Origin of the sequence: Paraglaciecola sp. T6c (assembly GCF_000014225.1) — a bacterium.
Taxonomy (GTDB): domain Bacteria; phylum Pseudomonadota; class Gammaproteobacteria; order Enterobacterales; family Alteromonadaceae; genus Paraglaciecola; species Paraglaciecola atlantica_A.
The window spans coordinates 4,555,693-4,613,363 of record NC_008228.1 but is presented as its reverse complement, the minus strand read 5'-3'; the positions used below and the strand labels follow the sequence as shown (position 1 = coordinate 4,613,363).

Sequence of the window (57,671 nt, the reverse complement as noted above, 5' to 3'; positions counted from 1 at the left end):
GTAAGACAGCTGGCATTCTTGTTTGTCGATGTACTTCAAGACTTCATCAGGATGTACTATGGCTTCAGACTTAAAGACCACTGCAGGAGCAGCGATTTGCAAACAACTGTTGAATGCTTGGATCAAGCTGTGCGCTTTATCTTGATTCTCACAGTTGGTACCCATTTCTTTCCAGATAAATGCTAACGCATCTAAGCGCAGCGCTTCGCAACCAAGATTGGCTAGGTAGAGCATCTCGTCAGTGATGGCATTAAATACAGCGGGGTTAGTGTAGTTTAGATCCCATTGAAAATTGTTGAATGTCGTCCAAACCCACTTATGGGCATCTGAATTCCAACTGAAATTGCCTCGACGAACTTGAGGAAATATTTCTCTGAGATGTTGCTCATACTCGTCAGGAATACGTTTGTCATCAAACATATAATAGTAATCTTGGAAGTGTTCGTCTCCTGACTTGGCCGCGACAGCCCATTTATGTTCATCCGAGGTGTGATTAAACACAAAATCCAATACGAGGCTGATGCCGGCATCAGCGAGTGCTATCGATAATGCTTCAAGATCGTTATTTGTGCCAAGTGACTTATTGACCTTTCGATAATCTGATACGGCATAGCCACCATCACTATCTCCCTCGGGAGAATCGTATAGAGGCATTAAATGCAAATACGTGATGCCGGTCTCAACTAAGTAAGGGATCTTCTGTTTGAGTCCTTTAAGGTCGCCCGCGAACAAGTCTACATAACACGCCATACCCAACATCTTTTCATCTTGATACCAATGAGGATCGGCCAATCTAGCTTGATCTTTTGCCTTTTGCGCCTTCGAGCGCTTACTAAAGCCGTTGGCCAAGGTTTGTGTCAGCTGTTGCAGGTAGTAGAAAAAATCATACCTGTGACCGTAAATATCAATGAGTAGCGAGAATAGTCGAGGAAACTGCTCATTCATTCGGCTGATAAATATAGCTTGGTCTTGTTTGGGCATAGCGCTTAAATCTAAGCCGTCTAAAATACGCGTTAAGGTGCGTTTACTTTCAAGTTTTATATCCATGGTACTCAAACTGTCTAAAACGATTAAGTTAAAATGTTATGTGATTAATAGTACGTTTGTCACCCAGTGTAAATGATTTTCGCTTTATTTTTTACAGGGTGTTTACAAAATTAAATTTATTTGTTAATTTCGTTTTACATTATCTTAAACGATTAAGTTGTTGTTTGCTAATCAACGTTAACATTTGCGGTTATGTATTGTTAATGGGCTAAGGTAAAAGCATATTGGCGACTTATTCACAAGCGTGTCTCTAGAGGCAAACGTTTTACTTTAAAGGAAATAAGCAGTGAAAAATGTTTCAAATTCAAGCAATGCTTCGCTTATTCGCTGGCTCACCTACTTGATGTTCATGATGTTTGCTATGACGTCTGACTCGGTGGGAGAGATCATTAAAGAAGTAAAACGAGAATTTGACGTCTCAAATACAGAGGCGAGTTTGATGCATTCGTTGTTCATGATTGGTATCGCATTCTCGGGGTTGTTTTTGGGTTTCTTGGCTGACAAGTTTGGCAGAAAGAGAACCATCATATTGGGTTTGTCCTTATTTGCTTTATCGTGTTACTTATTTCTAGTCGGTAATAGCTTCGAATTTATTTTAGGTCTCATTACTCTGTCTGGCTTAGCGGTTGGTGTTTTCAAAACAGCAGCCTTGGCACTTATTGGCGATATTTCTCGCTCTACAAAAGAGCACACTGGCACCATGAACGGCGCTGAAGCGTTTTTCGGTGTTGGGGCGATTATTGGGCCGCTGATTGTTGCCTGGATGGTCCGAGAAGGAGTTGACTGGAAATTACTTTATGTTCTTGCTGGTGGCTTGTGTACTTTGCTTATTTTAATGGCGTGGAAAGTCGATTATCCGGAGCATGTGCCTGCTGCTAAAACCCACAAGCCGGTTAATTTCATGAGTAGTCTGAAATTGCTTAAAAACCCGTACGCTATGGGGTTTTCTATCGGAGCCTTTTTGTATGTCGCCGCTGAGAGCGCCATCTACGTTTGGATGCCAAGTTACCTAGTATGTGACGCGGTCAATATCTCAGATTCATTTTCTTGCTATACCAGCGGTCCCGAAAAAATGCTTGCTGTGTATGCAGTGTCTGTATTCTTTTCACTGCGAGCCGTCGGCCGGTTTGTGGGCATTTGGATGATGCAGCACTTTAACTGGGCCCTAGTGTTGATGTTATTTAGCCTGGCAATCACCCTGTGCTTCATGGGCGGCTTGGTGGGTGGTAAGAGCGTCGCTTTGTATCTTTTTCCTCTGACCGGTATTTTCATGTCGGTGATTTATCCAACCTTCAATTCAAAAGGAATTTGTTGTTTTGCTAAAAACGAACATGGCACCGTTGCGGGCGTCATCTTGTTTTTTACTGCTGCCGGTGCAGCTGCTGGGCCTTTCATTATGGGCATGGTCAGTGATGCTAACGGAGGGGACGCAAAATACGGGTTTATCGTTGCAACAGGTTTTTCCTGCATATTGTTTATCGGCTTATTACTCAACTTCATTTTCAATCCAACGGAAGGCCGTTTAGCCACGGTCGAAGAAGCAGAATATGGCGCTAAGCCATAGCCATATTGCAGCTAAGTGAAACGTTATTTAGAAAACTAAGCCGCTTTATCGCTTGGTAATGAATAAGCATCGAATTTCGATGTGGTATTAAAAGTTCAACAAATATTAGGCAACCAGCGAGCTGGTCGGCTTTTAACCGTATTACAGCGTCTATTCAACCATGCTTTGATTGAGTGCGTTGTAAAACAAAATAATGGGGTAACACATGAAGAACACACACTTTTTTAAACCAGCCTTGTTGTCTATCGCTGTCTCAACGGCTATGTATTCCAACGTCTCTTTTGCACAGGAAGCTGCGCAAGCTGAGGATGTAGAAGTCATCTCAGTCTCAGGTATTCGAGGTTCGCTTATCCGCGCTCAAGCGGTAAAGATGGAGAATACTTCAATCGTAGAAGCCATTTCAGCTGAGGACATTGGTAAATTACCAGACTCCTCTATCGCAGAGTCATTAGCGCGTTTGCCAGGTATGTCTGGTGAAAGAGTAGGTGGGCGTACCTCTGGTATCTCTATCCGTGGTTTTAAAGAAGATTTCACTGGTACCTCATTAAATGGCCGCGAGTTAATCGGCATTGGCGACAACCGCGGTGTAGAATACGACTTGTATCCGTCAGAGATCATGACAGGTGCTACCGTTTATAAAACAACAGATGCGGCATTAATGGTGCAAGGCATTGGTGGTACAGTTGATTTACAAACTGTGCGTCCTCTTCAAGCTCAAGAAACCTTAACGGTTAATGGTGTTTATGAGCTTGCTGGCCGTGACTCAGACAACCCTGAATTTGATAATAAAGGCCATCGTTTATCACTATCATTCGTTGAAAAATTTGCCGACGATACTATTGGTTTGGCGGTGGCATTGGCGACCACTGAATCACCTAATAACCAGCGTAAATTTGGTGTGTGGGGATACAACCCACCTAATGAAGATGGCCATATATTACCATCAGGCTTGGATACTAATGTGCAAAGCCAAGTGCTCGACCGTGACACTGTTTCTGCCGTGTTGCAGTTCCAACCTAATGATAGCTTAAATATCGTTATTGATGCGTTGGATATCAGCTTCTCTGACTCAGGTATTATTCGCGGTTTTGTCGAACCTTTTGAAGCCACAAACGTAACAGGTACAGGCTTCAACACCACAGGTACGCAGATTAACGCAAACTCTGTATTGATTAACAATCCTAAGCAGAAAGACGGGGATTTATCTGTTTATGGTTTAAACGTGGAATATCACGTAAACGATAACTGGTCGGTTAAACTTGATGTAGCAAGAAGTGAATCAACTAAGCGCGACCTACAAGGGGAGTCATATTCTGGCCTTGCTCGTAATGGTGCATTAGACGCTACTGACCCTTCTCAATTTGGTACACGTGAATTCGAGATGAGCCAAGACGGCATCTACTTTACCGGATCGACGGGCTTAGAGGCATTCTCAGACCCAAGCGCTCTTCAATTAACTGGGCCGCAAGCTTGGGGCGGCGGTTTGAAAAACCTTGCAGATAATTTTGCAACAACAGAATTGATGGCTAATGGTGACCCATACAGTTACGTTCAAGCCCAAGATGGCTTTTTAAATTATGCTGATTTCGAAGAAGAGTTAACCACCTACAAGTTTGAAGTGGTTGGCTTACTCGACGGCGATATTTTCCATACCGTCACCGCGGGTATTAATTACAGCGACCGCTATAAGAGCAAAGACAACAAAGGCTTTTTCGTAACGGCCTCTTCATATCCTTTCTCTGATGCCATTCCTTCTCAATATGTGTACAACGGATTAGCCGACTTAACGTGGGCTGGCTTAGGTGAAGTTGTTGCATACGACGGTTTTGCTCCATACAACGATGGTGAGTATCAATATAATGATGCAGGTTTACTTGAACCTGACCGTTTAGGCGACACCTATGTAGTAGAGGAAGAAGTTACCACTATTTACGCGAAAGTCGATTTTAATACCGAGATTGCTGACTTCCCGGTAATGGGTAACGTGGGTCTGCAATACGTACAAACGGATCAGTCTTCTACCGGTTATAACGGTATTGTTGGGGCTAACTTTGCAGTGTGTGACGACGATAACGATCAACAAATTGATGAATCATGCGTTGTTTCTGGGGGAGATGAATACAGCCATGTACTGCCTAGCTTAAACGTCAGTGTGGAGGTTGGTGACAATCAATTCGTTCGTTTTGCTGCGAACAAAGCGATTAGCCGAGCGCGTATAGATCAAATGAAAGCGTCAAGCTTCGTGAAGTTTGACCAAAACATTACGCTTATCGCTATTCCTAACACAATTGAGGCGGTCAATGACTACGGTTCACCTTGGTCTAAATTTGCTGGTAACCCTGAGTTGCGCCCACTAGAATCCAACAACTTTGATTTGTCGTTCGAGCATTACTTCGAAGATGAAGGGTACTTATCAGCAGTTCTTTTCTATAAAGATCTTGTTAATCTAACCCAAGAAAGCAGTGGTGATAGCTCACTGATTAACTTCAGAAACGACGAAACAAACGACGGTGCTGATTACTACATTCCGGGTTTCCACGACAGATTAGCTGTGTTCACGGGTGAGCATGATCCTGCAGGGGTTTTCTACAATGAAGGCGATTTAATCACTCCGCCTGATTACGGCACCTATTCATTCTTTGAAGATGGCCTCAAAGGAGAAGTGAAGGGTATCGAATTGACAGGTAACGTACCATTCAACATTTTCAGTGACAGCTTAGATGGCTTTGGTGTTGCGGCATCGGCCATTTTCATTGATGCAGAACTAGATGATGGTTCACCGCTTGTTGGTCAATCTGATCGCACGTATTCATTGACTGCTTACTATGCCATGGACGGTTTTGAAATACGTGTCGCCGGTACCGATCGCTCTGATTACTCTACGTATCAACGTGGTGGCTCAAATAAAATTGAAACGGCCCAGCGTAACGGCGTAACCCTAGTCGATGCACAAATTAGCTACGACTTCGAAAACTCTGATATTGATTATCTCAAGGGGCTACGTGTTTCATTGCAAGGCACCAACTTGACTGACGTGGATGAGGAAACAGTGGATACCAACGGTATCGTAACGGCTCGTCGTCAATTTGGCCCATCTTATATGGTTAACGTTAACTACGCGTTTTATTAATTAAAACACTGCTACTCGGCCCCTCAGTTTGCTAACTGTTGGGGCCTTTTTTATGCGTCAGATTGTGCATTTAATGCATAAACATGAGTATGATACCAATCCTTTTAAACTCTCGCTGAGTGATCACTTATTAACGTGGAATGGTATGATAAGTCACTGTAAATTTATAGGGTGTGGAATATGGCAGCGCCAATACGCAAAGTAGTCATAGCAGGTGGTGGTACGGCAGGTTGGATGACCGCTGCCATGCTCAGTAAGGTTTTAAAAGAGCAGGTCGAGGTTGTATTAGTTGAATCCGAAGAGATTGGCATCATAGGGGTTGGCGAAGCGACAATTCCTCCCATACACACATTTAACACTTATCTAGGTTTAGACGAAAAAGAGTTTTTACGAGAAACGAAAGCGACAATCAAGCTGGCGATAAAATTCGAAAACTGGCGGGTCAAAGATGAGAGCTATTACCATACGTTTGGTGCGCCAGGTACGAACATGGGGTTTTGCAGTTTTCAACATTATTGGCTGCGCGCCAAGCAAGCAGGCATGACAACACCTCTGTGGGATTTCGATTTAAATTATCTGTGCTGTGAACAGCAAAAATTCAATAAAATCAATACCCAAAACCCAGTATACGAAATGCAATATGCCTATCATTTTGACTCTGGTTTGTATGGTCAGTACTTGCGCAAACTATCCGAAAAGGCGGGGATAACCCGAATAGAAGGGAAAATAGAGCATGTGCAGCGTGACGAGCCGTCGGGTTTCATTACCGGCTTGCAGTTACATAGCGGCCAACAAATAGAGGGCGATTTATTCATTGATTGCACCGGCCAAAGAGGCTTGCTAATCAAAGGAGCGATGGGGGTCGAATTTGAAAGCTGGAAAGACTATTTACCAGCGGATACGGCATTAGCTGTACCCAGCGAACGCTTTGAGCGCACCTTACCTTACACCCGCAGTATTGCCCATGCGTCAGGTTGGCAGTGGCGTATTCCGCTAACGCACAGAAACGGCAACGGCATTGTATACAGTTCGTCGTATTTATCCGATGAAGATGCCCATCAAACCTTGATGAGTAATTTAGACAGCAAACCCTTGGATGAAGCACGCAAAATACAGTTTCAAACCGGAAGAACAACTCAGCAATGGCACAAAAATGTTGTCTCAGTTGGTCTCTCAAGTGGCTTTTTAGAGCCATTAGAATCTACCAGTATTCACCTTATTCAATCTGCTATTGTGCGATTATTAAAAATGTTTCCGAACGAGACGATCGAGCAAAGTGTGATCGATGCCTACAATGAAGAGTCCAAGGCCGAATTTGCCACTATCGCTGACTTTATTATTTTGCATTATCATGTAAATGAACGAAATGATTCAGATTTTTGGAAAGACAGGCGGGAAATGCCCATACCAGAGCGGTTAAAACAAAAAATCGCTCTATTCAAAAGTTCAGGGGCTATCTTTAACGAGCCTCTCGATATATTTAGAGATGCTTCTTGGTTACAAGTCATGCTAGGTCAAGGCATTGAGCCTCAGGGGTATCACCCCGCGGCTAACGTACCTAGCAAAAAAGAATTACTCGCAGTCATGCAGAAAATACAAACAGCCAAACAACAGCCCTTAGGACAAATGTTATCTCATGATGAATTTTTAGCGCGTTATACCAAACAGGGTTAACGAGCCTTAATTTTGCGTTATACTGCGCCGGTCTTAATAAGTTGGGTGATATATGAAAGTTTGTGGTGTTGAATTAAACAGTAATGATGTAAATGTGTGTTTGTTGTCTTTGGCGGATGAGGTGTTCCAACTGCCGGATTTTCGTAGCCGTCGACTCACATTAACCAACATTAATAGCGCCAGTGATTTGCGCTATTTTCAGCAGACCTTCGCCAAGCTAATGGCTGATTACCAAGTGGACAAAGTGGTTATTCGCCAGCGCCCCATGAAAGGCAAATTTGCTGGTGGTGCTGTGGGTTTCAAACTGGAAGCGGCGATTGAACTTATCCCTGATTTAGACGTGGTGATCATGTCACCCACGGATATCAAAGAATCTTTACGACGTAACCCTGTACATATCCCGTATGCTGAGACTGGCCTAAAAGTATTTCAAGAAACTGCGTTTAATACCGCGTTTGCTTATTTGATGAAAGACAAGTACGCCCCGAAAGACGAGTAACTTGTTGCTATATCATTTAGTTTTTAAAAAAGGCGCTTAGCGCCTTTTTTTGTGCACGTAAGATAGCGCGCTACACGCATGTCGTTATCACATCACAGACAGTGATTTTAGAACCAAGCGTACGCCTAACCCCAGCGACACTATAAATACGATTACGCCCAAACTATTGGCCACAATGCCATTGGTGTATTTGCCCAAAAGTGCCTTGTTATTCATGGTGTAAAGTAAGAAGGCAGCAATGATGGGGAGCAACAAACCATTGGCAAACTGAGCCCCAATAATAATATTGATTGGTTTAGCGCCACTTAGCGCAAAGACCATTCCCACTGCCAGCACACTTAAGCTGATACCGCGAAATATTTTTTCTTTCATTTTGGCGTTTGGGTTAACGATTTCAGTGATGGCATAGGCTGTTGCTAATGGGGCGGTCAGTGAACTGCTCAGGCCCGCAGCTAATAATCCAGCACCCAATAGATACTTAGAAAAGCTGCCAAACAAAGGCTCCAGCTGAATCGCCATATCCGCTGCACTATTCGCCCCTAAACCGCGAGAGAATAAACTCGCAGCGGCCGTAGATACTATGAACATTGCCACCAAGCCACCTAAACCAATAGAGACCACTGAATCAGCGCGGGCAGCAGACAAATCCGCTTCACCTTGCCAGCGCGCCTTTGCTGCAGAGGCGTGTAAAAATAAGTTATATGGCACAACAGTCGTGCCGATTAAAGCGACCACAGTAATTAAACTATCATCCGGCAGGGTCGGCGTGAACATACCATGGAAAAAGGCGCCAAAATCAGGCTGGCTGACAATAAACGTGCTGACAAATGCCACACCCATAAAAAGCACTAACACCATAAGCAAGCGCTCTACCTGCTTGTAGCTGCCTCGCCAAAGTACTAACGCTGCGACAAGCGTGATAAGAACGATGGTCCAAGTAAACATAGTGTCGTTTGGCTCATCCAATATCGCACTCACTCCAAGCGCCGCCCCAGATAAATTGCCCGCTTCGTATGCGGCATTGCCACCGTAAAGCGCCATGGCAATCAGGGCAAACAGAGGCCATTTCCACATCGAGTGTTGCAAGCTATCGCGTAGCGCTTCACCCAGTCCCTTTTGCGCTATGGTGCCCAAGCGCCCAGACATTTCTTGGAAAATAATGGTTGAGACAGTGGCGAACAGTAATGCCCACAACAAGGTATATCCAAAATTCGCTCCGGCTAATGTGCACACAGTGACCGTGCCCGGGCCTATAAAGGCAGCGGCGACTAAGGCGCCGGGCCCGACATTCTTAAAAAAATTTAATGACGGCATATCAGGTATTTCCTATGTGCTCGCTTCAGCGAATCTAATTAAGTTAAGCATTTTCAATGGTAGACGACCTTACCCATTAGCTTTGTTGCTGTGTCAACTTAGCAACATAAAAAACGCATATCAACATTATATCTACAAAATATTGATAAATTATCATTGTGTGGTTAGATTGACGTTAAGTACATTTCTACTTCGTTTCGCAAAGGAATTAAAAAATATGACGCGCACTGCCAGTGAGCAATCGATACCTAACCTTCATTCTTCATCTGATACAAATGGCTCAGACGCCAAGCGCTGGGATTTTTGGATCGACAGGGGCGGTACGTTCACTGACATCGTAGCGAAAACACCCCAAGGTCAGTTTCTAACGAGAAAGCTGCTGTCTGAAAATCCAACGGCTTACGAAGACGCTGCTTTGCAAGGTATTCGTGATTTTCTAAATGTTGAGGCCACTGCGCCTATCCCGAACCAATTGATTAGCAGCGTGAAAATGGGCACAACCGTGGCTACCAATGCGTTGCTAGAGCGCAAGGGCGAGCCCACCGTGCTTATTATCACTGCAGGTTTACGGGATGTGCTCGAAATAGGCTATCAAGTGCGTCCAAAAACCTTCGCCTTAAATATTGAAAAACCTGAAGTGTTGTATCAAGACGTTATCGAAGTGTCTGAGCGTTTCGACGATGAAGGAAACGAGCTAGTCGCACTATGCGAGGAGACTGTGCGCCAAGAACTTCAGCAGCGCTATGAGGCAGGGTTTCGTTCGGTCGCCATAGTATTAATGCATGCGTATAAATTTCCCGAGCATGAATTACGAATTGCGGCGATTGCCAAAGAAATTGGTTTTAGCCAAATCAGTACCAGTCACGATGTAAGCCCCATGGTGCGTATTGTACCAAGAGGCGATACCACAGTGGTTGATGCCTATTTATCGCCTATTTTACGTCGTTATGTGCAACGAGTTGGGGCAGCAATTGGCGCTGAGACAGGCGGAGGCACAAGTTCAAAAACAAGTACTGGTACCGATGAAAACACTGCTATGGTTGAAGCAAAATCGGTGAGTAGTGATAGCAAGCGCCTGCAGTTTATGCGCTCATCCGGCGGTTTAACCGCAGCGAGTAAATTTCAGGGCCGGGACGCGATTTTATCTGGCCCTGCTGGTGGCATTATCGGGGCCGTGCGCACTAGCGAATTAGCCGGTTTTAATAAAATCATCGGTTTTGATATGGGCGGCACCTCTACGGATGTCTCTCATTATGCAGGGGATTTTGAACGCGCCTTTGAAACCCAAGTGGCTGGTGTGCGCATGAGTGTACCCATGATGAGCGTGCATACGGTAGCCGCAGGCGGTGGTTCAATATTACACGTTGATGAGCAACGCTTTCGCGTAGGGCCGGAATCAGCGGGGGCATTTCCTGGCCCCATGTCTTATCGAAATGGCGGGCCGTTAACCGTGACCGATGCCAACGTGTGCTTGGGCAAAGTTGACCCGCGCTTCTTCCCTAAATTATTTGGGCCCCAGCACAACCAAGCTATTGATGATGAGGCCGTTAAAGCTGCCTTTGCAGAGATTGCCCAACAACAAAGCACGCAAAGCAGCCCAGAACATGTGGCTGAAGGCTTTTTGACCATAGCCATTGAACATATGGCCCAGGCGATCAAGAAAATTTCCATTGAGCGTGGGTACGACGTGCAGCAATACGCCTTAACCTGTTTTGGCGGCGCAGGCGGCCAGCATGCGTGTTTAGTAGCAGACCGCTTGGGCATGCAAACTATCTTTATTCATCCTTTTGCCAGTATTTTGTCGGCTTATGGTATGGGGCTGGCGGATATCCGCAGTCAACGCACGGAAACCTTTCAAAAAGTGATGGATCCCAGTGGCCTTGAGGCGCTCAATGCTGCCTTTGCTCGTTTAAAAGCGCACACCAGTAAGGAGCTTAAAGATCAAGGAATTGAAGATGCCGAGCAAAGCCATAGCGCAACGGTATTTTTACGTTATCAGGGCACCGATACGACTCTGCCAATAAGCCAAGCCACTATCGATCAAATGCAGCAAGACTTCGAAGCTCAACACGCAGCTCAATATGGCTTCATCTCCCCTGATAAAGCCATCATCGTTGAATCTATCTCTATGGAGTCTGCGGGTGGGGGGCAATATATTGATGAGCCTGTTTATCCTCTTGCTGAATCAGCCGTGCCTGATGCCCAGTACACGACCCAAGTATTTTCAGGAGGAGCGTGGCACAACACGCCTATTTATTCGCTAGCTGAGTTGCTGCCAGGTCATCAAGTTCAAGGCCCGGCGATTATTATAGAGGACAATGGCACCGTTATTGTGGAGCCAAATTGGCTTGCAAGCATGACCGAGCACAAGCATTTGGTGTTGAAAAAGAGAGCAGTCGACGCCTTGGAAAACAGCGACACTCAAAATACACCAGCGGTTAGTCATGAGAAAAGCGATCCTGTGCTGGTGGAAATCTTCAATAACCAGTTTATGTCGATAGCGGAGCAAATGGGTATAGTGCTGCGCAATACGTCATCTTCGGTCAACATCAAGGAGCGATTGGACTTTTCCTGCGCCGTGTTTGACGTGCAGGGTCAGCTAATTGCTAATGCGCCACATATTCCGGTGCATTTGGGGTCGATGGATGCCACGGTGAAAGTGCTTATTCAGAGCGGCCTGAGTATTGAAGTAGGTGATGTGTTTATTCACAACGATCCTTTTAACGGCGGCTCTCACTTACCTGATGTGACGGTGATCACCCCTATCTTTGATCAGCAGAAAGAAAACGTAATGTTCTTTGTGGCCAGCCGCGCGCATCACGCAGATATAGGTGGTATTGCACCAGGCTCTATGTCACCGAAGGCTAAAACTATTATTGAAGAAGGCGTGGTGATCCCGTGCATGAAGTTGGTCTCAAAGGGGCGCTTTCTGCATGACGAGCTGCAAGCATTGATGCAAGGTGCGACTTATCCGGTACGTAATTTCAACCAGAATGTGGCCGACTTACAGGCTCAAATCGGCGCTAATCGCCGAGGTTATCAAGAGTTACTTAAATTAGTCGATGAACACACCTTGGGTGTAGTGAACACCTACACCCAACATATTATGGATAATGCTGAAGAAAGCGTAAGGCGCACCATAGACACTCTACAAGGCGGCGAGTACCGCTACGAGATGGATGGCGGCTTACATATTTGCGTGAAAGTAGCAGTGGATCACGCTAATCGCAGTGCCAGCATCGATTTTACTGGCACGAGCCCCCAGCAGCCGAATAATTTCAATGCGCCTGGGGCGATTACGCAAGCCGTTGTGCTTTATGTTTTTCGCTGCCTGGTCGATAGCGATATCCCGTTAAACGCAGGCTGCATGCGCCCACTCAGCATTCTTGTGCCAGAGGGGTCAATGCTTAACCCTGTTTACCCCGCGGCCGTGGTTGCCGGTAACGTAGAAGTCAGCCAAGCGGCGACTAACGCATTGTTCGGGGCGTTGGGTACGCTCGGCATGAGCCAAGGCACTATGAATAACCTGACGTTCGGTAATGCGAAGTACCAATATTATGAAACCATTTGCTCTGGCGCCCCTGCAGTTCCTGGTTTTGATGGCGCAGCGGCAGTGCATACCCACATGACAAACTCACGCTTGACGGATCCTGAGATTCTAGAGTCTCGTTACCCCGTATTGTTGGACAAGTTTATCGTACGCAGAGGTTCGGGCGGCAAAGGCCAATGGGATGCGGGTGACGGTATCGAAAGACGCATTCGCTTTTTAGCGCAGATGCAGTGCGCAATATTGTCTGGCCATCGGGAAGTCCCGCTAGCCGGTGTTAATGGGGGGGATTCAGGTGAACTTGGGCATAACTGGATTGAGCGTAACGGCCAGAAATGGTTAGATTTGACCGGCAACGGTGAAACCCAAGTACAAGTAAATGATGTAGTGGTTATTCAAACACCTACTGGCGGCGGGTTTGGCAGTGTTTTTGATAAAACGACTGATAAAGCGACTGATAAAAAAACGGTAGACAAAAAGAGAGTAGACAAAAAGAGAGCAGACAAAAAGACGCAAGGTAAAAAGACAGATACCACTGGGCAAGGAGAGTAACCATGAGCGATAAGGATAAAACGACTAAGGGCACAGCTGAAGTCACTGATCGCGAACGAACTGACGTCGAGCACTCTGATACCCAAAGCACGGATAACCAGAGAAAAATCGTTTCCTCTGAGCATTTGGCCAGTGATGGAAATTGGCCATTATCAGAAGTCGAATATGGTATGACGGTGGTGTACAACGCGTTTTCACAGTGGATGGTGCGCTGCGCTAATGCAGCCGGTATTGGTGAGTTGGCGGTGCTAGATATTTTGATACTGCACAATATCAATCATCGAGGGCGCGAAAAGCGCTTGAACGACATAGCCTTTATGCTGAATATTATTGATACCCACACAGTGAATTACGCGCTTAAAAAGTTGCTAAAGCTTGAATTAGTCATCGGCACTAAGCGTGGTAAAGAGATTTTTTACGCCACGTCTGACAAGGGGAAACTGGCTTGTGAGGAGTATGGTCGCGTTCGTGAGCGATGTTTACTTGATGGGCTAAGTATGCTCGATATCGACCAACAAGAATTAGCTAAACTGGCGTCCACATTGCGTTCAATGTCAGGTTTATACGACCAAGCATCGCGCGCAGCGGCATCTTTGTAACAGCATATATAGTTTGAGCCGTATTTAGGATGAAAGACGGCTCAAAAATGCTGTTAAACTCTTTCTTGGTAGCATATTAACACTTCTATAACATCTGAATATGGTCCTCCATAGCTAGATTCAATTTACCTTTTTGCTAACTTGGTGGCATGGTTCATGTCATTCGTGCCATCCCTATCCACCGCGTTCTTCCGCGGTAACGATAGGGAGGCGCTGTGAAGATACTAAACCAGCCATTTCGAGTAGAGAGCAAATATTGTGTCCGAAGCCTTATCTGTCACCACTTCTATCCACGGCAGCGTTGCCGTCATTTGCTTTAATCGCCCCGATAAACTAAATGCTTTTGATGATAGTCAGCGTAAATCCTTCCGTGAAGCCGCGAACAAGGTCAATGCCGACGATAGCATACGAGCTGTGGTGCTGATGGGGGAAGGCAGAGCCTTCAGTGCAGGCGCCGATTTAAACGAAGTCATGCCTGATGAGCTAGATGTAGAGCAGGGCTTGATACAAGAATATAAACCCGCTTTGATGGCGATAACGCAGGCACCAAAACCTTGGATTAGCGCCGTCAATGGCGCAGCTGCAGGCATTGGTAGCGCGTTCGCAATGGCATGCGATTTAACTATCATGGCCGAGAATGCCTATATTTATCAAGCTTTTAGCGCTATTGGTTTAATACCTGATGGTGGCGCTACTTGGCATCTTGCGCAAACGGTGGGGCGCAAACGCGCTTATGAGCTGATCGCGCTGGGTACTAAATTAAGTGCAACGGAGTGCTTACAGCTAGGGCTGTGTAATCGTGTTGTACCAAACGCTGCACTACTGGATGAAGCTATGTCACTGGCTAACGAACTCAGTACTAAAGCGCCATTAGCATTGCGTTACGCTAAAGAGGCGTTACATGTTGCTACGCAAAGTAACTTGAGTGATACGTTTGACCATGAAGCCAAATTACAAAAAATATGTGCCAACAGTGAAGATGCCAAAGAGGGCAGTAGTGCATTTTTAGCTAAGCGTAAAGCGAAATTCACCGGTCGGTAGTCGTACTAACATGAGGACGTGGCGGCATATTTTGGGTAATGCGCCGTAGGTTCTAAATTATTGATATAGGAGTAGTTAATGGACAATACAACGGTACTGCATAGCTTATTTGCAGGTAACGAAGCGCACCCTGATAAGCCCATGTTCCATCAACCAATCGACCGCCAATGGCATACCTACACATGGGCCGAAGTGACTGAGCAGGCCAAGCGCATTGCTCAAGGCTTACGCGCTCAAGGTTTCGAAAAAGGCGATCGTATTGTCATTATGTCGAAAAACTGTGCTGAGTGGATCATCGCTGACTTCGCCATTGCTATGGCGGGGATGGTCAGTGTGCCGATTTATGCCACCGCAGGGGTGAATATTATCGAGCACGTGATTAATCACAGCGGCGCAAAAGCGATATTCGTGGGGAAATTGGATAATCTCGATGCAGCCAAAGCGGCGATTCCTAGTACGTTATTGAGTATATCTTTTCCTTACCCCACGGTTGAATGCCATGAAAAGTGGAATGATTGGCTAACAGCATTTGAACCTATTGAGGATCCATATCTGCCAAGTCATGACGATTTGGCGACGATTTCTTACACGTCGGGCACCACGTCTTTGCCAAAAGGGGTGGTATTGAGTCATAAAAACTTCTCTTCTGCGGCGGACAACGTCATCGAGCTCTTTGAGATTAGAGACGGTGATCGCTCAATCAGTTATTTGCCTTTGGCGCATATTACCGAGCGCAGCTTAGTGGCGGTATTTGTGCGCTGTAAAGTCGAGGTGTATTTTACTGAAAACCTACAAACATTCGTGGCTGATATTCAGCACGCGAGCCCTACAGGGTTCTCGTCGGTGCCACGCTTATGGTCGGTATTTCAGGCTCAGGTCATCAGCCAAGTAGGCGCTGAAAAGCTAGATAAAATGCTTAAATTGCCAATTATTGGCAAATTGGTCGCCAGTAAAATTCGCAAAAAACTCGGGTTACACAAGGCCCGCACCTTTGGCTCAGGTGCTGCGCCTATGTCCGAATCTGTTTTGGCCTGGTATCACCGTCTGGGTATTCCAATCAACGAAGGGTGGGGTATGACGGAAACTACAGGTCTTGCCAGCGGCAATATGCCTTTTAGCCATGAAGACTTGGGCACAATTGGCAAACCTATGCCCAATATTGAAATGACCCTCTCTCCTGACAGTGAAATTCTGATCCGCGGTGATTTGGTGTTTAACGAATACTATAACGACCCAGAAGCCACAGCAGAGAACTTCGTTGACGGTTGGTTTAGAACGGGCGATGTGGCGACCATTACAGAGACAGGTGCCTACAAAATCACGGGGCGCATTAAAGAGCAGTTTAAGACAGCAAAAGGCAAGTATGTGATGCCAGTGCCGATTGAAAGCCTGCTTTTTGCTAACTTAAATGTGGAGCAAGCGTGTGTGCTTGGAGCAGGACAAAAGCAACCAGTGGCCATGGTGGTGCTTAATCAGTCGTGCAAGCGTAAATCAAGTGAAGTGATTAAATCTCTGCAAGACACGCTAGCAAAAGTGAACAGTCAGTTAGAAAGTCATCAAAAACTCGATTTCATTATGGTGTGTAGCCATGGTTGGACAGTAGAGAACGATTTACTGACAGCCACCACTAAGGTTAAGCGCAGTGATGTAGAGCGCCACTATAGTTGGTTATTTGATGAAGACCGTGGTGAGGGCATACTATGGGAAGAAGACTTGCACTAGGGGCTGTTGAACGTTGGACTATGTTTTTTGACTTAGCCCACTAGGCCTACAAAGTATCGTCGCCTTAAGACCTTTAAGGCATCGCAATGTAAGGCTTTTCTGGAGAGACAATGCAAACATTTAGCGTTACTGGTAGTGATGGTCTGCCACTGAGTTGTTATCAGTGGCTGCCCACTGGCGTTTCGGCTGCCAGTGCTGAGCCTGCAGGAAACGAGCCTGCAGACAGTGAGCCTGTCAGTAACGTGCGTGCAGTGATACACATTGCTCACGGTATGAGTGAACATGCCCTGCGATACGAGCGGTTTGCGTTGGCGCTGAATGAAGCAGGTTTCGCTGTGATAGCGAACGATCACCGAGGGCATGGCCGCTCAGTTTTAAAGGATCGCGAACTGGGGCATATGGCGGATGAAGACGGTTGGCATAAAGCGGTGAATGATTTAGCCGTGGTTAATCAACACATTCAACGGCGCCTACCTAATACTCCGATTATCTTACTCGGTCATTCCATGGGCTCATTTATGACCCAAGATTATATGGCGCGTTATGGTGATACGATTTCTGCCGCGGCCCTATCGGCAACCAATGGGCCGGTGGGCGCATTGCTTAAGGTGGGCCAGATGTTAGCGCGATTTGAGCGGCGCAGGTTAGGGGCTACTGGGCATAGCCCCGTCATTTTGAGCATGGTATTTGGTGCATACAATAGAGCGTTCAAACCCAATCGGACTGAATTTGACTGGCTCTCTAGAGATGAGGCTGAAGTCGATAAATATATCGCTGACCCTCTGTGTGGTTTTGAATGTTCTACCCAAACTTGGAACGACATGTTTACCGCATTAGGCACGATAGCGTCTGAGCACGCCCTCAAAAAAATAGATAAGACCCTGCCGATTTATGTGTTTTCAGGCACTGATGATCCCGTCGGTGAAAAGGGCAAAGGCGTTCAGCGATTGCTAAACGCCTATCAAAAACAGGGGTTAACCCAGGTCACACATCAATTCTACCAAGACGGACGTCACGAATTGTTAAGCGAAATCAATCGCGAGCAAGTCACCGCCGACTTTATTCAATGGGCAAAAAGCGTCTTAAACTAACGCATTAATACTTCCATCGCTTTTCAATCCTAGCTTCCTGCTTCTTAGCGCTAACGTGCGGTAATGATTGCTTTGAGCTAAAAGTGAGTAGTTCGTTTGCGTCTTAGCTTTACCACGAACAACTTTCAATCGTCTTTGGTTTTTGGCAGGCACTTTGCTTAGGGTGGCTTAAGCCAGTATTTCTTGCCATCCCATGCATTAATTTGCGGTGGGCGCTGGTGCGAAAAAGACAAAAAACTGAGAGGAATACATGTTGCACCGAGCACTTAAGCGTAGAAATTTTTTACAAGGTCTGGGGGCCGGAGCGGTCGCTGCTTCGCTAACCGGTTGTACGCAAACACCGGCAAACAAAGGCTTTGAGCGTCCATTCTCTCGAAAACCCATGGTGGCGGTGGCGTTACCCTATCTTGGGGCTCTTCTGCATTAGCGGTCAGTGAAGTCAAAAACACTTACGTGGGTAATGATAAGAGTAAAAAAGCAGCCATTATCGGTGGCGGTGTTATGGGGCTCACCACAGCCAGATTATTGCAAGAAGCAGGCTGGAGCGTAACCATTTATACCCGAGAAATGGCACGGCACACCACGTCGCAAGTCGCTGGAGGTGAATGGGGCCCGTTCAGCGTGCATGACCCGATGGTATCTTCGGCTGCATTTAAATTGCAATTGCAACTTGCAGCGCAAATATCCCATGAAACCTTTGCTCGTATGGTCGGCGACGACTACGCGATAAAATGGACAGAGTTATATACTGCAAGCGACACCCTCCCGGCGGCGGATAGTCCATTTAGTCAGTTTTACCCCTATCGACAGACCTATGGCCCTGGTGAGCATCCCTTTACTACAAATTACTGTACTGTGTCGGCAACCATGCTGGTGGAGACTGGGACTTTCTTACGTCGCTTGATTCAAGACGTCAGAGCTGCTGGTGGTGTATTTGTGATCCGTGACTTTAAAGACCAAGACGAAATACATGGGTTACAAGAGCCCGTTGTATTCAATTGCACTGGTTTAGGTTCACGTGCCTTGTTTGGTGATGAAGGGATTACCCCTGCAAAAGGCCAGTTGATTTTACTCCCACCAGACCCAGCCGTAGACTTTCTTACTGTAGGCGGTGGCAGTGGTAAAGGGCCGCTGTATATGTTTTCGCGAAATGACTACATGATCTTAGGCGGTACTTTCAAACCAGGAGATTGGTCCACGCAACCTGAGCCGCAAGAAACAGAGCGTATTTTAACTGAGAGCCAAGCGTTTTTTGCCGGGTTGTCTAAATCTTAATGCACTCAATAAAGTCTTAACGCACCCAATATAGTCTTAACTCACTCAATATAGCGGGAAAAGCACTGAACAAGTCAGCGCGCCAAGTTGGTTTTTTTACTGCGCGCTGACGGACCGTTGTTGTGATAGCACGCTGAGATTAGGTTACCCACAATGCACGATTCACCACCCAAAACCTGCTGCACATTGCCTAAAGCCCGCACCAGATCTCTTATAAGTCACGATGATATCGATTAAAATTCAAGCGAATTAATTTTTTAGTAGTGGCTGAGTCTTGCGTCATGTTTTAATCAGCGGTAAACCTAGTTAGACTCAATATGATAGGCAGTAAGTTGATACGTTTTATCCTAAGATCCGCTATTTTTTCTATTTCTTCTTCGTATCAGCGCTAAATGGAATCGTGCAATGCCCTTTAACAAAGTTGATTATATTCCCAATATGCCAAACGGTGGTTACGACCCTATCGCTGCGCAAGAGCAACAAAAAATCCAAACCAAGCGATGGCAAGTACTCGTAGGTACGTTTCTTTGTGTGATGCTCTTGGCCAATCTCTTTATTTGGACCAGAGCGCTTGAGTATCAAAGCCAGGCGATTATGCATTTTGCTTACACCTCGCAAAATGCTGAAGAGCTTGATTATATAGCCCAGCAGCAACTTAGCCTTAACCAGAAACGTTTAACCAGCAACAGCACTTTACAGGCGTTATCAACTAAGCTGCGAGAAGACCATTTAATTGATCTTAATGTTCAGCAGTTACGATATATGCTTAGCGCAACGGCCAGTGAAACAGGCAAGATAATCACCTTGCAAACTACAGGGCCGACTCCTGATTTGCTTGAGGATGTTTTACAACAATGGTTGTCGTTGTATACCTCATTATTAGAGCGAGAAAAACTGAGTAACGGCTCTGACGAAGAGCGGCAGTACCAACAGCAATTGGCGGTATTAGAGCAAAAAATCACTGAACAGAAGCACGTAGTAGAGGCGTTTTCTGAGGCCAATAATATTATCTCTTTAGAGCGTAATGAAAATATTATTCCTAATAAAATAAAAGGATTGAGCAATTCTTTAGATGAGGCTGAAGCGCAAAAAGCGCAGGCGCTGGCAGAGCTAGACAGTCTAAATGCATCATTAGCAAGTGGTCAGCAAGTTGAGCGCCCCACGGATCGCCCAAGTATCGATGCGAACCGAGCTGTACTGCAAGCGCTAGAGGGAGAGCTGTCAGCACTGTCAGAGCAATACACACAGCAATACCTGCAACGTGATCCTGAGGTAGTAGCCAAACAACAAAAGGCGAAAGCCTTGAAAGAAGAGCTAGCAAACCAAATAGCCGACAGCCAGCTTTTATACTTGCAGGATTCTCAGCGAAATTTAGCCGCTTAAGTGGGCAAAGTGAAGCGTTTGCCAGCGCAATTAGCAGACTTTCAAAATCAAGCGCAGCAATTTAATCAAAAATTAGCCGAGTATCGACGGTTAGATGATGCCCTCAAAGACTTACAATTACAGGCGAAAACGGTAAATAATCAGTTGGTTGAACAAGAAGTATCTAAGCCGTTTGATGCCAAAATAAGCATACTCGAACCGCCCTTTACTCCAGAGTTTCCTGTGGGTCCTAACTATTGGCAAGACACTTTAATCAGCATCATTGCCGCCATTGTATGTGCTATAGCGGCATTATTATTATTTAGCTTTATTGTGCGTAGGAGTTCACCCAATTTAGGCAGCACCAATTTTGTGGTTTTGCCCGGTGAGCAACGCGGCCAGTCTTATGCTGAATTGCAGGGGGCTCATCAGGCGCAGTTAGAGGCCAAGGCACAAGCGTTGCGCCTAGGCGAGCAGCAGAGTCATCAACCTCAAAAGAGTCTTCAACCCCAAAAAGGTCATCAACCTCAACAAGGTATTCAACCCCAGCAAGAAAACATCCGTTTACTCACCACCGACGAGTGTCAAGCCTTGTACGGGGTTGCAAATAAGCAAGCTAAGGCCGTTATCGGTTTAATGTTAAGCGGTGTCAATGCCACTGAACTGCGCCAAATTACCAAAGCTGATTGTATGATAGGTAAAACGAAGCTGAATATAACGGGTGCATATGCGCGGCAAATACCACTCGCTGGTCAATTAATCACTGTCCTTGAGCAGCTTTGTGAAGGGCTAAAGGAAGATGATTTATTATGGTTAAACCCGCTTTCAATTGAAGATTTTAATCAACTCATTATCAACGCCGCGCATGATGCTGAGCTACCTTACCCAGAACAGCTCTCTGGTGAGGTATTAAGACATACCTATTTAACGTACTTGGTCAGCCAAGGGGTTCGATTAAACGATTTAGAGCAACTTGCTGGCTATCTCAAACCAGCCGAGTTAGGGAAATACCGGACAGTCAATCGCCACGGAAAATCATTGGATATCGAGCAAGCAAATACGATGTTTCCCTACTTTTGAATATGCTATTTAAGTGCTATGCAAAGCAATAACGATTGGCATGATGTCCGCCCCCTGCGCAAATCCCTGTCGCGTAATATTTGCGCTAGGTAGGTTACCGCTTTTCTTTTTTAGTTATTATTTGTTACCTAATTATCTGAATTGCTTATTAAATATACTGTTTTCGCCCTTGTGCGATGAAAGCGTTGCTCACTTGTAACAAACATGTAAGTATCGCTCGCGCGAGGAAAATAACTATAAAAAATGGAAACAGTAAAATGAAAAAAATTATTGGTGCCGCAGCACTTTTATTACTAACTACTACATCAGTTCAAGCCGATGAAGAGAAGCTTAACCCTTGGCAACAATGTGGTATTGGCGCGATGATATTCCCCGAAAACGGTGTAGCTGCCGCTATTTCAAACATCATTTGGGATCTAGGGACAACCGCGGTGACGTCTGCGAGTGCATCAGAAGACAGCTGTGATGGTGCGCGCACCAAGACTGCTATGTTCATAAATGAAACGTATAGCCAACTTGAAGATGAAATTGTTCAAGGTGAAGGCGCTCATTTGACCGCAATGATGACAATGATGAGCTGTGATGCTACTGCTGCGAGCGAAATTCGTTCAGAAGTAGCGACGAACGTATTATCAAGTGTGGCAAGTGATTCAGCGAAAGCAGAACAATTGTTCAATATTGCAGAAACGGCTTGTTCAGCTAGCTAAATCATATTCATCCTCGTTAACGGGTATCCTAGATGCCCGTTTCAAAGTGCCCCATGAAACTTGCCTTATCTATTTTAACTTTTTGCCTTTTTTTTACCGTTAGCGTAAACGCCCAAGAGCCTTGGCAATCGCGTACGTGGCAGAAACTCGTTCACTATTCTGCAAGCAGGCATATTAGTGAAATAAAGAACGCTGATTTTTTCCTAAGTACTCAGGGGAAAAATAACCCCGAGGCCGAATTTGTGGCCAGCTTAGCGCTATTAACGCCATCTAACAGAATATTCGATGAGCGAGTATGCCGCTATCCAGCCAGAGCACTTTACTTGCGTTCCTTGGGCTATGATGTAGTTCATGTACCTACTTTGTGTGACAATTTTAAACAGTGGCAAGGAGATCTCTCGAAGCAGCAGGTGAGTATTGTTTACGCCGATGGTTACCTGGGTAATCCAGCCTCATTTTATGGTCACTTGTTGTTTAAATTGAAAAGTGAAGCGTTCTCAGTAGATCTATTGAGCAATAGCTTGAATTTTGGTGCGAAAGTACCTGATAACGAAAACCCAGTAGCTTATATCTTAAAGGGGTTAGTGGGGGGATATGACGCCAAGTACAGCAGCAACCACTATTACCGCTACAATATTAACTACGCCGAAGTTGAAATGCGTGACCTTTGGCAATATACCTTAAACTTAACGTCTGACGAAAAGACAATATTGATTGCCCATGCTTGGGAGTTGCTTTTCACAGAGTATCGATATTATTTTACCCACCGCAATTGCGCGTATCATATTGCCAAAATGCTCGAGCTAGTATTAGAGCAAGACTTGATATCAAATAGGCGGCCTTTCGTATTACCCATCAGCGTATTTTCGGCTCTTGAGCAAGCAACAACGATTTCAGGTCACCCCGCCGTGCAAAAGGTAGAGCACGCTCTTTCTCGCCAAGCTCGGTTCAGACAACATTTTGCTGAATTAGATGTGACGATGCAGGAGACACTAAGCGACATTGTTAATAACGCAGGCACGCTGGTGGAAGTCCAAAATTATCTTGAAGCCTTGTCATTGAAACAACAGCTGATGTTACTCGACGTTTTGCTCGACTATGTCAATTTCAGCCTAGAATTAAATAAAGATGATATCAAACTGCAGTCACTTAAAAGGAATGTTCAGCGGGCACGTATCGTTTTACCAGCCAAAAAAGTGCAGTGGAGCACACATACTGAAGTATTGCCGCACACAGGACAGAACCCCACGACGGTGCGAACTACATTAGGGCACAATAATGGCCTCGGAGGCTTCGCAGAGATTATGTTTCGCCCTGCTTACTACGACATGCTAGCCCGGGGCGGTGGTATTTTACCAAACTCAGCATTATCAATGGCGGCGCTGTCAGTACGTTTAACGGATGACAATTTGGCGCTGAGTAAACTCGATTTGCTAAATATAGAAACGGTCGACACCGGTGCGACTGGTTTACGTGGTGATATAGGCATTGCGTGGCAGCTGCGCTTGGGTAACGAACGTGACTATTTAGGGCCAGCAGATGTCAGCAATGAATTTTTCCTAGAAAGTGGCTTCGGTAAAGGAATTGCGATGGGGGATACTACGCTTTATGCATTGGCCGTTGGCAGAATGCAAACACCTGACTCACTGGATACACGCTTTATGATATTACCGACCTTGGGTGTTCTATGGCAAACGGATGCGTACAAAGGCTTGTGTAAAATCGTGTTTCCGATCCGCATAGACAGCAATGCTTATCGCAAAAGAATAAAAAGTACCTGTGAGGTCAGTACGTTTGCATCCAAGACAACCGATATTCGTTTCGGTATCAGTCATCATAACAATACAGAGCTTTCCTTAAGCGGCAGTTGGTATTTCTAAGCTAGACAACAAATGAGTGCTCGCTTCCTCCTGCATAGGTCTTTACCATTGTCACTTTAGTCTATTTTTTAGTGTGTAAGCATGTATGGAAATATCTGGACAGGCGTTGATACTAATTGAGTTTACGCGAGGTTATCTTGCCGTTTTCTTTACCTTTGTCGCCCTTTTTTATGCCGTAAAGATCACCATAGCAAAGTACAAAAGCGGTAACGAGCAAGTGTTTGCGGGAGAGCGGTTTTGCACTTCTTGGTGGAATCACACACTTTTTCGTTTATTTCGAGTCATTATTTGGATGGTTTGCTTATTCAGGTGGGGTTTTCCCGCACTTGATTACTACTTAGGCATATTCTCATTTTTGCTTGTCCCTTGCGTGTTACTGACAGGCAATATTTTACTGACCCTTGGATTTACTGTAACCATTATAGTGCATTTGAGCATGGGCGAATATTGGCGCTCAGGTGTTGACCCAACAGGACCTAGAACACTCCTTACACGGGGGTTCTTCCGCTTTTCGCGCAATCCTATGTTTACTGCTATTGCGGTGGCTCAATTAGGCTTTTTTCTGGCTCTGCCCAGTGTTTTTTCGCTAATTTGCCTGCTCGTTGGTGTACTTTCATTGGTCCGCCAAATCCGAGTTGAAGAAGCGCATTTGTCTCAAGCCTATCCTGTGGCATACACCGACTATTTACTCAACGTTAGGCGTTGGCTTTAGCAACTGATGCGCTATAACGGGTAAATTAAATAATCATAAAGTATCAAAATAGCGTTAATTAGTAACTAAATATTGCTAATCTAAATGATATTAATTACCATTCGCGGCCTTTGAAGTTGTCATCATTTATTAGGGCCCACCATGTATTCCAAAAGCACACACCACTGGCCAATATCAACGGCTGTTGCCACCATATTGACCGCCGCTTCTATTCCTACCTTAGCGAACGAAACCAGTGCTTCGGATAATAAGGCTGCAGTGACAGTTAGCGATGTGGAAAAGATCACTGTTTACGGTAAACATAACCAGTTGATAATGGACTCAGGCACAGCGACTAAATCGAATATGAGTTTGATGCAAACACCTGCAGCAGTCGTAGTGGTTGATAAGCTCTTAATCAACGAGCAAGCGGGTACTACCTTGCAAGAAGCGCTGCGAAATGTCAGTGGTTTATCTCAAGATGGTAATAACTATGGGGTGGGCGATAACCTTGCCATTCGCGGTTTAGGTGTTAATTATGCCTATGATGGAATGTATGGTGGTGCAGATTTAGAAAACAGCTACAACCCAACGCGTACCATGACCAATGTTGAAAGCATTGAGGTACTCAAAGGCCCTGCAACCGGTCTTTACGGCATGGGCGCTGCCGGTGGCGTGATCAACCTGATTGAGAAAAAGCCACAACAAAAAGAAGCCTATGAAATGCGCTTTGTCGTAGGTCAGTGGGACAACTACGGTGTGATGTTTGACGCAACCGGAGGCTTAGCAAAAGATACGGCTTACCGCTTAGTGGCAAATTATGAAACATCGGATGGTTATCGCGGGTTAAGCTCAGAACGTAGCGAATTATACGCGTCATTGAGTCATGAATTCTCTGCCGATAACTCGGTGCTTTTTTCAGCGGCGTACATCGATGATGCTGTGCAGATTGACTCGATTGGCCATCCTGTACGTTTGATCGATTTGAGTTTAATCGACTCCGACCCGGGTAGCATTACCGCTGACGACCTAGCCAATGGCGACGTTGCTGACGGTGGCTTACAGCTAACGGAAGAGCAACGCCAGACTCTTGCTGATTCTCTTAGTGCAACAGACGGCTGGCAGCCAATTGACCTTGGTGACACAGGATTAATTTCGCCATTGTCGACTCCTAATGAGGGCGAAGAGCTTAGGTTAAAGGTGCGTCAAGATTTGGAGTTTGCTAACAATTGGCGTCTAACCCATCAATTTCAATATAGGAATTACACTACTGACTATATTCGTCAAACCTCTGCCTATAACTATATTTATCACAACCGAAGCGGGGTGATTAATCTTGACCCGAGAGCGCCGTTGATCATTGATGATGTGCTGTACCCGTTTGCTGCGCGCCGCCAAGAGTACCGTAATATCTCTGCTGAGGAATCGACGTGGCAATATTTCGCTGATATATCGAAAACTTGGAGTGCAGGCAGTTTACGTGGTGAACACTTAATAAGCGCTAATTACGAATATCGTGATATGACGTATACCCAATATTCAATTTGGGATGCAGACGATACTCGCAGCGATCCCGTACCGTATATATTAGATATACGTGAACCTAATTGGCCTACTGGTGAGTTTGATGATTATAACCCGTCGCTTCGCAGCAAATATGACAAGTCAGCAAAAGCTTGGGGATTGAGCCTACAAGAGGTTTTATATATTACAAACTCACTGACAGCGCGAGTAGGTGGCGCCTACAGTGGTATCAAGCAGACATACCAAAACCAATTCAGTGATGGCAATCCTGAATTTGATGCCGACGATAATGGTTTGACCTACAATGTGGGGCTGAACTACAAGGTAACTGAGCAATTTGCCGCTTTCGTGAATCAATCTAAAGGTCGCACTGCTTACAGTGTGTTAGGTAGCTTGACGGGAGATGACGACCGTCCTGACTCAGAATCTGAATCCTTTGATTTAGGCACAAGGTTTACGGCCTTTGATGAAGAACTATTAGCATCCTTAGTCTGGTTTAAAACCAGTAGAACTAACCTACGTTATTCGAACCCGCTTTTCGAAGATGATCCAGAAGATGCCTTTTATAATATTGACGTACCTGAATATTATTATGACGAACGTGATGAAACACAAGGTGTCGAGTTAGACGTCAACCTAATGCTGAATGACCAGTGGTCGATGAATTTTAACGCAACCTATCAAGATGCAGTCACTAACCCCGGCAGTCATGCATTAAGCCAAGTAGAAGAACAAACAAAGGGGATTGCACAAAAATTTGCCAGTCTATGGACAAGTTACAGCCACCAGTTTGACGGTCTTTCTTATCCAGTCAAATTCAGCATTGGGGTGAATTATGAAGATGAACGCTCAATTGCGGCATCTGCATTTGGTATTAACTATGCGATTGTTGACGCCTACGCCGTATTGGGTGGTGCAGTAACTTACGTCGGCGAGAAGTGGAACATTCAGCTTAACCTAAACAATCTTACCGACGAAACTTACTACAGTAAGGCTCTGTACTTAGGTGGTTTACCAGGTGAAAGTCGCAACGCCAAATTAACCGCATCATATCGTTTCTAACAGACTGGTTGCGACCCTACTGATGAAACATCAACTGGATGTGTCACTTCGCATGATAGTCGCCATTATTGGCGGCTACCTTGCTTCAGTGGCCTTTAGTTTTGCGTGTGTGCCGCTGTTAGTGTTGAGTCACCTATGTGACAAAAATGAAGCGGTAATGGTTAGCACTATGCTGAGCTACTTGTTTTATTTTGCGTTGATTATCATCAGTTTTTGTCGCAACAGTAGTGTCTTACTGTGCCGCGATGTGTGTTTAATCTTGAGTGTGTGCGGCGTCATAATATACGCCCTAGGTGATGTATGAAGCCTGATTTTAGAAAGTCCATGATATGGCTACATACATACTCTGGTTTAGTCTTAGGTTGGCTGTTATTTACCATTTTTTTAACGGGTACCTTAAGTTACTTTAATCCGGAAATAACCCAGTGGATGCAGCCTGAACTGCAGCACGTTGCGACCAGCAAAAATACCATTAATCGTTCACTGACAATGTTGCACGACAAAGGCGAAAACGCCGACAGATGGCGAATCTATTTGCCGAATGAACGCAATCAGAAGTGGAGCATACAATGGAGCGAAGGGCGTGATAGACATAGCCTGGATTTAGGTGCGCAAGTTGGATCTGTCATTTCCCCCCGAGAAACTGCAGGGGGTAACTTCTTTCGAGTATTTCACTATACGCTGCATCTACGAGGCTATGGCGGCCGATACATAGCGGGTGTTGCGGCTATGTTCATGTTGGTGGCCGTGTTCAGTGGCATTTTTACCCACAGACGCTTCTTTCGCGATTTTTTCACCTTGCGTACTAACAAGTTGCAAAAGACCTTAACGGATTTTCACGCTCTTGCGGGGATTGTCACAATACCCTTTTGCATCATGATTTGCGCCAGCGGTATCATGATATATGTGATCATGTACATGCCTTGGGCCGCAGAGCATTACGCTGGTGGTGAAAGGCAGCTCAGCCGTGCGCTTAGCCCTGGTTTAAGTCCAGTTTCTGCTGTTCGAACAGCCCCAGTATCATCCGCATCTGCGTCACAGTCGTCATTAACTTCCACTTCTGATCTGGGGTCAAGTTTTCAGCCATTGCGAGATTTTTCAGCGATACAAGCCCAGGTGAATCAACAATGGGCTGGGCAACATCAAATTGACGTCATTACCTTTGAGCAACCTTATAACGAAAATGGCCGTGTCATTGTTCAGCGCGTTAATGAACATACTCTGTCTTATCAGACTGAGCGCTTGGTTTTTTCAGCCCTCACCGGTCATGCTTTAACCGGCTACCCGCCGGTCAGCACCGCGGCCAGTGTACGAAGAGTATTTTTCGGTCTGCATGAAGCGCACTTTGCAGGCATTGGTTTGCGCTGGCTATTATTTCTGCTCGGTCTTCTATCTACTGCGCTTATTGGCACTGGTTTGGTCATTTGGCTAAACAAGCGTCTAGCCAAGATAAAAACACGTCATGCTGGGCATGCCATCGTCGAGCGGCTCAATATTGCCACGCTCTGCGGACTGCCGTTAGCTATCAGTGCCTATTTTCTTGGTAATCGGCTCATTCCTATTGCTATCGAAAATCGAGCCGCCCTTGAGGTACACGTTTTTCTTTGGGTCTGGTTGGGGTGCTTGCTACACAGTTTCATACGCGACTCACGAAGGGCATGGGAGGAGCAACTGTTTACCATCGCTTTCTTGTGCTTGTTATTGCCTTTGGTCGATGTATATCAAGAGCATACGCGCTTACTTGAAGCCTTAATGAATGGCAATATCATCTACTTAGGATTTTGTTTGTGCACACTTACCTGTGGCGCTATTTCACTTAAAACAGCATGTTGGTTACGTGCAAAGACGCGTTTAAGTGCAACCACCTTAGGTCAGAAAACATGTTGTTAGCCTTTGCTTTACAGTTATTTTCATTGCTGTGCTTGTCATTCAATATGGACAAACATGCGAAGCCTGTGTGGGTGAAAAAAATTAAAAAACACGGGAAAACTCGACTGTCAGTTCTAGGGTGGGTGAGCATGCTTTGCTCGCTTAGCTGGGTATTTTTCATCCAAAACAATCTTCCTATTAATGTAGTAAATTGGCTGGCCTATCTGTCGCTTAATGTACTCTTAACTGCTTTATTACATGTCTATTTAGCAAAACGTGTAGCGCATTAACGTTTTACATACTTACTTACATTTAACCTTGCTCTAGGCCCTGTATTTCCTGCCACTTAGGGCGTTTCATTGGTGTAGGTTAACCCTACCTTAACCCTCTGTTTGTTATTATTTTGGCCATTATAGGCAGTGACAACATTCAATGGTTATCCATCGATGGAACGTTTGTCTTTTGCCTCACGTTTTTAATTTATCACGAGGAACGCTTTACCATGAAATACTTAACGTGTATTGGGGGACTGTTATTAGCCTCTGTCTTGCTAAGTGGATGCCAGCAAGAAACAACTCAGCCTCAGGCTGGGCGTGTCACTGAAGTTGCTTATCTCACCGTGACCCCTACCGAGTATAAAATTGACACCCAAATGCAAGGTAGAGTGGTAGCCTCGTTGACGGCTGAAGTGCGTCCCCAGGTTGGTGGTATTATGCAAGAGCGCCTATTTACTGAAGGCGAGTTCGTAGAAGAAGGTGACGTTCTATACCAAATCGAGCCTGCGACCTTTCAAGCTGCCGTCAATGAAGCTAAGGCAAATTTAAACAGTGCTAAAGCAACCGTTGCAACCGCCAAGCTCAAAGATCAGCGTTTCGCTGACCTTTTGAAATTTGAAGGTGTGTCGCAACAAGATGCAGACGATGCTCATGCAACGTATTTAGAAGCAAAAGCAGATATTGAACGTTTCGAAGCTGCTTTAGAAACAGCGCGCATCAACCTTGAGTTTAGCAAAGTAAAAGCACCCATCTCAGGACGGATTGGTATTTCAAATGTTACCCCTGGATCATTGGTCACGGCATCACAAACGACGGCCCTGTCGACAATTCGTACATTAGACCCCATTTATGTGGACATGATCAAAAGCAGCACAGAAATTTTGAAATTACGTCAATTGTTAGCCAAAGCAGATATTAAAAAAGGCTCTACGGATGTTTCTCTGCTTCTTGAAGATGGCAGTGAGTACGAGCTAAAAGGCCAGCTGAAAATGCAAGAAGTAGCGGTTGACGCTTCAACAGGTGCCGTGACGCTAAGAGCTGAATTCCCTAACCCTGACGGTGTGTTATTGCCAGGTATGTTTGTGCGTACTCGCGTTAATGAAGCGGTTGACGACAACGCTATTCTCGTGCCCCAGCAAGGTGTTTACCATAACCCTGCAGGTGAAGCTTATGCTTACGTCATTGACGAGGACAACAAGGTACAGTCGCGCGTGGTGGAAACCATCAGTGCAGTGGGTAACAAATGGTTTATCAGCTCAGGTTTGAAGGCGGGCGACAAACTATTGGTAGAAGGCTCAAGCAAGGTTGGCCCCGGCAGTGAAGTGAAAACGGTAGAAGTGCAAATGCAAAGTAACGGTAAGATGGTTGCTGTTGCAGCTCAATCAGGAAATTCGTCCGCTGCGCCGTCTTCTGCACCTTCTGCTATAAAAGGGGGCGTGTAAAACATGTTTGCACGTTTCTTTATTGACCGCCCAGTTTTTGCCTGGGTTATATCGATTATCATCATGCTTACGGGTATCGCGTCGATTATGTCGCTGCCTATTGCACAGTATCCTACTGTAGCCCCCCCCGTGATTTCGGTAAGTACGACTTACACTGGGGCGGATGCTGAAACTGTTGAAAACAGTGTGACGCAAATTTTAGAGCAGCAATTAACAGGATTAGATGGGCTGCTATATTTCTCATCTTCGAGTACATCTGATGGCTCTGCGTCAGTAAATGTCACGTTTGAAGAGGGCACAGATGCTGATTTTGCCCAAGTTCAGGTACAGAATAAGGTACAACAAGTGACCTCGCGCTTGCCCGAATCGGTGCAGTCTCAAGGGGTAACAGTAACCAAGTCCAATACAGATTTCTTGTTGGTTACAGCGGTATACGACACCACTGACAAAGCGTCGGCGTTTGATATCTCTGATTATATTTCTTCTAGTATGGAAGATTCGCTGGCCCGAATAGATGGCGTAGGAGACACCCGTGTATTTGGCTCACAGTACGCCATGCGTATCTGGCTAGACCCAACTAAATTGGCTGCCTATGAATTGATGCCCTCGGATATTACCACTGCACTTGCAGCGCAAAACATACAAGTGCCCGCGGGTAAAATTGGCGCAGTCCCATCCCTTGATAATCAAGAGCTAAACGCCACGGTAACTGCGCAATCAATGTTAGAAACGCCTGACCAGTTTCGCGATATTATTTTAAAATCAGATGCCAGTGGCGCCAGTGTGCGCTTAGGTGACGTAGCACGTGTTGAGATTGGCAGTGAAAGTTACGATGCTATACCGCGCTTAAACGGTCACCCAGCATCAGGTATCGCTGTAATGCTAACACCCGGTGCGAATGCACTTGATACCGCCACACGCGTCAAAGACAAAGTTGCCGAACTTGCTCTTAATTTACCTGAAGGGTATGAGGTTACTTTCCCCCGGGACAGTACGGATTTCATAAAAATCTCTATCAGTGAAGTGGTGCAAACATTGGCCGAAGCCGTGGTATTGGTGGTACTGGTTATGTGGTTGTTCCTACAAAACTGGCGCGCCACGTTGATCCCCGCCATTGCAGTGCCGGTGGTATTATTGGGCACGTTTGGCGTGTTGGCGGCGTTTGGCTTTTCAATTAACACCTTAACCATGTTTGGTATTGTGCTCTCTATTGGCTTGCTGGTAGATGATGCCATAGTGGTGGTGGAAAACGTTGAGCGCCTAATGCGTGAGAAAAACCTTTCGCCCCGAGACGCGACCATCGAATCTATGTCTGAAATTAGCGGTGCTTTGATTGGGATCGCGGTGGTATTGTCAGCGGTATTCTTACCCATGGCCTTTTTTGGCGGCTCAACAGGGGTCATTTACAAGCAATTCTCCATCGCGATAGTGTCATCTATGACCCTGTCAGTAATTGTGGCCTTGACCTTGAGCCCTACGTTGTGTGCCAGTTTCCTGACTCATAAAGAGCATAGTTCTAAAGGTAAAGGCTTCTTTGCGCGCTTCAATCGTATGTTCGACAAGTTAACGGCGTCGTATACCAGCCAGGTAGGAAAGATAATTACCCGTAAAGTGCGCTGGGTATTAGGGTATGGGGTTATTATCGTGGTGTTAGGGTTATTAGTGGTACGTATGCCGACAGGATTCTTACCCCAAGAAGACCAAGGCAGCATAATGTTCCAAGTGAACATGCCTGTTGGCGCATCAATATCCAGAACGCGGGATGTCTCTGAGCAGGTAGAGCAATACTTGCTTGAAAATGAGTCTGAGGACATTCAACGGGTCTTTAGTATTTCTGGTTTTAACTTCTCCGGTAGTGGCCAAAATGCCGGCATGGGCTTTGTGTCGTTAACACCATGGGATGATAGAACTGAAGACGACCAAAGTGCTGATGCGCTGATTGGGCGCATGAATAAGAATCTATCCACAATACGTGACGCAAGTATATTTGCTTTGTCGCAGCCTGTTATTCAAGGCTTAGGACAAAGTAATGGTTTTACCTTTGAATTGCAGGCGGCTCCTGGCACAAGTCGAGATGAACTCACGACCTTGAAAGACCAATTCATGGCCGCTGCAAGGCAAAGTGAGCTGCTGATGGGGGTGCGCGAAGGGGCACTGAGTAACACCCCTCAACTAAAAATAGACATAGATTACGGCAAAGCGACGTCCCTTGGATTATCGCTGGCGGATGTGTCTAACACCTTGACTGCTGCGTGGGCGGGCTCCTACGTAAATGATTTTATCGATGATGGCCGAGTGAAAAAGGTGTATATCGAAAGTGATGCGCAGTACCGCTCTAAACCAGAAGATTTGAATGACTGGTATGTGCGAGGGCAAAACGCGGATGGTGATACCACCATGACGTCATTTTCAGCCTTTAGCACTTCGTCTTGGTCTAGTGCACCACAAAGTTTGTCACGTTTTAACGGTATTGCTTCGTATCAAATACAAGGCTCAGCCGCCAGCGGCGTAAGCTCAGGTCAGGCAATGACTGAATTAGAGCGACTAGTTCAAGAAGTGGGACAAGGGAAGTTAAGCTTCGCTTGGAGTGGTTTGTCTTATCAAGAAAAGCTCTCAAGCGGTCAGTCCACTATGTTATATGCGATATCGATTTTGGTGGTGTTCTTAGCCCTTGCTGCACTCTATGAAAGCTGGTCTGTGCCTTTATCAGTCATATTGGTTATTCCACTTGGGGTGGTGGGTGCTGCGCTGGCTTCAACCCTGCGCGGGCTTGAAAACGATATTTACTTTCAAGTGGCCTTGTTGACCACCATAGGGTTGGCCTCTAAAAACGCCATACTCATAGTTGAGTTTGCTGAAGCGTCTTATCAAAAAGGTATGTCGTTAGTAGGTTCTGCTGTTGAAGCCGCTAAGCTTCGCTTACGCCCGATCATCATGACTTCGCTGGCCTTTATGTTTGGTATTTTGCCGTTGGCAATTTCATCTGGTGCTGGCGCGAACAGTCGAATTTCAATCGGTACCGGTATTTTAGGCGGCACGCTTACGGCGACGATTTTCGGGATTTTCTTTGTCCCTTTATTCTTTGTGATCATTCGCGGGATCTTCTCAAAAAGACGCCCTGTTTATCATGATGAGACTAAAAAAATGGAGAATGCCCGTGATTAAGTTAACCTCTGGCACTATACGCCAAGCATTATTATCAGTGGTGTGTGCCATCGTATTGGCAGGGTGTAGCTCGATGGCACCAGACTACGAACGCTCGGAATTACCCATAGCGAGCGATTGGGCGCAACAGCAAAGCAAAACACTGGAGCAAACGTCAGGGTTAACATCGCAAAAAGCGGCTGAGTTACCTTGGAGGCAATTTATTCACGAGCCTCGCTTAACCCAAGTGATAGAGCTGGCGCTTAGCAGCAACAGAAGTTTACGTGAAACTTTGGCTGACGTTGAATCAGCTCGTGCTACCTATCGTATTCAAAAAGCAGATCTATACCCGCAGATAACTGCAGGATTAAGTGGTACACGAGCGAAATCATCTGATGGTGACATTTCAACCTTGTATCAGGCAGAAGCGGGTCTGAGTGGTTACGAGATTGACTTATTCGGTAAAAACCGCAGCTTGAGCGAAGCGGATATGCAAAGTTACTTAGCCAGTGCTGAAACCGCTAAGGCAGCACAGATTGCCTTAATTGGGGAAGTGGCTAATGCTTGGTTGACGCTTGCATCTGACAGCAGTTTGCTCAGCCTTGCAAAAGAAACAGCGGCCAACGCGCAAAAAACAATGGAGATCACCCAAAAACGCTTGGAGTTAGGAGTTGATTCTAAGATTGATTTGGCCAGTGCACAGACCGTATATCATACAGCTCGCTCTGATATTGCCAGTTTCAACACCCAAGTAGAACAAGATATCAATGCTTTGCGCTTATTGGTTGGTCAGCAAATTGATGCCACAGTGTTGCCCAGTGCGTTACCGGATGATGCCGATTTCGTGAGTGATGTTCCAGCTGGGCTATCGTCTGATGTGTTATTACAACGACCCGATGTACTTTCAGCAGAGCACGATTTGAAATCAGCAAATGCAGATATCGGTGCCGCTAGAGCCGCATTTTTCCCGTCTTTATCGTTAACAGCTACAGGTGGGTTAGCAAGCTCGGTGTTAGCGGATATCTTCAGTGGTGGCGCAAGCTCAATCTGGACATTGGCGCCGAGTTTGAACATTCCTATTTTCACTGGCGGTGCGAACGATGCCCAATTGGCGTTTACCCAGGCTCAAAAACAGAAATTCTTAGCGGCTTATGAATATACGATTCAAAGTGCGTTTTCAGAAGTGGCTGATGCCTTAGCGCGTAAAGCGACCATTCAGGAACAACTCGATGCACAAGAGGCATTGGTTGCAGCAGCAACACGCAGCTATGACTTATCACTTGCGCGGTATAAAGGTGGCGTGGACAGTTTCCAAAATGCACTAGAGGCGCAGCGTACTATGTACAGTGCGAGCCAAACATTGATTAGTACTCGCCAAACAGATCTCGTCAACAGGGTTACTCTATATCGCGTATTAGGTGGTGGCTTAGCTGATACTGGCAACGCTGATGTTGTGGCCAATAACGCGGATTATAATCCTTAAAGTAAATAGGCTTAATCTAGCTTGGTGTGGCAAAGTATGACGGCGACCCCAGTCTTTTTTGCTGAGTTAGGGGAAGTTAATAACCCGAATTTGGCGATTAAGACAAATTAAATATTCTAATTTTTTAAATTTATTTATATTTTTTACTTAAATATCGACTACATTATTCTGATATAAGACGCGCTAATAAGCGCGTCATTCGGTGAATCTAATCGCCAACTCGTCTCAATACCATTTCGCTACTAGGAACCAGCAGTGTTGTATCTTTTCTCTGTGTTGATGATTGCTTGTGGCTGCGTGTTTCTGCTGATCAGTGTTCGCCCTGTTAATCACATTTATAAAACGGATAGCAATTTAGGATGGTTAGTGCTGCGCAGCCTGGTCGTATTTTTTGTATTCGGTTACTTTGGCGTTTTTTATTATTTCGTGCAAAAAATGACGATTAATACCGCGGATGTGATTGTCTCAGCGATCATGATGGCGGGTGGTTTTTTTGTATTTCTGGTGACACGTCTTAGTTTAAAAAGCATGGTGAAATTGAATCAACTTGCTGCCCAAGAACGCAGTAATTTGTTACACGATCCCCTAACGGGTTTGGCGAATCGAGCGTATTTGATGCAAGACATGCAGGCGCTTATTGCAAATGAAGAGCAATTTGACTTATTGATCCTCGACTTAAATCAGTTCAAGCAAATTAACGATGCGTTAGGCCACTATTTCGGTGATGTACTGCTTTGTCAGGTTGGACTAAAAATTGGCCAAACTCTGCCAAATACGTGTACTTTGTATCGTTTAGGGGGGGATGAATTTGCCATAGTATCGACAGCAATGGTAAGCGAAAATACAAGCCAAAAGGAAAATGAATCAGCAAACAGAATCGATGATATCGCACGATTGATTCACAGCACTATGGACGAAAATTTCGAGATAGAAAGCTACGAGCTAAGTGTTAGCGCATGTATTGGAGGTACGGGGTTTCCTGAGCTTGGCCGTTCTGCCGAAATACTGCTTGGCCAAGCGAATTTGGCCTTGTATGAATGTAAGAAAAACACCAGCTCTTTTAGCCATTATTCATCAGCATTTGAAACGGGTGCCGCTGATAACTTAAGTATTGCGACGCGTTTAAAGCAAGCTGTTGCTTTGGAAGAGTTTGAACTTTGGTATCAACCTATTATCGACTTATCCGATGGCAGCGTGAATGGGGCGGAGGCGTTAATTCGCTGGCCTCAATTAGATGGAAGTTATATTGCGCCAGATAAGTTCATAAAAATCGCAGAACAAAGCCTACTGATAACCCAAATAACCCAACGGGTGATGAATATCGTCAAAGAAGATATTCAGTTATTCAATCAATCAAAATTGAGCTTATGCGTGCACCTCAACTTGTCTGTTAAGGACCTGCAAAGTCCTCACTTGGTAGATAATATTAACTCAATATTCAGTCAATGCGATTGGAGTAAGCATGCTCTGATGCTAGAAGTCACAGAAAGCGCGATGATGACAGATGTCGCTAGGGTCAAAATTACCATGGCACAGATTGCAAACACAGGGTTGGCCTTTAGTATTGATGACTTTGGCACAGGCTATTCTTCCTTAGCGTTATTGCGCGACCTACCTGTGAATCAGATAAAAATAGACCGCTCTTTTGTGAGTAATATTCTAAAAAGTGAAGATGATTTGGCAATCGTTAAGTCAACCATTTATCTGGCGAAACATTTAGGCTGTAACATTGTCGCTGAGGGGGTGGAGGATGCTCAAACCGGTCAGCTTCTTAAATCTCTGGGCTGTGATCACGCCCAAGGTTACTATTACAGCAAGCCATTAAAAATAGAATCTTTCATTCAATTTGCTGAGTCACATAGGCCCATTACTCAATAAGATATAAGGGTCAACATCAGCTGAAATACTCACCATGTAATTAGGTGTAATAAAATTCCCTTATCTATTTAAGCCGAGCATGAAACCTGGTTATTCCAACAGTGATAAGGCACTAACCTACTGAAAAATGAGAAGTGATTGGTATGACAAGCTGACTAATCGCGCTGATTGATAGACATTTAACTCAGACTTACTACTATAAAGTGAAGAGCTAGGATGCTGTGTTTCTTATACCTCGTATATTGAATCTTTTCTTTCTTGAAGAACTCAAAAAAACGACGATATAAACTGACCAAGTAAAGTTAGGTAAGCAAGGTTCATCACTCCACTTTCATCGTGTCAGCTAATTATCATTTGATCTCAATATTGGTTAGATTCGAACTGGGTAGTTGAGTGCGTATGAACGGAAAACACCACTGTCACTTTAAATCCTTTGTTAAGCAGCCCCGCCAAACAAAGACATCATCAGGTTACGCAGCACACTTTTTAAATAAAATACTTCTTTTACTCATTGTTGTTTTTTTGCCAGCAATCCTCATCACTGCCAACGGTCAAAACAGCCAGACCACTAGCACGATGACATACAGCCAGTTAGGGGCGTCTTGGTACAGTAAAGGCGAATATGACAAAGCGATAGAAGCTTTTCGGCAAGCTCTTGAAGATGACATTAATCACTTTGGCGAAGCACATCCTAATGTGGCGACAGCACACAATAATTTAGCGCTCGCGTACAAAGCAAAAGGTCAATACGACAAGGCAATCTCTTATTATCAGTTGGCACTTGCTAGCAGCATAGAAAACTACGGTGATGGGCATCAGGAAATCGCTTCTGTGCGTAGCAATTTGGGATTAGTTTGGTATGCCAAGGGGCAATACGATAAAGCCCTCGAGTACTATGAATTAGCGCTGGCCAGTAGCGTTAAAAACTTGCACAAGGACTCCGCTTTTATTGCAACGTTAAGAAGCAATATCGGATTAGTATTTCAAGCCAAAGGCGCCTACGACGAGGCTATTCGATATTACACGCAGGCACTGGAAAACGGCATTGCCACTTTGGGTGACGACCACCCCTCGGTGGCAATTCGGCGCAGTAATCTAGGCAGTGCATGGGAAGCAAAAGGACAGTATAAAAAAGCGGTAGCGCTTTACGAATTAGCCTTAGAAAGTGGCATACGTCAACTGGGTGAAAATCATCCTACTGTGGCTACTAGACGCAATAAGCTGGGTAATGTTTGGCAAATTCAAGGGCAGTACGGTAAAGCGATTGAATACTACACGCTTGCCTTAACAAGCAGTTTAAATTCAGTTGGAAAAGACCACCCTTTTGTAGCGGTGATGCTGAACAGTTTAGGTAGCGCTTGGGAAGCCAAAGGTCAATATACAAAAGCGATCGAGCAATATGAAAAAGCGCTGCAAATCAACAGACTAATCTTTGGTGAAAGCCACCCTGACGTTGCTAGCACGCGCAGGCAATTGGGCAGCGCGTGGCATAAAAAGGGTCAATACGACAAATCGTTGTTGTATTACAAACAAGCGTTGGCGAGTGACATTAAGACGTTCGGAGGTGACCATCCCAGTGTTGCGGACACGCGCAAGCGTTTGGGCAGTCTTTTACAAGCCAGAGGTCAGTTTGATGAAGCAACAAAACTGTATGAGCTCGCGCTTACCAGTAGTTTGGCGATTTTTAGCACCAGCCATCCAGAAGTTGCCAGTATTTATCGTCAACTAGGGAGCGTATGGCAAGCCAAAGGCCAATACACGAAGTCGCAAAATTACTATGAGCAAGCGTTAGAAAGCGAGATAAATACATTTGGTGAAGATCACCCAAATGTGGCGTTAACCCATGCACTACTTGGCAGCCTATGGGAGGCAAAGGGGCAATATGACAAGGCAATCGGCTTTTATGATTTAGCCTATCAGAGCCATCTGCTCAAATTTGGTGAGAGTCACCCAAGCGTGGCCAAAACTCGGCGTCAGCTCGGCCGGGTTTGGCAGGAGAAAGGGCAATACGACAAAGCCTTAGGGTTTTTCGAGTTGGCGTTAACCAGTGATATAAAAACCTTTGGTGACGGGCACCCAGATGTGGCCGTTACACATCGCCTGTTAGGCGGTCTTTGGCAAGCTAAAGGTCGATACGATAAGGCTATCAAGTACTATCAACTTGCTCTTAGCAGTAGCTTGTTAACTTTTACTGAGAGTCATCCCGAAGTGGCTGATACGCGCAGGCAGCTTGGCAGTGTGTGGCAGGAGAAAGGTCAGTACGACAAAGCAATGGCGTTTTATGCCTCGGCGCTTGCCAGTGATACAAAAACCTTTGGGGATAACCACCCTAACGTCGCCGTCACGCGCAGGCTTTTAGGAAGCCTGTGGCAAATTCAAGGTGATTACGACAAGGCAATTGAATATTACGAATTGGCCCTGCAACACACGCTTAAAAAATACGGCAACGCACACCCAGAAGTCACTAAAACATATAATCAATTGGGCAGTGCATGGCAAGCGCAAGGGCAGTTTGATAAGGCCAATGAATACTATCAACTGGCCTTAATGGGGGGGCAGCAATCTCTCGGTGAACAGCATCCTGTAGTGGCTACAACGCAAAGCCATATGGGCAGTCTCTGGCTGGCTAAGGGCCAGTACGACAAAGCCTTAGGCTTATATGAGCTGGCCTTAGCTAGCACGATTAAAAGCTTGGGGGAAGAGCACCCAGATGTTGCCGAGATACGCAGTAGTTTGGGCAGAATATTCAAGGGAAAAGGCCAATACGACCGAGCAATAGAATATTACGAATTGGCCCTTCGCAGCGGCATTGCAACCTTCAAAGAAGACCATCCGTCGGTAGCTATAAGGTGGAGTAATTTAGGCAGTTTGTGGTCAGCGAAGGGACAACATGAAAAGGCGATTAAATACTATCAATTGGCACTTAACAGTGGGATCAACACCTTTGGTCAAGACCACCCTGCGGTGGCCATCAGACAAAGTAATCTAGGCAGTGCTTGGGAATCGTTGGGAGACTACGACAAAGCGATACAATATTATGAGTTAGCACTACAAGGGGGGATTAAACACTTTGGTGAAGATCACCCAGCAGTGGCCAAAAGGCGCAGTAATCTAGGGAGCGTTTTTAAAGCACTTAAGCAATATGACAAAGCGATTAGTTACTATGAATTAGCACTGAAAAGCGGGATCCGCGTGTTGGGGGAAAACCATCCGTCAGTCGCGATCCGCCAGAACAGTTTAGCCAGTTGCTGGCAAGCAAAAGGGCAGCACGACAAAGCTATCGCGTATTATGAGAAGGCGCTGTCGATCTACGTGCAAACCCTCGGCGAAAATCATCCGAATGTGGCCGCGACGCGAAGCAACCTTGGTAGCGCATGGTACGCGAAAGCAGAGTTTAAAAAGGCGATTGAATATTATGAATTGGCGTTAGCCACGGGACTAGCAATTTACAACAAAGACCACCCATTCGTTAGTGCCATGCGCAGTAATATAGACAATGCTAGGGATGCTCGTTGGCAATAAAAGAAACCGGCATGTACCGGTTTCTTTGCTTATACCAATTACCGTGGAACGGTATTAGGTATTGTCCTTAAAAGCGCTTTCTCAGTGTGATGCCAAATGTAGCAGGGTCAGAAATATAAGCGTTAAATTTACCCTCTTGCAGAGGCGTATTAAAATTCACATGGTTAATATATTCTTCATCCAACACATTGCGACCCCAGAAAACCAAATCCATATCGTATTTCGCGAAATTCATAAAGAAACGCAAGTTAAGCAAGTTGTATGAGTCTTGCACGGCGAACGGGTCATTACTGCCATCTAAAACGACATCCCCCGTGTAAGAGTATTCAGCTACGATATGGGCATCGATGCCATCACTAATGGTGAAATCCTTTTTCACTCTTAACATGGCATAGTCTTCTGGCTCGCCAGTTGGGCGGTCACCAGAGCGATCGCAATAAGGATTTGGCGCACCCGATTCCGAAACTTCTTGCCCAGGATCGGTAATACCTGTGTGCCACGTGTAGGCTATCCAACAATTGCCGCGCATAAAGTTGTCATACTCTGCGTTGACTCTGGCATACACAAAACCGACTTCAATGGTATCTGTTGGCAGCCACGTTAGCTCTACTTCTAAACCAGAGGTTTTGTAATCCCCTGCATTTTGTAGGTTAAAACCTGTGCCGGTAAATGTATTCGCTTGAATGTCATCAACGTTGGTTGAGTGTACTGCGGCGTTAACCCTAAGATCTTGTTCCGGAAAGTCTTTCTTGATACCAATTTCCAGCGATCTGGATTTCTCAGCAGCGAATATAGGGTCGAAACCTTCTGTAATTCGATCAGTGTTGGTCCCCCCAGACTTATAACCAGTACCGTATGAAACATACATGAGCGTGTCTCTATTTGGGGTGTAGCTGAGTTTCAGCGTGCCGGTTATTTGGTCATCATCTAAGGTATCAGAAATATCTGAGCGAGCAGCGGTAATGGCGCCAAGAGGATTGAACCCCCAACCCAGCGTTTGAAACGGGGCCAGAGCAGCCAGTGCTGCCTGGCCGTTAGCCGTTGTAATATCAATCGTATTGGCTTGAATGCCCGCCAAGACGTTACCGGCTAAACCTGCACCGTAAAGTAGTGACCCAGGCACAATTGACTCAGGGTCTGCTGGATCACCAACCGAGGTAAAGAAGGTTGGAAAGACCGAATCTGCGGGTAACACTTCACTAAAAATAGTCGAGAGATCTTTACTTTCATCGGTATAACGTAAACCTGTGGTTAGGGTGAGCGTTTCGGAAAGTTGGTAGTCGATTTGACCAAAAATAGCGTAGCTTTCATGTTTTTGCTCTGCGCGGTGATCAAAGCTGGTCGATGCAGGGGCGGGTGATGCCGACGCTGCAACAAGGCCATTGGTTGCAATGCTCAAGGCATCAATGCCAGCGAGCAGATCATTAAATGCTCCTTGTGCGAAGCCTGCCAGAAAAAAGTCATTGAATTGTTCGCCCGTGTACAAGCTGTAATCGAGATCCAGGTCTTGCCTAAAATAGTAAGCACCGAGTATCCCTGTGACGAGGTCACTGGTGTAATCGATTCGTAATTCTTGGGAGAACGAATTTTGCTGTGAGTCATTTCGGGTACCAAACAAATGAACATCCGTAAAGTCACTGTCTATGTTGTCATAGGAGTCGAAATTACGATAAGCGGAAATAGACACCAAGGTAAATTGCTCATTGATATTCCAATTTAACTCAGCTGACAACCCGCTATCTTCTACCTGTGACTCAGGTAAGAATGACAGCGCGACTTTGTGATCAAAAAAGTCACTGCCATCAAATATAGTGGCATTAAACGGCGCTTGAGATAGGAGACGGTCAGTGCCAAATTTACCTTCTATACCAGTGGCTTGAGCATTACTGACTTGTACTGGGGCGGCGCAGCAAATTTCATCAATTTTTGCATAATCAGCAATAATGCGCAGAGTGACATCGTCACTCGGGGTATATAAGGCTTGAAGTCTCGCACCCCAGCGATCTCGATCATTTAGGACGTCACTTCCTGAGTTGACTTCGCTAACGAAACCATCACGTTGACTACCAAAACCTGTCACGCGCAATGCCAGTACATTGTCAATCGCAGACAGGGACGCCGCAGCGGAATAATTAATTAAACCGTAATTTCCGACTGTACCTTCGATAAAATTATTCGCGCCATCGTGGCTTGGTGCAACAGAACGGATCAGTATTGCGCCTGAAGGCGTATTTTTTCCAAACAGTGTCCCTTGAGGGCCGCGAAGAACTTCCACAGCTTCAATATCCACTAAATTGTTGACCATAGAGCTTTGGCGCGCGCGATAAATACCATCAACGTAAAGCCCCACCGATGGGTCCAAACCAAAATTTTGTGACGAGGTGCCTATACCGCGTATCGAGAAGCTGGTGTTGGTCACATTCTGGGTTTGAAACGCAGAGGAGGCAGGCACCATACTAGCGACATCAAAAATATCTTTGAGCACAGCTTGGTTAAGTTGCTTACCGGAAAAGGCGCTAACTGAAACAGGCACCGTCTGCATACTTTGACGACGCTTTTGCGCTTCAACAGTTATGGTTTCTAGGCGAAGTGTTTCTACTTCTTCTTCGATTTCTTGTGCGCTAACGATGGGAATGGGAAAACCCAAGGTGAGCGAAATTAAGAGTGCGATGGGGTTCTTTTTAAACTGGCAGGTGTTAGTTTTATCCATATGTGCGTGTCCTTTTGTTCGTCGATTTTATCCATGTTTGGTGAACATTTTTTCTGGTTAACAGGTGCACAACTAGAGATTTGCTGACCAGTATTTCGTTATCGTTTTTATTGGAAACCCCGCTTTATAATCATGGGGATAGAGCAACTATAGTTGTCGAAAAATAGCATCGCCAATCGATTTTTACCTGTCATGATTTGACACATTAAACATGAATATTTTTTATGAGTGTTTAACTTACCCATTGATATAGTTAACGTTCCAATTTTATTGGGCTGCGTGACATTTGTGTGTGAGGGTCTTTGCTCTTCAATCAATCATCTGGTTGCTCTGCCTCTCAACAGGCGCAGATTAATGTGTCATTATGGCGCTATAAATATGCCAAACACGGATGTTCAGGCGACATTTGAACAGACATTGTGAATTATGTAGGCATCACAGCAAGCTGTTGTTATTTCTTTTCTGATTAATGATCAGCAAAGCAAATAACCTTACTTAGCCATTAGATGTACAGTAGAGCAGCACTACCTAAAACCCATTAACGAAGTTAGTGACACATGATATATTGCCTTTTCTTGATATATGACCCCGTTAATTTAGAAAAATCGCTATTACGTCTCCATCGGTTTCTCACCTCAAGCGGAACAAAAGCCAAAATTCTGGTCATCAATAATGGCGAGCAGATACATAGCTCATCGTTAAATAATATTGAATTTATTCCTGGGGATAACCGCTATTTTGAGTTCTCTGGCTGGCAAGCTGGTAAGCAATATTTAGAAGAGAATTATACCTTGCAAGATGGCGATCTATTTTGCTTCGCAAATGACACCTTCGACAAAAACCACTATTTTTCTCCCTTAACAGCATGGCTGTATAATTTAAAATCGAAACAGGCTGCAAAGCGCCAAAAGGGATTCATTTTAGGGCGGGTTGATAGCCGTAATATAGAATATAAAGTGGATAAGTTACCCTTATCTAAATGGATTTCATCTTACTTTTTCGTGTTGGATTATACTGCGTTCCAAGCGCTGGTTTTTCTCAATACACGGCTGTGCACCGCAGTGAAAGAAGTCACTGACGAATCGATTTATTTTGATCAAACCGTTGTCGATACTCCCATGCAAGAACATATCAATAGTTGGCTCAGGCCAACAGGAAAAGGCTGGTATCGTGCTCATTCAAGTGATAACGACGTTATTCGAAATAAAAGTGTCGCCATTTTGCATGAGAAATATTTAAGTGCGGTGTTAATGGCTAGAAATGTTGAGCTTATTCACGTGTACAGCGGGCGCATTGGTCGGATAGTGCACAAATTTGATAAACGGGTGCAGAAATTTCGCTTGCGATATCTTCAGTCCAGTAAGGCGTAAGATAGTTAGTTCACGGGACGTATTTTTTAGGGTACCTGCAAAGCATTAGTTTGAATTAAGTTGGGCCTAAGCCGTTGTTTTATTTCGTGTAAAAAAGTGTCATGTAGTGAACCACTGTTGTATTGTCGATGAACATTAATACTGCAAGACGTATCCATGATTGATTTTTCTAAAAAGCTAACGAGTCATCGACTTCACAATACGAGAAACAGAGAGTCCATCAAATCGATTCTGTTCGATTTTGAAAGTGATCGCGGGCGTATTATCAATTCGGCAGCGGTGCGCAGGTTGCAGCAGAAGACCCAAGTATTCCCCCTAGAACGAAACGCCGCGGTGAGAAGCCGGCTGACTCATTCATTAGAAGTGCAGCAAGTTGGGCGATTTATTGTTCAGAGCATATTCAATAAATTAGATAGCGCTAAGCAGGCGGAATACAACCTATCTGAATTCGAACGACATTTAGAAAGCGTGGTGGAAATGGCGTGTCTCATGCACGACATAGGCAACCCGCCGTTCGGCCATTTCGGTGAGCAGGCAATTAATGACTGGTTTGCTCTCAAGCTGAAAGATTCATTTCCCACAAACAGCGACGGTGAATTCACGTTCAATCCGGCCTTACAACGAGACATTTGCAACTTTGAAGGTAACGCTCAAGCGATAAGGCTTATACACTCGCTATTACAATTGAATCTCACTTTTAGTCAAGTGGCAGGCATACTCAAATACACCCGCTGCGGTACTGATGTAAAACCTGATAAAAGCGATAAGCTTGGCTATTTACAAAAAAAGGTCGGCTTTTATTTCAGTGAAAAAGAGTATGTCGAAACCCTGTGTGACACCTTAGGCATAAAGGTTGGGCATCGTCACCCTGCGTCATACATCATGGAAGCTGCCGATGATATCTCCTACTGTATCGCTGACCTTGAAGATGCCGTTGAAAAAGGCATCTTGGGTATTGAACAGTTGCAAGCGTCTTTGTGTGAAGAATTTCTGTTACTGCTGACTGAATTCGGCTTGGATACCAGCAAAAATACCATGCAAAGTTTAACCTCAAAAGCCTATAAAGCCGCGCAGGCGGATGATATATCAAAAGACAGTCAGTTCTTTATTTCTTTAAGAGTGGGCGTACTTCACCCCTTAGTGACTCATGCTGTTGAACGCTTTATCAATAATATCGACGGCATATTTCATGGGTCGTTTAATCAAGCGCTGTTAGAAGATAGAAGTACAGCCCATGCGCTATCTGAAGCATTTAAAAAAGTCGCTCTGAAGTACGCGTTTTGCAACAAAGAGGTTGAAGCAAGGGAGTTGCAAGGTTACAAAATCATTAGTGGTTTGCTTGATTGCTATCAGCCACTATTGAGGCTGACGAAAGCACAATTTTCTAGGGTATATCAGCAAGAAAAAGACGCACCACTGTTAGCGAAAAGGTTAGTGAAAAAGCTGCCAGGTAAGCATTTGCGAGCCTATTTGCACGCCATCCATCATGATGCCAGTGAGGAGCTAGAGTTTTACTACCGTTGCCGATTGTTACAAGACTATATTAGCGGCATGACAGACCAATATGCGTATGATGAGTACCGCGCACTCATGGTGGTGGATTAAGCACCGCGGCGGGTTGTATCCTTGCTATCTGTTTTATAGCTAGGATATAACCAAGCTTAGGTAAAACACAATCTTTTGGAGCGAAGTCTAAGTAATGCGCAGTTTATCTGAAGCGCACCTTACCGCCGATTATTTTCAGTGCGGGTGTGCCACGTACTAACGTATCTCTGGCAAAAATGGTTTCACACTTGGGGCATGTCCCTTCAACGCTGGTGAAATCTTTGCTTATTCTCTCTTTAAAGCATTTTACTAAGGCCCCTTTACCGCCCTTTTTATAGCGAAAAAGTTGCTGCTGACAGCCAGCACAAAAAATATCGACGCTTTTACTGGGGGCTTTTGAATTTGGTTTTGCCATTAATATCTTACGTTTTGTGAATATGGTTAAGCCTATTGCCGACAGTATATTGCCAGCAATAAGATAAACAAACACGCTAGTACCTAATGAATAAAATCAATGCCAATAAATAAATTAACCACTTCGCAAAAATTTAAAACACTAAAATCAAATGCCTGATGAATTCGTTACATTTGGCCTTTGGTTTCAAAGTTATGATGCCAGCTTAATGCCTCATCTAAATTATGCGGCGTGTGCATACCGCGTTTTGTCGCACAGGCCCGCTCATAATAGTCATGCAGTCGGTCTTTGAACTGCGGGTGAGCACATTTTTCAATGACGACTTTTGCCCGTTGTCTTGGCGACAAGCCCCTCAAATCGGCAAGGCCTTGCTCGGTCACAATGACTTTCACATCATGTTCAGTATGATCAACATGGGATACCATAGGCACAATGGCAGAAATTGCCCCGCCTTTGGCGATAGAGGGCGTCATAAATATCGATAAGTAACCATTACGCGCAAAATCCCCCGACCCGCCAATACCGTTCATAATGCGTGAACCCATTACATGTGTCGAATTCACATTGCCATATATGTCTGCTTCGATTAAGCCATTCATGGCGATAATGCCGAGTCGCCTAGCGATTTCAGGGTGGTTACTAATGTCTTGTTGCCTTAGGATAATTTTGTCGCGATAGAAGTCGATATTGTCATTAAATTCATCCAGTGCCTGGGGGCTAAGTGAAAATGCCGTGGCGGACACCACAGACAATGAGCCAGATTTCAGCATTCCTAGCATGCCATCTTGAATAACTTCAGTGTAGGCGGTTAAATTGCGATAACCGCCTTGCTCTAGTCCACTCAACACCGCATTTGGGATATTGCCCACACCCGATTGAATAGGAAGTAACTCCTTGGGTAGGCGTCCTTTTTTAATCTCATGGGAGAAGAAATCAAGAATGTGTTCAGCGATTTGGTTCGAGACCTTATCCGGCGGGGTAAAAGGACTATTACGATCTGGTGCTGAAGTTTCAACGATGGCGACAATTTTTTCCACAGGGATCGACAAGTACTTTTCGCCAATGCGGTCAGACGGAGAATTCAAATCAATAGGCTTGCGGTGAGGTGGTAACGCTGTGCCATAGTATATATCGTGCATTCCTTCTAACTTCATGTTTTGCTGAGTGTTGACCTCTAAAATTACCTTATCTGCTTGCTCGACCCAGGTTTTATTATTGCCAACCGAAGATGAAGGAATAATCCGCCCATCTGCTAATATGCCGGCAACTTCAATAACGGCGACATCCATCTTGCCTAAAAAGCCTGACCAAGCGTACTGAGATACTTCAGATAAATGAATATCAACGTAATCCATTATGCCGTCGTTAATTTGTTGACGGCAAATAGGATCAGATTGATAGGGTAGCCGCATATTGATGCCGTCTACGGCTGCGAGTACACCGTCAAGTTCAGGGGCAGTAGATGCACCCGTCCACAAATTAATTTTGAAGGGCTGGCCGTTGCTGTGCAATGCTTTGGCTTTTTCTGCCAACGAAGCGGGGATCGACTTGGGGTAGCCAGCGCCGGTAAAACCACTCATGCCGATGGTTTGCTGGTCTTCGATAAAAGCAACAGCTTCTTCAGCCGACATGATTTTTTTGCGTAAAATGGGACACTCAACACGTGATAAAGGCAACATGCGCACTCCTAAAAACAGCATAAAACGATAGTTAACTCGTACTTTACTGACGTAAAAAGAAGTGGATATAAGACCTGGGTCTTAGATGAGCTGTAAAATGTAACGGTTGGTAATTTTTGATAACACTATGTTTTTCATATGTTTAATTAAGGTTAAATTTTAATTCTTATTGAGTTAAGTTGATGAATGCTAGCTAATGTAAATCGTTATTCATTGCCGAAAATGAGTTGCCAGATATTGGGGCTTCGCTCTTTATGATAACGCTTTCTCAGTTCTGCCACTTTTTCCAATTGAGCTTTGGCAGCCGTGATATCGTTGTGCGTCAAACTGTTATGAACCAGACTCAGCTGTGACTGCACCTCACTCAAGCCTTGCTGCAAAATGGCTTGGCGTTTTTTATCAAATTCAACTAATTGTACTGATGCCACTAAGCGTTGCAGTTCACTCACGTTGCCGAGCATGGAGTCTGACTCAGTTGCGCGCATAGCTTGCTTGTAGTTCAAAGACATCGACTTCATTGTTGCTTCTACATCTTTGCTCTGCGTAACTGCTTCTATGGGCTCTTGGGCAACCGCTTGTTTGGCCAGCAACAAAGGGCCACACAAAACGAATAGCGTTAGGCTTAGGTGCTTTAACATCATCATTTCTACTCAATAAAATAAAATCGAGCGCAGTCTAGCACAGATGGGCAGGGCTTTAGTTTTGACTTAAAAGGAATTGAAAGTGAGCGGTAAGTGTAAACCTATCAGGTACCAGATTGATTTACTGGGGCTGGGTTAAGCCAAACGGAATAACTCCGCTGCGGGTAACAGGAATGTTTCCCCATAATCCCTTGCTAGTGAATATTTTAGCGTTGATCTCGTAGGCCAATGCTTGAGGCTTAGAATTCATAATATCAAGTATTACCCGACCGGAATTGAATAGGCTAGCGCTTACGTCAACATCAAAGGTATTGTCGCTTAAAGGCTCAAGTACAAACTTTTTATCACTCACACCTGTAGCAACCTGCAAACCACGCAAACTCAGTTTAAAGTTCATGCCGTCTACCGGGAAAGAGATATTATTCGGATTGGTCACTCGAAACGTCAGACGAAATCGCTGCTCTAGCCCCTGAGCCGGCAGCATACTCAAGTTGGTTAACTGCAATTCAGGCTTCTCAAAATCAGGGGTAAGGGTGGCGCAAGATGACAGCAGCATGGTGATGAATATTAGCTTGACGATCTGCCGTGTAAGTACCACTGCACGTCCTTGAAGGTTTGCCTGCATAATCTAGAAGCTCCTTTTAACCCCATTTTTAGAAGAAGGCACATCATCGCCGCAGTGGGTAGGGGAGTCAAATATTATGCGCCGCTTACTAATGCGTCGCTCAGCTATGCACAGCTCAATTATACACAGCTTAGTTAAACACATTGTGCATAGGGTGGGCGATTCGCTTACCAGTATCCCCGCTTATATAGCTGATCATTCACGTCAGGCAGTCACTTCTGACAAAAGATACGTTAAGGTTCAGTGTTTAGAAATGACACGATAAGCCTGTTGCTCTTAATGTATATCAGGCTGAAAAATGATGGGGATCAATATGTTTAACAAGCATCTGGCTAATATGGGATTAAGCTTTAACAACCTAGGATATTTATGCAAGAACTTGAGAAACACTCATTGGTAAAAGATCTTCCTGAGCATCATCACACCATTCGTCACCTTAAAATGAATGACAGTCATTTTGCTAAGTTATTTACTGCATATCATGCACTGGAAAGCGAAGTACATGATCTGGAAAGTCGAAATACCCCAGTGAAAGATGACTATATTGAGTCACTCAAAGTAAAACGTGTTCATCTCAAAGATGAATTGCTGAATATCATCCAAAAAACAGAGCAAGCGCTGTAGTTGAAACGTCGAGTTGAATAAGGAAGCTACCCCTATGAAGAAGCTATGCCAATGAAACGATTATCAGTGACATTAAGTAAACTAGTCAGCGTCTTGACGATATGTACTATTGCGTTGGTAGGGTGTAGTAGTCAATTCAACTCGAACCTGCGCAAAGTGACCTACCCGCCAGAATTCAAATATACTGAGAAAGCGGATTTGAGTTCTGATATGCATCGTCTCGCAGCGCAGATGGCTTTGCTCGAAGTCGCTCTCGATATGCCGAGTGCAGGGGCTGAAAGTGCGCCTGAATTGCAACGGGAAAAGGTGCTCAAAGCGCTAGGCAATATGAGCAAAATAGCGTCGAATTTAAAAGCAGGTGACATGGGCGCCAATCACCCGTTTATGCAAGACTATATGCAAGGTTTCGTCAGCCAAATAGACGAAGCCAGAATTGCCGCATCGTTAGAGCAACCTCGCTATTTTGCCGCAGGGAAAGTGTCAGGCGGGTGCACGAACTGCCACAAGATCAACAGATAACAGGTTTTTTTGTCAACTAACGGGTTGGGTTAAGCACTGAGCTCAAGTGGATAAGGGTGTGGAAAGTAAATGGTAAACGGCGGCAATAAAACAACAGATTTGGGTTGGTTGCTGCTGTTCATATTGGTGTTTATCGCCGTATGGACTAATTCAATCATTGGTACAACCGACGTTGCAAATTGGCTTATTGAAAATACGCTGACGGTTATTTCGCTGCTATTTTTAATCATTACCTACAGAAAATACAAGTTCAGTATTGTGAGTTATTTTTTACTCTGTGTGTTTTTATGCTTGCATGTATATGGTTCAAAATTTACTTATGCCGCGAACCCTTTAGGGTTTTATTTTCAAGATATTTTTCATTCGCCTAGAAACCAATATGATCGTCTCGTCCATTTTAGCTTCGGCCTTTTGCTCTACTATCCCATGAAAGAGTGCTTTTCAGTATGGACAAAATACCCACCGCGAATTGCCTTCTTTTTGCCCATCACTCTTATACTTTCAATCAGTGCCCTTTATGAAATTTTAGAGTGGCTGGTTGCCGACATTTTCTTCCCTGCAGAGGGGGATTCGTACTTGGGCACGCAGGGAGACATATGGGATGCGCAAAAAGATATGGGTATTGCGTTTGTTGGGTCGTGCATAGCCGCTTTGTTTTTCTATCTATTTAGGTTATTCCGCCAGCCGAACGTCAAAGAGCCATAGCGAGTAAAAAACAGTTAATACCAACTCCAATAAGCTGTCGCTGAGTGGTTAATTATTTACTGGAGTTAGTATTTATCGACCTTAGGCTTTACCCTAATCAAGGGATAACCACCTGCTTTATGCCAGTTCAAAGCTCATTTTTCGAGCGCGTATATCAACACTTTTTAACACGACCGTTAAATGATCGCCTATGCGGTGAGTGTTCTGTCCGTTGGTGACTTGCTGTTTTTGGGCATCAAACGTATATGTCTCGCCTGGTAGACTCATCATACTGACTAAACCTTCTGCTCCTGTATTTTCAAGCGTCACAAACAAACCAGCATTATTCATTCCTGATATAGAGGCACCAAAAGTGTCACCGATAAAAGGTTGCATGTATTTACACATAAGTGCACTTTCGACTTCTCGGCTAACCGTATCAGCTAAACGCGATTGCCCAGAACAATGGTGACTTAAAAGCGCTACCTCTTCAGCCGTGTAGGGGGATGCATTATTCGGCACAGCCTTACCGATTGATACGCCGAGCTTTAATTGACGCAATAACCGTTTGAAACCGGATTCAGACTTGCTGGCGTTATTAGCGGATTTATTGCTTCGTAGCGTTGCTCTTATCGCGCGATGGGTTAACAAATCTGGGTAGCGTCTTATGGGCGAGGTGAAATGTGCATACGCCTCATAGGCTAAACCAAAGTGCCCTTGATTCTCGGGGGAGTATTCCGCCTGGCTTTGCGAGCGTAGTAACAACATTTGAATAAGTTTTGCATCAGCCCTGTGGTTCACTTTTTTCAACAAGTCATTGTAATGTTGCGGGCTTGGACTATCTCCGCCGCCAAGGGTTAAGCCTTTCTCAGTCAAAAATGCACGTAATGCCGTGAGTTTCTTTTGCTGTGGACCTAAGTGCACTCTAAATAAACTAGGAATTTTATGACGTTGTAAAAATTGTGCCGTAGCGACATTCGCGCATAACATAAATTCTTCAATCATGCGGTGAGCGTCATTTCGCTTTACGGGAGAAATACTCGCAATATTTTTGTGTTTGTTCAGCTTGAGTGCAAGTTCTCGCGTTTCAAAATCAATCGCACCGCGTTGCTTACGCTGCTTAATTAGCACCTGAAAAAGAGCATGTAAATCCTTAACATGGGGAACGATGGCTGGGCTAGAAGCGGCGGTGGTTTTGCCAAGCTTACTGTTTGGCTGAGTGACGAGCGCATTCGCTTGATTGTAGGTTAGTCGTGCATGAGATTGAATCACGCCTTCGCTAAAAGCTGCTTGAGTAACGAGCCCTGTTGCGTTGATAGTCATCTCACACATCATCACCAAGCGGTCTTCATGCGGATTCAACGAGCACAAGCCGTTAGACAATGCCTCGGGTAGCATTGGGACAACTTGATCTGGCAGATAAATCGATGTGGCGCGCGCTTGCGCTTCAATATCCAATGCGTCATTGGGTAATACATAATGCGACACATCAGCTATTGCTACCAATAAACGCCAATTTCCTGCTTGAGTTTTCTCACAATAAACGGCGTCATCAAAGTCCTTCGCATCAGCCCCATCGATAGTGACAAACGGCAAACTGCGATAATCTGTGCGCTGTGCTTTGTCCGCTTGTGATACTCGCGTGCCATGTGTATTTGCCTTGTCGAGCAATGTTTTATCCCACTGGTCAGAAATACCGTGGCGATAAAGCGCCAATGTGCTTTCTATGCCAGCATCGGTTGCATTGCCTAATACTTCAGTAATTTCAACGTGTGTTTCTTGGCGAAAGTCAGGGTAGTGGGTAATTTTGCCACTCACATATTGGCCGACGCGCGCTTGGTTTAAGGCGCTGTGCTCAACATGAATTGTGTGTGAAACTTTAACGTCATCGGGCAGTAAAAAGTAATGCTTACCTTTGCGTTGCAACATACCCACAACGTGGGTGGTATTGCGCTTTTGTACTTTAATCAGGTTACTGTAGGCACGTTTTGCGTTTTTCCCAGGCTCTACTAGCACTTGTACCACATCACCATCAAATACATGGTTCAGTTGGCTCTTTGGCAGAAACAAGTCTCTTTCGACATCGCTATAGGTAACAAAACCAAAACCCTCAGGGTGAATACTGATAGGGCCGCTAACCAGCGAATCAGGATCAATTAATTGATAACCCTTGCGTTGAAATGATAGTTGCCCGTCACGCTCCATTGCGCGCAAACGTCTTCTAAGCGCTTCTTTTTCTTGAGGGGAATTGAGAGCTAAAGCATCTGCTATTTGCTCGCGATTTAAGTGTTTTTTTAGGCTACTAAAAAGACTAAGAATGAACTCACGGCCAGGGATGGGGTTGGCATACGTACGGATAGTGGATAATTGTGCGGTTTGATTCAAATTAATAAAATTCTCTTTGAGCCGCCGGTTGCTTTGTACTGGGTATTTTCAAATTAGGGATATAAAATTCTTAATGTAGGAAAAGGAATACGGGTTAAAGCATAAGGCGGGATGACTCGGAGTATGAGCCGGAATAGAAAAACGAGGTTTGTTTTAAACTCGTTTGACGGGGTATTCAATAGTTGTTTGAGATAAACATAATATTTGTTTCACTCATCACTGAGTATGAGTGAAACGATAGCGCAGCATTTGACTGCGCAGCTTAACAAGGTTTAGATACAAACGATGTTTTCAGCTTGAGGGCCTTTTTGGCCTTGAGTCACGGTAAACTCTACACGTTGGCCTTCAGCCAATGTTTTAAAGCCTTCGCTAACGATTGCGCTGAAATGAGCGAAAACGTCAGGACCAGATTCTTGCTCGATAAAGCCAAAACCTTTATCTTCGTTGAACCATTTTACAGAACCAGTAGTTTTAGTAGACATAATAGATATCCTAGAAATAATTAATAAGTGCGCCAAAAAATTGCGGCGATAAAGCATGTGAGGAAAACGAATATTTTACTGAGGATAACGCGAAGAATTACAAATAAACTAATAACTAGAGTACTACAAATAACTAACATCGTGGGATTCAAAAAATAAGCTTCTTCTCAAGCTCGGCGCCAAGATACTCCTGATTCTTAGTATAAGTCAAGAAAATATTGAAGTCATTAAGGCTTAAATCAAACGCTCTCATCAGGGCGCTTGCAAAACTTGATTGCATGAGAAGTGCAGAATAAAATTCGTGGTACCGTTATTTTTTTGAAAAAATGGCGGCAATGTTTAAATTTTTATTTGTTTATATTTTGCACGTTACTCGCTCAAAAGTGCGTTTCAAAAACTAAGAGTGATACACCTCTATAATTCACTTTTATAAAGTCGCTTTTAAACACCTTAAATTTTAAAAATATCAATAATTTCATATTCTTGAAGCGATTTAGTTGGCCATTTACACTTTGTTTACATATTATATTTTGACTGATTTTTTTGGGTTTCTACCCTGCAATACTCATGTCGTGAATGGTTAATAAAACACGGCAGATTTCACTCAAATTTAAGGAAGTAAATATGTCGACTGAAGATTTAAACGATTTGCGTATGTCAGAAGATGTGCGTCCACTTTACCTCGCTGTAAAGAAACACATTGAAGAGAATGTTATCCCGATCCAAGAAGAGTTTTACTCAATTGGTGAGAAGCTTGCTGATCGTTGGAGTTACTCTGATCGTCAAATGGAGTTATTAGAAGGGGCCAAAAATAAAGCCAAAGAGGCTGGTCTTTGGAATTTCTTTCTGCCTGATGCGGAAACAGGGCAAGGCCTAACGAATTTGGATTATGCCTATATTGCGGTTGAACTGGGTAAAGCTCCACTCGCCTCTGAAACGTTAAACTGTTCAGCGCCTGACACGGGCAACATGGAAGTGTTAGAGCGTGTCGGTACACCTGAGCAGAAAGAAAAATGGTTAAAGCCATTGCTACGAGGTGAAATACGCTCTTGCTTTGGTATGACAGAGCCTAATGTTGCCTCTTCTGATGCGAAAAACATTTCAACATTGGCGGTTGAAGATGGCGATGACTGGGTCATCAACGGTGAGAAGTACTATATCTCTGGTGCCGGTGACCCGCGTTGTAAAGTCATGATCTGCATGGTGAAAAGCAGCCCTGATGCCCCTGCACACAAACAACAATCACAAATTCTTGTGCCACTAGACACCCCAGGTGTCACGATTGTTGGCCCAATGCATGTCTTTGGGCATGACCATGCTCCTCATGGGCACATGCACATCAAGCTTGAAAACGTACGGGTGCCTAAAACCAATATGTTGCTAGGTGAGGGCCGTGGTTTTGAAATATCTCAAGTACGTTTAGGCCCAGGTCGTATTCACCATTGCATGCGTTCAATTGGCCAAGCGGAAGAAGCGTTACAACTCGCACTTGAGCGCTCAACAACAAGAGAAGCCTTCGGTAAAAAGATATATCAATTGGGTAAAAATGTTGAAGTCATCTCGAAGATGCGAATCGACATTGAAGCCATGCGCATGATGGTACTTAAAGCTGCTAAAGCCATGGATGTATTGGGTAACCAAGAAGCCCGTATTTGGATCCACATGATCAAAGCGATGGTACCAGAGCGTGTATGTGAAATTATCGACCAATCCATGCAAATGCACGGGGCTACCGGTATTTCGCAGTGGTCACCGCTTTCTGCCATGTACGCAGGCCAGCGCACCTTGCGTTACGCTGACGGCCCAGATGAGGTACATCATATGGTGGTGGGGCGAAATGAAGTACGTGAATATGAGCGCAACAAGGGTTAACTAAAACCATTTTTTTAAGAGCGCAACATCAACAAGGGTCGGTGATTCTGGCCCTTATCTTTTTCATTCGAGGGCTTTTTTTAAGGAGAGCCAAAATGAGTAAATACAGTATTGCCAAACAATGTATAGCCGATGCATTAGCAGCAGCGAGCGAGGAAAACATTAACGACAGCGACGCATTAGAAGCGTTGATCATTAGTGCTATAGCTCAGATAACCAACACTGCTGGAGCAAAGCGCACAGCCGAGATAATTGATTACGAGCTACGTAATATATCAGGCGCGCTGGACAAAGACTTTTTAAGGGCGAGATAGAAACTTATCGTAAATCAGCAGATATAAGTATCTAAAAGACGCCTTATACATCATTGGCAGAATTTAGCTAAGACGCACGACTGAGTTGCTGATTCGGGATGAGGACTTAGGTTTATTTTAGTCATGTACATTCTAATGAAATGTAGTGTGGTGATTTAATCGCCGATTATATAGAAAGTTAGGTCGACCAAGTTGCTGATTTTATTGTTTCGGTGAAGCCAGTTGTCGTGAATGTGGGGGAGCCCTGTTATCTCCACTGGTTTATGTGATTCGATTAGTTGAGCAACAAGTATCGCGCGCTCTTTTTCGTTCAGCAATAGTGACTGCAGTTTTGCTAGTTCGCCGGTATCTAACCAAATCCCACCGCAGCCGGGGCATTCATCTATCTCAACAGCATGGGTGAGACTATAAAAACGACGAAGCATGACAGTATCTGTGCAGGTAGGACAGTTAATTCGCTCATTCAAATCTAAAAGCGCGCAATGAAATTTATCAAGGTGTGAAGCCAAGGCAGCGCCGCGCTTTCCAGTGGGCTTTTCGAATTGCTGGATGGTTGAGTTATCAAAGAAAACCCCACCACAAGCTTCGCTGATAAAGACCGGCACTTTTCCAACATTCCCCTTCTTTAACGGTGATTTAGTTCGAGGGCATAGCATCATGTTTACGTTTCCTTTGAATGATAATCTACTCATTTTTATCAGAATGGATCTGCGTTTTTGGGGATGTTGAGATAATTTTTTTTCGAAAAGCAAACGACGCATTGGCCATTTATTTGAAGTTTATAATTAAGTAAAAAACTACATGCCTTCAGGAATTTCACTACTGATTTTAT

At 44.8% G+C, this 57,671-nt stretch carries 42 protein-coding genes (1 of these 42 running past the window's edge); 32 read left to right on the top strand and 10 right to left on the bottom strand.

Going from position 1 to position 57,671, the window contains the following annotated elements; all coding sequences use genetic code 11:
- A protein-coding gene (locus PATL_RS19555) for an amylosucrase (RefSeq protein ID WP_011576530.1) crosses the window boundary here: on the bottom strand, positions 1 to 1,047 show its 5' portion. Its footprint begins 891 nt before the window's first position; the window shows 1,047 of its 1,938 coding nt (coding positions 1-1,047); the start codon lies at positions 1,045 to 1,047; its stop codon lies off the left edge, out of view.
- Positions 1,048 to 1,390: 343 nt separating this feature from the next.
- Between PATL_RS19555 and PATL_RS19550 the strand changes: the two genes are divergently transcribed.
- The 4 genes from PATL_RS19550 to PATL_RS19535 all read left to right on the top strand — a co-directional run bounded on the left by PATL_RS19550 (position 1,391) and on the right by PATL_RS19535 (position 7,914).
- Positions 1,391 to 2,611 (top strand): MFS transporter, encoded by a 1,221-nt coding sequence (locus PATL_RS19550; protein ID WP_198136301.1) that lies wholly within the window; start codon positions 1,391 to 1,393, stop codon positions 2,609 to 2,611.
- Between the two features lie 205 nt (positions 2,612 to 2,816).
- Positions 2,817 to 5,741, top strand: a complete 2,925-nt coding sequence (locus PATL_RS19545) for a TonB-dependent receptor (protein WP_011576528.1) — start codon at positions 2,817 to 2,819, stop codon at positions 5,739 to 5,741.
- Positions 5,742 to 5,921: 180 nt separating this feature from the next.
- Positions 5,922 to 7,415 (top strand): tryptophan halogenase family protein, encoded by a 1,494-nt coding sequence (locus PATL_RS19540; protein WP_011576527.1) that lies wholly within the window; start codon positions 5,922 to 5,924, stop codon positions 7,413 to 7,415.
- 52 nt (positions 7,416 to 7,467) lie between these two features.
- Positions 7,468 to 7,914 (top strand): DUF3010 family protein, encoded by a 447-nt coding sequence (locus PATL_RS19535; RefSeq protein WP_011576526.1) that lies wholly within the window; start codon positions 7,468 to 7,470, stop codon positions 7,912 to 7,914.
- 87 nt (positions 7,915 to 8,001) lie between these two features.
- Here PATL_RS19535 and PATL_RS19530 read toward each other — a convergent pair whose 3' ends face one another.
- Positions 8,002 to 9,228 (bottom strand): Nramp family divalent metal transporter, encoded by a 1,227-nt coding sequence (locus PATL_RS19530; protein ID WP_011576525.1) that lies wholly within the window; start codon positions 9,226 to 9,228, stop codon positions 8,002 to 8,004.
- A 217-nt stretch (positions 9,229 to 9,445) separates the two neighbouring features.
- On the opposite strand from PATL_RS19530, the gene PATL_RS19525 reads away from it, so the two are divergent.
- The 21 genes from PATL_RS19525 (at position 9,446) to PATL_RS19435 (ending at position 40,974) form a co-directional block, all read left to right on the top strand.
- Positions 9,446 to 13,327 (top strand): hydantoinase B/oxoprolinase family protein, encoded by a 3,882-nt coding sequence (locus tag PATL_RS19525; RefSeq protein WP_011576524.1) that lies wholly within the window; start codon positions 9,446 to 9,448, stop codon positions 13,325 to 13,327.
- A gap of 2 nt (positions 13,328 to 13,329) precedes the next feature.
- On the top strand, positions 13,330 to 13,926 hold the full coding sequence (locus PATL_RS19520) for a winged helix DNA-binding protein (RefSeq protein ID WP_011576523.1): 597 nt from the start codon (positions 13,330 to 13,332) through the stop codon (positions 13,924 to 13,926).
- A gap of 258 nt (positions 13,927 to 14,184) precedes the next feature.
- Entirely contained in the window at positions 14,185 to 14,967 is a 783-nt protein-coding gene (locus tag PATL_RS19515; protein WP_011576522.1) for an enoyl-CoA hydratase/isomerase family protein, read from the top strand.
- 78 nt (positions 14,968 to 15,045) lie between these two features.
- Positions 15,046 to 16,689 carry an AMP-binding protein gene (locus PATL_RS19510; RefSeq protein ID WP_011576521.1) on the top strand — a complete coding sequence of 548 codons (1,644 nt, stop codon included), beginning with the start codon at positions 15,046 to 15,048 and terminating at the stop codon, positions 16,687 to 16,689.
- 110 nt (positions 16,690 to 16,799) lie between these two features.
- Positions 16,800 to 17,780, top strand: a complete 981-nt coding sequence (locus PATL_RS19505) for an alpha/beta hydrolase (protein WP_011576520.1) — start codon at positions 16,800 to 16,802, stop codon at positions 17,778 to 17,780.
- A gap of 250 nt (positions 17,781 to 18,030) precedes the next feature.
- Entirely contained in the window at positions 18,031 to 18,207 is a 177-nt protein-coding gene (locus tag PATL_RS23005) for a twin-arginine translocation signal domain-containing protein (protein ID WP_232283262.1), read from the top strand.
- A gap of 26 nt (positions 18,208 to 18,233) precedes the next feature.
- On the top strand, positions 18,234 to 19,055 hold the full coding sequence (locus PATL_RS19500) for an FAD-dependent oxidoreductase (protein ID WP_011576519.1): 822 nt from the start codon (positions 18,234 to 18,236) through the stop codon (positions 19,053 to 19,055).
- 405 nt (positions 19,056 to 19,460) lie between these two features.
- Entirely contained in the window at positions 19,461 to 20,438 is a 978-nt protein-coding gene (locus tag PATL_RS23000) for a hypothetical protein (RefSeq protein ID WP_011576518.1), read from the top strand.
- A 9-nt stretch (positions 20,439 to 20,447) separates the two neighbouring features.
- Positions 20,448 to 21,497 (top strand): tyrosine-type recombinase/integrase, encoded by a 1,050-nt coding sequence (locus PATL_RS22995; protein WP_232283261.1) that lies wholly within the window; start codon positions 20,448 to 20,450, stop codon positions 21,495 to 21,497.
- Between the two features lie 257 nt (positions 21,498 to 21,754).
- Entirely contained in the window at positions 21,755 to 22,204 is a 450-nt protein-coding gene (locus PATL_RS19490; RefSeq protein WP_041714108.1) for a DUF3015 family protein, read from the top strand.
- Between the two features lie 53 nt (positions 22,205 to 22,257).
- Entirely contained in the window at positions 22,258 to 24,084 is a 1,827-nt protein-coding gene (locus tag PATL_RS19485; protein WP_232283260.1) for an Lnb N-terminal periplasmic domain-containing protein, read from the top strand.
- Positions 24,085 to 24,169: 85 nt separating this feature from the next.
- Complete coding sequence (locus tag PATL_RS19480; protein WP_011576514.1) at positions 24,170 to 24,796, top strand: methyltransferase family protein; 627 nt, start codon at positions 24,170 to 24,172, stop codon at positions 24,794 to 24,796.
- A gap of 141 nt (positions 24,797 to 24,937) precedes the next feature.
- Positions 24,938 to 27,361 carry a TonB-dependent receptor gene (locus PATL_RS19475; RefSeq protein WP_011576513.1) on the top strand — a complete coding sequence of 808 codons (2,424 nt, stop codon included), beginning with the start codon at positions 24,938 to 24,940 and terminating at the stop codon, positions 27,359 to 27,361.
- A gap of 22 nt (positions 27,362 to 27,383) precedes the next feature.
- Entirely contained in the window at positions 27,384 to 27,665 is a 282-nt protein-coding gene (locus tag PATL_RS19470) for a hypothetical protein (RefSeq protein WP_011576512.1), read from the top strand.
- The gene (locus tag PATL_RS19465) at positions 27,662 to 29,251 is read left to right on the top strand and encodes a PepSY-associated TM helix domain-containing protein (protein ID WP_011576511.1); all 1,590 of its coding nucleotides are present in this window, start codon (positions 27,662 to 27,664) and stop codon (positions 29,249 to 29,251) included. Before PATL_RS19470 ends, PATL_RS19465 begins: the two co-directional genes overlap by 4 nt.
- A complete protein-coding gene (locus tag PATL_RS23105; RefSeq protein WP_081429955.1) occupies positions 29,188 to 29,520 on the top strand; it encodes a DUF3325 domain-containing protein in 333 nt (110 codons plus the stop codon). The genes PATL_RS19465 and PATL_RS23105 overlap by 64 nt, the downstream gene beginning before the upstream one ends.
- A gap of 212 nt (positions 29,521 to 29,732) precedes the next feature.
- On the top strand, positions 29,733 to 30,947 hold the full coding sequence (locus tag PATL_RS19455; protein WP_011576510.1) for an efflux RND transporter periplasmic adaptor subunit: 1,215 nt from the start codon (positions 29,733 to 29,735) through the stop codon (positions 30,945 to 30,947).
- A 3-nt stretch (positions 30,948 to 30,950) separates the two neighbouring features.
- Positions 30,951 to 34,112, top strand: a complete 3,162-nt coding sequence (locus tag PATL_RS19450; RefSeq protein ID WP_011576509.1) for an efflux RND transporter permease subunit — start codon at positions 30,951 to 30,953, stop codon at positions 34,110 to 34,112.
- A complete protein-coding gene (locus tag PATL_RS19445; RefSeq protein WP_081429954.1) occupies positions 34,099 to 35,574 on the top strand; it encodes an efflux transporter outer membrane subunit in 1,476 nt (491 codons plus the stop codon). Before PATL_RS19450 ends, PATL_RS19445 begins: the two co-directional genes overlap by 14 nt.
- Before the next feature lie 255 nt (positions 35,575 to 35,829).
- A complete protein-coding gene (locus PATL_RS19440; protein ID WP_011576507.1) occupies positions 35,830 to 37,452 on the top strand; it encodes a putative bifunctional diguanylate cyclase/phosphodiesterase in 1,623 nt (540 codons plus the stop codon).
- A gap of 522 nt (positions 37,453 to 37,974) precedes the next feature.
- Positions 37,975 to 40,974: a tetratricopeptide repeat protein gene (locus PATL_RS19435; protein WP_232283259.1), complete on the top strand. Its 3,000-nt coding sequence runs from the start codon at positions 37,975 to 37,977 to the stop codon at positions 40,972 to 40,974.
- A gap of 67 nt (positions 40,975 to 41,041) precedes the next feature.
- Here the strand turns inward: PATL_RS19435 and PATL_RS19430 are convergent, their stop codons facing one another.
- Complete coding sequence (locus PATL_RS19430) at positions 41,042 to 43,684, bottom strand: TonB-dependent receptor (RefSeq protein ID WP_011576505.1); 2,643 nt, start codon at positions 43,682 to 43,684, stop codon at positions 41,042 to 41,044.
- 557 nt (positions 43,685 to 44,241) lie between these two features.
- Between PATL_RS19430 and PATL_RS19425 the strand changes: the two genes are divergently transcribed.
- Both PATL_RS19425 and dgt read left to right on the top strand, forming a co-directional pair.
- A complete protein-coding gene (locus tag PATL_RS19425; RefSeq protein ID WP_011576504.1) occupies positions 44,242 to 45,054 on the top strand; it encodes a hypothetical protein in 813 nt (270 codons plus the stop codon).
- Between the two features lie 156 nt (positions 45,055 to 45,210).
- Entirely contained in the window at positions 45,211 to 46,659 is a 1,449-nt protein-coding gene (dgt, locus tag PATL_RS19420) for a dGTPase (protein ID WP_011576503.1), read from the top strand.
- A gap of 103 nt (positions 46,660 to 46,762) precedes the next feature.
- Here the strand turns inward: dgt and PATL_RS19415 are convergent, their stop codons facing one another.
- The 4 genes from PATL_RS19415 to PATL_RS19400 all read right to left on the bottom strand — a co-directional run bounded on the left by PATL_RS19415 (position 46,763) and on the right by PATL_RS19400 (position 49,959).
- Positions 46,763 to 47,014 (bottom strand): hypothetical protein, encoded by a 252-nt coding sequence (locus PATL_RS19415; protein ID WP_041714616.1) that lies wholly within the window; start codon positions 47,012 to 47,014, stop codon positions 46,763 to 46,765.
- Between the two features lie 167 nt (positions 47,015 to 47,181).
- Positions 47,182 to 48,693, bottom strand: coding sequence for an acetyl-CoA hydrolase/transferase family protein (locus PATL_RS19410; protein WP_011576501.1), 1,512 nt, complete (start codon positions 48,691 to 48,693; stop codon positions 47,182 to 47,184).
- 206 nt (positions 48,694 to 48,899) lie between these two features.
- Positions 48,900 to 49,337 (bottom strand): cytochrome b562, encoded by a 438-nt coding sequence (locus PATL_RS19405; RefSeq protein WP_011576500.1) that lies wholly within the window; start codon positions 49,335 to 49,337, stop codon positions 48,900 to 48,902.
- 118 nt (positions 49,338 to 49,455) lie between these two features.
- Entirely contained in the window at positions 49,456 to 49,959 is a 504-nt protein-coding gene (locus tag PATL_RS19400; protein ID WP_011576499.1) for an LEA type 2 family protein, read from the bottom strand.
- A 369-nt stretch (positions 49,960 to 50,328) separates the two neighbouring features.
- Here PATL_RS19400 and PATL_RS19395 point away from each other — a divergent pair, with 369 nt between their 5' ends.
- From PATL_RS19395 to PATL_RS19385, 3 genes are all read left to right on the top strand, one after another.
- A complete protein-coding gene (locus PATL_RS19395; protein WP_011576498.1) occupies positions 50,329 to 50,583 on the top strand; it encodes a YdcH family protein in 255 nt (84 codons plus the stop codon).
- A gap of 51 nt (positions 50,584 to 50,634) precedes the next feature.
- Positions 50,635 to 51,102 (top strand): hypothetical protein, encoded by a 468-nt coding sequence (locus PATL_RS19390; protein WP_232283258.1) that lies wholly within the window; start codon positions 50,635 to 50,637, stop codon positions 51,100 to 51,102.
- Positions 51,103 to 51,171: 69 nt separating this feature from the next.
- Complete coding sequence (locus tag PATL_RS19385; RefSeq protein ID WP_011576496.1) at positions 51,172 to 51,807, top strand: DUF2238 domain-containing protein; 636 nt, start codon at positions 51,172 to 51,174, stop codon at positions 51,805 to 51,807.
- Between the two features lie 117 nt (positions 51,808 to 51,924).
- Here PATL_RS19385 and rnr read toward each other — a convergent pair whose 3' ends face one another.
- Both rnr and PATL_RS19375 read right to left on the bottom strand, forming a co-directional pair.
- Entirely contained in the window at positions 51,925 to 54,171 is a 2,247-nt protein-coding gene (rnr, locus tag PATL_RS19380; protein ID WP_011576495.1) for a ribonuclease R, read from the bottom strand.
- A gap of 272 nt (positions 54,172 to 54,443) precedes the next feature.
- Positions 54,444 to 54,653 carry a cold-shock protein gene (locus PATL_RS19375; protein WP_006991744.1) on the bottom strand — a complete coding sequence of 70 codons (210 nt, stop codon included), beginning with the start codon at positions 54,651 to 54,653 and terminating at the stop codon, positions 54,444 to 54,446.
- A gap of 624 nt (positions 54,654 to 55,277) precedes the next feature.
- Between PATL_RS19375 and PATL_RS19370 the strand changes: the two genes are divergently transcribed.
- Together PATL_RS19370 and PATL_RS19365 are read left to right on the top strand one after the other, a co-directional pair.
- Positions 55,278 to 56,525, top strand: a complete 1,248-nt coding sequence (locus PATL_RS19370) for an acyl-CoA dehydrogenase family protein (protein ID WP_011576494.1) — start codon at positions 55,278 to 55,280, stop codon at positions 56,523 to 56,525.
- 95 nt (positions 56,526 to 56,620) lie between these two features.
- On the top strand, positions 56,621 to 56,839 hold the full coding sequence (locus tag PATL_RS19365; protein WP_006991742.1) for a hypothetical protein: 219 nt from the start codon (positions 56,621 to 56,623) through the stop codon (positions 56,837 to 56,839).
- A 155-nt stretch (positions 56,840 to 56,994) separates the two neighbouring features.
- Here PATL_RS19365 and PATL_RS19360 read toward each other — a convergent pair whose 3' ends face one another.
- Positions 56,995 to 57,498, bottom strand: coding sequence for a zf-TFIIB domain-containing protein (locus PATL_RS19360; RefSeq protein WP_232283257.1), 504 nt, complete (start codon positions 57,496 to 57,498; stop codon positions 56,995 to 56,997).
- Between the last annotated feature and the right edge of the window lie 173 nt (positions 57,499 to 57,671).

Excerpts from the sequence above, each read along its gene's own strand:
- PATL_RS19550 (WP_198136301.1), top strand. The coding sequence starts at position 1,391 with ATGTTCATGATGTTTGCTATGACGTCTGACTCGGTGGGAGAGATCATT.
- PATL_RS19545 (WP_011576528.1), top strand. The coding sequence starts at position 2,817 with ATGAAGAACACACACTTTTTTAAACCAGCCTTGTTGTCTATCGCTGTC.
- PATL_RS19540 (WP_011576527.1), top strand. The coding sequence starts at position 5,922 with ATGGCAGCGCCAATACGCAAAGTAGTCATAGCAGGTGGTGGTACGGCA.
- PATL_RS19535 (WP_011576526.1), top strand. The coding sequence starts at position 7,468 with ATGAAAGTTTGTGGTGTTGAATTAAACAGTAATGATGTAAATGTGTGT.
- PATL_RS19530 (WP_011576525.1), bottom strand. The coding sequence starts at position 9,228 with ATGCCGTCATTAAATTTTTTTAAGAATGTCGGGCCCGGCGCCTTAGTC.
- PATL_RS19525 (WP_011576524.1), top strand. The coding sequence starts at position 9,446 with ATGACGCGCACTGCCAGTGAGCAATCGATACCTAACCTTCATTCTTCA.
- PATL_RS19520 (WP_011576523.1), top strand. The coding sequence starts at position 13,330 with ATGAGCGATAAGGATAAAACGACTAAGGGCACAGCTGAAGTCACTGAT.
- PATL_RS19510 (WP_011576521.1), top strand. The coding sequence starts at position 15,046 with ATGGACAATACAACGGTACTGCATAGCTTATTTGCAGGTAACGAAGCG.
- PATL_RS19505 (WP_011576520.1), top strand. The coding sequence starts at position 16,800 with ATGCAAACATTTAGCGTTACTGGTAGTGATGGTCTGCCACTGAGTTGT.
- PATL_RS23005 (WP_232283262.1), top strand. The coding sequence starts at position 18,031 with ATGTTGCACCGAGCACTTAAGCGTAGAAATTTTTTACAAGGTCTGGGG.
- PATL_RS23000 (WP_011576518.1), top strand. The coding sequence starts at position 19,461 with ATGCCCTTTAACAAAGTTGATTATATTCCCAATATGCCAAACGGTGGT.
- PATL_RS19490 (WP_041714108.1), top strand. The coding sequence starts at position 21,755 with ATGAAAAAAATTATTGGTGCCGCAGCACTTTTATTACTAACTACTACA.
- PATL_RS19485 (WP_232283260.1), top strand. The coding sequence starts at position 22,258 with ATGAAACTTGCCTTATCTATTTTAACTTTTTGCCTTTTTTTTACCGTT.
- PATL_RS19480 (WP_011576514.1), top strand. The coding sequence starts at position 24,170 with ATGGAAATATCTGGACAGGCGTTGATACTAATTGAGTTTACGCGAGGT.
- PATL_RS19475 (WP_011576513.1), top strand. The coding sequence starts at position 24,938 with ATGTATTCCAAAAGCACACACCACTGGCCAATATCAACGGCTGTTGCC.
- PATL_RS19470 (WP_011576512.1), top strand. The coding sequence starts at position 27,384 with ATGAAACATCAACTGGATGTGTCACTTCGCATGATAGTCGCCATTATT.
- PATL_RS19465 (WP_011576511.1), top strand. The coding sequence starts at position 27,662 with ATGAAGCCTGATTTTAGAAAGTCCATGATATGGCTACATACATACTCT.
- PATL_RS23105 (WP_081429955.1), top strand. The coding sequence starts at position 29,188 with ATGTTGGTTACGTGCAAAGACGCGTTTAAGTGCAACCACCTTAGGTCA.
- PATL_RS19455 (WP_011576510.1), top strand. The coding sequence starts at position 29,733 with ATGAAATACTTAACGTGTATTGGGGGACTGTTATTAGCCTCTGTCTTG.
- PATL_RS19450 (WP_011576509.1), top strand. The coding sequence starts at position 30,951 with ATGTTTGCACGTTTCTTTATTGACCGCCCAGTTTTTGCCTGGGTTATA.
- PATL_RS19445 (WP_081429954.1), top strand. The coding sequence starts at position 34,099 with ATGCCCGTGATTAAGTTAACCTCTGGCACTATACGCCAAGCATTATTA.
- PATL_RS19430 (WP_011576505.1), bottom strand. The coding sequence starts at position 43,684 with ATGGATAAAACTAACACCTGCCAGTTTAAAAAGAACCCCATCGCACTC.
- PATL_RS19425 (WP_011576504.1), top strand. The coding sequence starts at position 44,242 with ATGATATATTGCCTTTTCTTGATATATGACCCCGTTAATTTAGAAAAA.
- dgt (WP_011576503.1), top strand. The coding sequence starts at position 45,211 with ATGATTGATTTTTCTAAAAAGCTAACGAGTCATCGACTTCACAATACG.
- PATL_RS19415 (WP_041714616.1), bottom strand. The coding sequence starts at position 47,014 with ATGGCAAAACCAAATTCAAAAGCCCCCAGTAAAAGCGTCGATATTTTT.
- PATL_RS19410 (WP_011576501.1), bottom strand. The coding sequence starts at position 48,693 with ATGTTGCCTTTATCACGTGTTGAGTGTCCCATTTTACGCAAAAAAATC.
- PATL_RS19405 (WP_011576500.1), bottom strand. The coding sequence starts at position 49,337 with ATGATGATGTTAAAGCACCTAAGCCTAACGCTATTCGTTTTGTGTGGC.
- PATL_RS19400 (WP_011576499.1), bottom strand. The coding sequence starts at position 49,959 with ATGCAGGCAAACCTTCAAGGACGTGCAGTGGTACTTACACGGCAGATC.
- PATL_RS19395 (WP_011576498.1), top strand. The coding sequence starts at position 50,329 with ATGCAAGAACTTGAGAAACACTCATTGGTAAAAGATCTTCCTGAGCAT.
- PATL_RS19390 (WP_232283258.1), top strand. The coding sequence starts at position 50,635 with ATGAAACGATTATCAGTGACATTAAGTAAACTAGTCAGCGTCTTGACG.
- PATL_RS19385 (WP_011576496.1), top strand. The coding sequence starts at position 51,172 with ATGGTAAACGGCGGCAATAAAACAACAGATTTGGGTTGGTTGCTGCTG.
- PATL_RS19375 (WP_006991744.1), bottom strand. The coding sequence starts at position 54,653 with ATGTCTACTAAAACTACTGGTTCTGTAAAATGGTTCAACGAAGATAAA.
- PATL_RS19370 (WP_011576494.1), top strand. The coding sequence starts at position 55,278 with ATGTCGACTGAAGATTTAAACGATTTGCGTATGTCAGAAGATGTGCGT.
- PATL_RS19365 (WP_006991742.1), top strand. The coding sequence starts at position 56,621 with ATGAGTAAATACAGTATTGCCAAACAATGTATAGCCGATGCATTAGCA.
- PATL_RS19360 (WP_232283257.1), bottom strand. The coding sequence starts at position 57,498 with ATGATGCTATGCCCTCGAACTAAATCACCGTTAAAGAAGGGGAATGTT.